This is a genomic window from Paenibacillus sp. Soil724D2 (genome assembly GCF_001427935.1).
Lineage (GTDB): Bacteria > Bacillota > Bacilli > Paenibacillales > NBRC-103111 > Paenibacillus_E.
This window is the reverse complement of the sequence record NZ_LMRY01000007.1, coordinates 230686-276742: the sequence shown is the minus strand read 5'-3', so window position 1 is coordinate 276742 and position 46057 is coordinate 230686. Positions and strand designations below refer to the sequence as shown.

29 protein-coding genes and 3 pseudogenes (1 of these 32 cut by a window edge) are annotated in these 46057 nt (G+C 44.8%); all 32 read left to right on the top strand.

The window, feature by feature from the left end; translation table 11 throughout:
- The first annotated feature begins 518 nt into the window (after positions 1 to 518).
- Positions 519 to 1199, top strand: a complete 681-nt coding sequence (locus ASG85_RS10260; protein ID WP_060646143.1) for a hypothetical protein — start codon at positions 519 to 521, stop codon at positions 1197 to 1199.
- A 428-nt stretch (positions 1200 to 1627) separates the two neighbouring features.
- Positions 1628 to 2011, top strand: a 384-nt coding sequence (locus ASG85_RS39070) for a substrate-binding domain-containing protein (protein ID WP_235550102.1), incomplete at its 5' end; no start/stop codon positions are given.
- The gene (locus tag ASG85_RS39065) at positions 1968 to 2399 is read left to right on the top strand and encodes a substrate-binding domain-containing protein (RefSeq protein ID WP_060646141.1); all 432 of its coding nucleotides are present in this window, start codon (positions 1968 to 1970) and stop codon (positions 2397 to 2399) included. The genes ASG85_RS39070 and ASG85_RS39065, both read left to right, overlap by 44 nt.
- Positions 2400 to 2461: 62 nt before the next feature.
- Positions 2462 to 2563: pseudogene (locus tag ASG85_RS36895) on the top strand (ATP-binding cassette domain-containing protein); the annotation flags it as partial.
- A 61-nt stretch (positions 2564 to 2624) separates the two neighbouring features.
- On the top strand, positions 2625 to 9599 hold the full coding sequence (locus tag ASG85_RS36645; RefSeq protein WP_063860243.1) for a GH32 C-terminal domain-containing protein: 6975 nt from the start codon (positions 2625 to 2627) through the stop codon (positions 9597 to 9599).
- A gap of 426 nt (positions 9600 to 10025) precedes the next feature.
- Positions 10026 to 10400 (top strand): annotated as a pseudogene (locus ASG85_RS39740) (sugar ABC transporter substrate-binding protein); the annotation flags it as partial.
- 1 nt (position 10401) lies between these two features.
- Positions 10402 to 10728: substrate-binding domain-containing protein (locus ASG85_RS10235; RefSeq protein ID WP_156396521.1), on the top strand; the 327-nt coding region annotated here is incomplete at its 5' end.
- Positions 10729 to 10766: 38 nt separating this feature from the next.
- The gene (locus ASG85_RS10230; protein WP_060646138.1) at positions 10767 to 11168 is read left to right on the top strand and encodes a substrate-binding domain-containing protein; all 402 of its coding nucleotides are present in this window, start codon (positions 10767 to 10769) and stop codon (positions 11166 to 11168) included.
- Positions 11169 to 11266: 98 nt separating this feature from the next.
- On the top strand, positions 11267 to 11602 hold the full coding sequence (locus ASG85_RS39845; protein WP_060646137.1) for a substrate-binding domain-containing protein: 336 nt from the start codon (positions 11267 to 11269) through the stop codon (positions 11600 to 11602).
- A 103-nt stretch (positions 11603 to 11705) separates the two neighbouring features.
- The gene (locus ASG85_RS10220; protein ID WP_060646136.1) at positions 11706 to 13262 is read left to right on the top strand and encodes a sugar ABC transporter ATP-binding protein; all 1557 of its coding nucleotides are present in this window, start codon (positions 11706 to 11708) and stop codon (positions 13260 to 13262) included.
- An 8-nt stretch (positions 13263 to 13270) separates the two neighbouring features.
- Positions 13271 to 14236, top strand: a complete 966-nt coding sequence (locus tag ASG85_RS10215) for an ABC transporter permease (protein WP_414858702.1) — start codon at positions 13271 to 13273, stop codon at positions 14234 to 14236.
- A 17-nt stretch (positions 14237 to 14253) separates the two neighbouring features.
- The gene (locus ASG85_RS10210) at positions 14254 to 16311 is read left to right on the top strand and encodes a methyl-accepting chemotaxis protein (RefSeq protein ID WP_060646134.1); all 2058 of its coding nucleotides are present in this window, start codon (positions 14254 to 14256) and stop codon (positions 16309 to 16311) included.
- 483 nt (positions 16312 to 16794) lie between these two features.
- The gene (locus ASG85_RS10205) at positions 16795 to 17937 is read left to right on the top strand and encodes a GntR family transcriptional regulator (protein WP_060646133.1); all 1143 of its coding nucleotides are present in this window, start codon (positions 16795 to 16797) and stop codon (positions 17935 to 17937) included.
- 20 nt (positions 17938 to 17957) lie between these two features.
- Positions 17958 to 18776 carry an MBL fold metallo-hydrolase gene (locus tag ASG85_RS10200; protein WP_057305662.1) on the top strand — a complete coding sequence of 273 codons (819 nt, stop codon included), beginning with the start codon at positions 17958 to 17960 and terminating at the stop codon, positions 18774 to 18776.
- A 53-nt stretch (positions 18777 to 18829) separates the two neighbouring features.
- Positions 18830 to 19942 (top strand): extracellular solute-binding protein, encoded by a 1113-nt coding sequence (locus tag ASG85_RS10195; protein ID WP_060646132.1) that lies wholly within the window; start codon positions 18830 to 18832, stop codon positions 19940 to 19942.
- 83 nt (positions 19943 to 20025) lie between these two features.
- Positions 20026 to 21036 (top strand): ABC transporter ATP-binding protein, encoded by a 1011-nt coding sequence (locus ASG85_RS10190; protein WP_060646152.1) that lies wholly within the window; start codon positions 20026 to 20028, stop codon positions 21034 to 21036.
- Between the two features lie 12 nt (positions 21037 to 21048).
- Entirely contained in the window at positions 21049 to 22758 is a 1710-nt protein-coding gene (locus tag ASG85_RS10185) for an ABC transporter permease (RefSeq protein ID WP_060646131.1), read from the top strand.
- Between the two features lie 552 nt (positions 22759 to 23310).
- A complete protein-coding gene (locus ASG85_RS10175; RefSeq protein WP_060646129.1) occupies positions 23311 to 24333 on the top strand; it encodes a response regulator in 1023 nt (340 codons plus the stop codon).
- Positions 24333 to 26138 carry a sensor histidine kinase gene (locus tag ASG85_RS10170; RefSeq protein WP_060646128.1) on the top strand — a complete coding sequence of 602 codons (1806 nt, stop codon included), beginning with the start codon at positions 24333 to 24335 and terminating at the stop codon, positions 26136 to 26138. Before ASG85_RS10175 ends, ASG85_RS10170 begins: the two co-directional genes overlap by 1 nt.
- Positions 26139 to 26234: 96 nt before the next feature.
- Positions 26235 to 27209: an ABC transporter permease gene (locus ASG85_RS10165; protein WP_082588036.1), complete on the top strand. Its 975-nt coding sequence runs from the start codon at positions 26235 to 26237 to the stop codon at positions 27207 to 27209.
- Between the two features lie 15 nt (positions 27210 to 27224).
- Complete coding sequence (locus ASG85_RS10160; protein ID WP_060646127.1) at positions 27225 to 28118, top strand: carbohydrate ABC transporter permease; 894 nt, start codon at positions 27225 to 27227, stop codon at positions 28116 to 28118.
- A gap of 14 nt (positions 28119 to 28132) precedes the next feature.
- Entirely contained in the window at positions 28133 to 29776 is a 1644-nt protein-coding gene (locus ASG85_RS10155; protein WP_060646126.1) for an ABC transporter substrate-binding protein, read from the top strand.
- 45 nt (positions 29777 to 29821) lie between these two features.
- Positions 29822 to 31228, top strand: a complete 1407-nt coding sequence (locus ASG85_RS10150; protein WP_060646125.1) for a sulfatase-like hydrolase/transferase — start codon at positions 29822 to 29824, stop codon at positions 31226 to 31228.
- Between the two features lie 516 nt (positions 31229 to 31744).
- Positions 31745 to 32719: an SGNH/GDSL hydrolase family protein gene (locus ASG85_RS10145; protein WP_060646124.1), complete on the top strand. Its 975-nt coding sequence runs from the start codon at positions 31745 to 31747 to the stop codon at positions 32717 to 32719.
- Between the two features lie 160 nt (positions 32720 to 32879).
- Positions 32880 to 37811, top strand: a complete 4932-nt coding sequence (locus ASG85_RS10140; protein ID WP_060646123.1) for a chondroitinase-B domain-containing protein — start codon at positions 32880 to 32882, stop codon at positions 37809 to 37811.
- 379 nt (positions 37812 to 38190) lie between these two features.
- Positions 38191 to 40842 (top strand): Ig-like domain-containing protein, encoded by a 2652-nt coding sequence (locus tag ASG85_RS10135; protein WP_060646122.1) that lies wholly within the window; start codon positions 38191 to 38193, stop codon positions 40840 to 40842.
- A gap of 157 nt (positions 40843 to 40999) precedes the next feature.
- Positions 41000 to 41224: pseudogene (locus ASG85_RS10130) on the top strand (response regulator); the annotation flags it as partial.
- Between the two features lie 89 nt (positions 41225 to 41313).
- Positions 41314 to 42678 carry a glucarate dehydratase gene (gudD, locus tag ASG85_RS10125; protein ID WP_200961668.1) on the top strand — a complete coding sequence of 455 codons (1365 nt, stop codon included), beginning with the start codon at positions 41314 to 41316 and terminating at the stop codon, positions 42676 to 42678.
- Positions 42679 to 42713: 35 nt separating this feature from the next.
- Entirely contained in the window at positions 42714 to 43607 is an 894-nt protein-coding gene (gene dapA / locus ASG85_RS10120; protein ID WP_060646120.1) for a 4-hydroxy-tetrahydrodipicolinate synthase, read from the top strand.
- A 2-nt stretch (positions 43608 to 43609) separates the two neighbouring features.
- The gene (gene garR / locus ASG85_RS10115; RefSeq protein ID WP_057306285.1) at positions 43610 to 44491 is read left to right on the top strand and encodes a 2-hydroxy-3-oxopropionate reductase; all 882 of its coding nucleotides are present in this window, start codon (positions 43610 to 43612) and stop codon (positions 44489 to 44491) included.
- Positions 44492 to 44606: 115 nt separating this feature from the next.
- Positions 44607 to 45749 (top strand): glycerate kinase, encoded by a 1143-nt coding sequence (locus tag ASG85_RS10110; protein WP_057305648.1) that lies wholly within the window; start codon positions 44607 to 44609, stop codon positions 45747 to 45749.
- A 90-nt stretch (positions 45750 to 45839) separates the two neighbouring features.
- A protein-coding gene (locus tag ASG85_RS10105) for a FadR/GntR family transcriptional regulator (protein ID WP_057305647.1) crosses the window boundary here: on the top strand, positions 45840 to 46057 show its 5' end (the start). It continues 484 nt past the right edge of the window; the window shows 218 of its 702 coding nt (coding positions 1-218); it begins with the start codon at positions 45840 to 45842; its stop codon lies off the right edge, out of view.

Sequence of the window (46057 nt, the reverse complement as noted above, 5' to 3'; positions counted from 1 at the left end):
CGCTAGCGCACAAAAATTGTGCGCAAGGTCTGCAGATCCGTCGCGATCGGRCGCTAGCGCACAAAAATTGTGCGCAAGGTCTGCAGATCCGTCGCGATCGGRCGCTAGCGCACAAAAATTGTGCGCAAGGTMTGCAGATCCGTCGCGATCGGACACTAGCGCACAAAAATTGTGCGCAAGGTCTGCAGATCGGTCGCCACCGGACGCTAGCGCACAAAAATTGTGCGCAAGGTATGCAGATCGGTCGCCACCGGACGCTAGCGCACAAAAATTGTGCGCAAGGTCTGCAGATCCGTCGCCGCCGGGCGCTAGCGCACAAAAATTGTGCGCAAGGTCTGCAGATCCGTCGCGATCGGGCGCTAGCGCACAAAAATTGTGCTTCTTTCAAAAATACTATTGTAATTTTGCTTAACTTGAAGTAAATTATCCATTATCAGGTCGTGAAGTACACGCCGCTTGCTCCGGAAATTCTTTTCCGGAGCAAGCGGCTATTTTATTTCCTAAAGGTGGAGAAGAAGATGGAAAAAATAAACGGTGAAATGAATCTGCAGCTTCGTACTGCATACGAAAAGTGGGTGGCATTTCAAATCGAGTCGTGCACAGGGGAACGGCGTAAGCGGCTGCAAAAGGGCCTGAGTTTTTCACTAAAGAAATTCATTATCCATGTGTTTTGGCCCGCTGTCGGGAATTTTGACGATTGGCTTGCTGAGTACGAAGTGATCGATTATAAAGACGGCTTCAGATACCTGGATTTGGCCAAACCATCGCCAGTCATCAAAATTTGCATCGAAGTAGACGATAAGGGAACACATGGTCATAACGCGGATTCGTATAAATTTTCAGATGACCGGTTCCGCCAGAATGACCTTGTAATTGACGATTGGAAGGTGCTTCGCTTTTCATTGCATAGCATACTGGAGCAGCCTCGCCGTTGCCAACAACAGATGATGCATGCGTTAGCGAAGTGGGGGATTGAATCAAATATAATTGAACCGCCTTTGTCTCCAACGGAACTTGCTATTTTCAAATTTATCGAAAATAAGACAGGGGCTTATTCCCCGATTACGATAGCTCAAGCAGTTGGAATCCACAGAAATACTGCACTAAAATATCTTAAGTCTCTAGTTGAAAAAGGCAAAGTGATGCCTGATGTCAGAACCGGTGGTCCAATAAGGCGATACCGCAGCAATAGGGTTTAATAACGCAATTCCCCGAAAAAATTTCAGCAGTCGGAACAGCTTCCGGTGGAAAGTCATTCGACCCAACTGAACAGCTTAATAGAAAAATTTCAACTGTTGCGAGAAGATTTTCTATTATTTTTAGTTTTGATCGAAGGTATGATGAAGGCACGGAGAAACAAACATAAATTATAAAAATTCGGAGGAAATTGAACATGAAAAATGTGAAGATTTTGTTGTTACTATTTGTCGTATTTGCACTTACTGCTTGTGGTAAAGCAGTGGAAACAAAACCTGCAGCAGCTACTGGGGCGCCAGCAGAAACAACTAAAGCTGCTAAGGCAGCAGACCCGACACCAGGAAAAAAAGTGGTTATCGGTTTGACCGTACAAAATTTAAGCAATCCTTTCTTCGTAGCGATGTCCAAAGGTGCAGCTGAAGCTGCTAANGATTTTATTACTAAAAAAGTAAGTATGATTATTCTAAGTTCCGTAGATACCAAAGGTATTGCAGCAGCAGTGGGTCAAGCTAAAGCGGCAGGTATCCCCATTATTTCTGTCGATACAATTTCTGAAGGTGGCGTTAATGCGAGTGTAACTTCCGATAACGTTCAAGCAGGAAGAATCGCAGGTGAATATTTGGTTAAACGGTTGAACGGAAAAGGAAATATTGCCGTATTGGATGGACCGCCGGTATCCGCTGTAACAGACCGCATTGCAGGATTTAATGAAGCTCTCAAAACAGCTCCAGGTATTAAAATCGTTGCTAATCAAAATGGTAACGGCAACCGTGAAACATCGCTGGCGAAGATGGAAACCATCCTGCAGTATTAAAATCGTTGCTAATCAAAATGGTAACGGCAACCGTGAAACATCGCTGGCGAAGATGGAAACCATCCTGCAAGCAAACGGTAAAGGACAAATCGATGCGGTATTTGCTATTAATGATCCAACAGGTATTGGCGCTAAAATCGCAGCAGAACAAGCCGGTCGAGACAAGGAAATGTTTATCGTTGGGGTGGATGGATCTCCGGATGCTGTGACTACACTGAAAGAAAACAAGAGCTATGTTGGAAGCTCAGCACAAAATCCGTTTAATATGATTACCATTGCGGTTGAAACGGCATTTAAAGTTCTTGCTGGTGAAAAAGTGGAACCATTAATTAAACTTCCAACTGATTTCATTACTACAGAAAACGTAAAAGACTATAAAGGCTGGTAATTTGGAGTCATTATTACCGATGTGGTACCTGCTAGCGGGTACCACATCGTGCTTTAAGGGGAGAGAACGGCGCCGGTAAGTCGACGTTTATGAAGATTTTGGAAGGGATATACCGTCCGGAAGACGGCGTAATTCATGTATCGAAGGGAGGTGCTGAAACCTAGGTATGCTCCTGTAGGATATTTAAAACAATCGATCCATAATTTTATGAAAGGGGTTACAAAAATGGCGATTAGCGCCCGAAAGTTAAAAAGTAATGTTGCGTTAGGTTTAGCTAGTTTTATGTTATTTTCTAATGTTGTTTCTTTTAGTGGAATATCAACAGCCGCGAATGCTTTACAACATCCTGTCACAATTGAAAATCCTGATTTTGAAGCTGGCGACCTATCAGGATGGATGACAACGGGGAATGCATTTAGCGATCTGCCCTCATCTACCCAGCATTTTTGGGGAGACCATCCTTTTAAACAGAACGGGACTTATCATGCTTGGGGATGGAATCCGGAGGCAGTAGATCCCAGCAATAGCAGCAATAACATCTCAGATTCAAGAACAGGAACGTTGAAATCGAGCACGTTCAGGCTTTCCGGGAATGGTGAGGTTAACTTCTTGGTTGGTGGAGGCAATGATATCGACAATTTGTATGTCTCTCTCGTTCGCGCTTCTGATCATACAATCTTGTTTAAAAGCGCGGGGTCCGCATTGCCGGATCAGTATGAAAGATATGTACGAGTGAATTGGCAAGCTCAAGATTACATAGGGGAAGATCTCTATATTGAAGTTGTGGACAATAGCACAAGTCAGCATATTAATGTGGATGATTTTCATGTATACAATGTAACGAATAGTATTGATAATCCAAGCTTCGAAACGGGAGACTTGAGTGGTTGGAACGCTAAGGGCGATGCTTTTTCAGTCTCAAACGCGGTAGCTTATGGTGAGGAACAAACCTCTTATTATCAAAAAGGGAAGTACTTTGTATCGGGCTTGACCGGTGATGCCGGAAGTGCAGAAGCAAAGTCAGGTTCTCTGCAGTCTACCTCATTCAAGCTAGAAGGAACAGGCGAAGTAAACTTTCTTATCGGCGGAACGAATGATATGGATCATACTTATGTTGCTCTAGTCAGAGAGTCCGACGATACAGAATTATATAGAGCAACCAGTTCTTCTCTAGGTGACGGTCCCGAATCCATGAAAAGAGTGATATGGGATGCTTCCGCTCATCTAGGCGAAGTGGTCTACTTGAAAGCTGTTGATCTGGGTCAAGGACACATCAATGTTGATGATTTCCACGTATATAATACCATTCATAACGTTGTGAACCCTGACTTCGAAACAGGCGACTTAACAGGATGGACCGTTGTATCCGGAGAAGCGCCCGGTCAAGTTTCGCCAACCGTAAATTATTGGTATGGAATTCCGATTAATAAGACAGGTCAGTTCCATTTTTGGGGCGATGACATGAAGCAAGGATCTATCAAATCCAGTGTGTTTGTCCTTGGTGGAACTGGCGAGATTAATTTCATGATGGGTGGCGGAGATCTCGATACGCAGTATGTTGCTTTAATGCGTGCTTCTGACAATACGGAACTGATGAGAGCAAATAATACACAATTTGCAGATTCTGAGGCGTATGCAAGAGTGACTTGGGATGCTTCGGCTTACCTAGGTGAGCAAGTCTATTTAATGCTTGTGGACCAGATAGCAGCAGGCGGATGGCAGCACGTGAATATTGACGATATCCATGTTTATAATCTGCCTCATGACATTGTGAATCCTGACTTTGAAACCGGGGACTTGACGGGTTGGACTGTTACGAGTGGCGAGGCGCCTGGTCGAGTCACTTCTGAAGTAAATTACTGGCATCCTGACCCGATTAATAAAGTCGGTGAGTATCACTTCTGGGGTGACGATTGGAAGGAAGGCAGTATCCAATCAAGCACGTTTGTGCTAGGTGGGAATGGTGAAATTAATTTCATGCTAGGCGGAGGTAATTTCCCCCAAACGGAGTATGTTGCACTAATTCGTGCTTCTGACGGGAAAGAACTGATCAAATCCACGCATACAGCTCATGCAGGCTCTGAGGGGTATGATCGAGTTGTGTGGGATGCTTCTGCATTTACAGGTGAGGAAGTGTATCTGAAAGTAGTGGATAGCGTGCCTGGCGGCGGATGGCAGCATGTTAACCTTGACGATATTCATGTATTCAACAACGATCCGGCCGATATCTTGAATCCAAGCTTCGAAACAGGCACTTTGGAGGGCTGGCAAGCTGCAGGTGATGCTTTTACAGGAGCTGTTTCCGCTGAGACAATGTCGGGTGAAGACCCAATCAACCAAATAGGCAATTACTATATTCAAGGCTTAGCTGGCGCCGGTTCGGGTAATGCGAATGCAAGAACAGGCTCTCTCCAATCGTCAGTCTTTAAACTTGGCGGCAACGGTGAAATTAACTTTATGTTAAGTGGTAATCATGATCCGAGTAACCTATACGTTGCGTTAGTAAACGCGGAAGACGATTCAATCCTATTCAGTGAGACACCAGCAAATGGTGCGGTAAACCCTGAATCTCTTCGACGGATCGTTTGGGATGCCAAAGCCTACTTAGGGCAAAAGATGTTTTTGAAAGTTATGGACAATAGCCTAACAGGACATTTGAATGTCGACGATTTCCATGTTCGCAATACAGGTTCTCCTTCTTATGTGATGAATAATGAAGATTTTGAAAAAGGAGATTTATCTGGATGGACAGTAGGTGGCAACGCATTTTCAGTTTCTGATCAGGACACTGATTCTTCGGGAAATGCCTACGGGCAACAGCGCAAATATCATGTTATTGGAAATAACGAAGCGACAGGCACTTTAACTTCCAGTACATTCAGGCTGGCCGGGACAGGGACTGTTAATTTTAAAATTAGCGGAGATATAGATGTTGACCATCTTTATGTATCATTAGTTCGAGCTTCCGACCATAAAGAATTGTTTAGAGCAACAGGTAACAACTCTCAGAGTTATCAAACCGTTAGTTGGGACGCTTCGAAATTTATAAACGAAGAGCTTTATTTCACCATAGTCGACAATGTGGCGACAGGTCATATCCATGTCGATGATTTCAACTACTATGTGTCTCATGAAATTATGAATGGCGATTTCGAAAGCGGAGACTTACGAGGTTGGAAGATCGTTGAGGGTAACGCTTTTGATAATACGGTAACAACGCAGGATAAATTCTGGGGAACAAAGCCATTTAAGCACAATGGACAGTATCATCTCTGGGGCTTTCAAGGCGGTGGAGACGGCAGAAAGGGAGTTATGGAATCCAGCCATTTCATCGCTTTGGGCGATAAGAATATCCCTACATCGGGAAGATTAACTTTCCTGATGGGCGGCGGTTCGGATATCGATAACTTATACGTTGCGCTAGTAAGGGATCGAACAGGCGAGATTCTTTTCACGACTACAGGCAATAGTGATGAACAATATTCAGAGCATGTTTTTGACGCTACCCCGTATGCCGGAGAAGAACTGTATTTCCGGATTGTGGATCAAACAACTGTCGGATGGGGACATCTCAATCTGGATCGCTTTGTAACGGTGAATGCTGTTTCACAATTGGAAAACCCTGATTTTGAAACTGGCGATTTGTCTGGGTGGACACTGGAAGGTGAAGCATTCGCAGATTCTGTCTCAAATTTACCCGGGAATGGAAACTATGGAACGTATTATGTGAACGGGAATAAAGCGAGTAACCCTGCCTTGACAGGTACATTGTCATCAAAAGTATTCCAATTAACAGGGACTGGCATTCTGAGCTTTTTGGTCGCTGGAGGCAAGGATGCTGATCAGCTGCATGTAGCCCTAGTCAGAGCTTCTGATCATATGGAACTGTTTAGAGCCACGGGATCGGACTCAGACATATTTCAGGATGTTACATGGGATGCATCAGCTTACCTGGGGGAAGAAGTATATTTTAAAGTCGTAGACAATAAGACCTCAGGCATTTTTGGTTATATCAATGTAGATGATTTTCAATTAAGTATTCCGCGTGAAAACTATTCAGAACCATACAGACCACAGTTCCATTATACACCTGAAAAAAATTGGATGAATGATCCAAACGGTATGGTCTATTATAATGGGGAATACCATCTGTTTTACCAGTATAGTCCTTTTTCCACATCCCCTGCTTTCGATAAGATGCATTGGGGGCATGCGATAAGTACAGATCTTACCCATTGGAAAGAACTTCCACCGGCAATAGCGCCTGATGAACATGGTGCCATATTCTCAGGCAGTGCTGTAGTAGATGCGCATAACACATCCGGATTTTTTAATGAAGAAGGCTCCGGTCTGGTAGCGTTCTATACTCAAAATGGATCACAGCAGGTGCAGAGTATCGCTTACAGTAAGGATAATGGCAGAACCTGGACGAAATATACAGGAAATCCTGTCCTGTTGCCGGAAGCTGCAGCGGATTTAAGGGAACCTAACGGAACTGCGCCGGATTTCAGGGATCCTAAAGTATTCTGGCATGAGGATACTCATAAATGGATCATGCAATTAGCAGTTGGTCATCACATTGAGTTCTATTCATCGATAAATTTAAAACAATGGAATTATGAAAGCTCATTTGGTTCTGACGGTCTTGGCTCACATTTCGGCATCTATGAATGTCCTGATTTGATCGAATTACCCGTCGATGGAGATCCAACTAAGAAGAAATGGGTTATGATCATTAGTACCGGTGATGGTAACGGAAACAGAAGAGAAGTTGACCCTCAGCCTCCTGGCAAAGGATCGGGTATGATGTATTTTGTCGGCACGTTCGATGGCAAAACTTTTACACCGGATGAACGGCCAACTTCTGATCAATCCAATTGGATTGACTATGGTTCAGATTTCTATGCAGCAGTAACATGGAGCAATATTCGGGATGAGCAAGGAAGACCCGTATGGCTCGGCTGGATGAATAACTGGAGATATGCGAGCAATACGCCTACAAGTACTTGGCGGGGTGGAATGAGCATTCCGCGTACGATTGAGCTTAAGACGACAACAGATGGAATCCGTCTGATTCAGGAGCCGGTTCAGCAATTGGAACAATTAAGAAAGCCGGTTCTGCATTGGACCAATTTCCAAGTTCAACAGGATAACAATGTATTGCAAGCCGTATATGGAAGTACAATGGAAATTGTCGCGGAATTCGGTATTCAGGATGCATCGGAATTTGGATTCAAGGTTCGGAAGTCCAACTCTCAGGAGACAGTGATCGGGTATGACACATCAAGTCAAAAAGTGTTTGTGGACCGTACACATTCTGGAGGGCCTGACGTAAGTGATATTGTCCCTGTCCGGCAAGAAGCTCCTCTCATTCCGGAAAATAACAAAATTAAACTTCATATCATCGTAGATGAGGATACCCTTGAAGTGTTTGCGAATGATGGAAGAAAAGTTTTCACAGATCAAATATTCCCTGATTCGAAGAGTAAGGGCCTTGAGCTTTATGCAGAAAATGGGGAAGTGAACGTCAACTCTTTAAGTATTTATCAGCTTGACAGCATTTGGGCAGATAGGTCGATCAAAAAGCTTCAAATGGATAAAAGAAGCTATACGCTTGAAACGAATGGAACCCACAAAACAGTTGTATCGGCTCTTGTACTAAGTTCAATGACTCAAACTGTAAGCCAAGCGGTATATGGCGGTGCCATTCAAGATGCAAGCAACTCTGTAACGGGAATCGTGTATGGAGGTTTGCAGGGTATGCCATTAACGGTATATGGATATGGCGATCTAACAAGCAAACAAATGGTTACAGACCAAGCAGTCTTCAAAAGCTCTGATCCTTCTGTAGCAATTGTGAATGCTGCCGGCATCGTATATGGGAAGCGACCGGGTCAAACCTTGATTACAGCTGCGTATAAAGGACATGTGACAACAGCTTCTGTTACTGTTTTACAATCAAATGAAGCTGATTCAGACCCAGATCCTGCGCCGGAGCCCCCGCTAACTACAGGAGCGGGTACAACGTCTAACAACCAGGACCGACTTGTTGTTCCGACAAGCGTAATTAATAAAATTGCTGTGGGTAAAGCTTCGAAAGAAGGGCTGAATAAAGCGTTGGATGCAGCCAAAACTGACGCTAAAGGCATCAAAAAGATTACAATCGAATTGGACAAAGCGGATGATGTTAAAGGGTATAGCATCGAGATACCATCTACGTTCTTATCGAGTGATCATGCTAATCGACAATTTGAAATTCGTAGTCCAATAGGCACCATGACTTTATCGAGTCAGATGTTTACCAAAGGCGCGTTCAATGAGAATGATAATATTGTATTAAGTATGACCCTTGCTGAGCGTGATGCAGCTGGTAACGGCAAACAATCTGAAATCGGAACAAGACCGGTTCTTGAATTAATTGCCACTTTGAATGGTAAAGTTATTCCATGGCGTAATGCGGATGCTCCTGTACAGGTAGCTATCAATTACACGCCTACAGCAGAAGAAATGAACCATACAGATCATTTAGTTGTCTGGTATCTGGATCCATCCGGCAGCATCGCGCCTGTTCCAAATGCCAAATTTAATAAAGCAACGGGTGAAATGATCTTTAAAACGATCCATTTCAGCTATTATGCAATTGCTTACGTGAATAAGTCCTTTGATGATCTTAATGATTATGCTTGGGCTAAAAAGCAGGTCGAACTCCTTGCATCCAAAGGAATTATTCAAGGCACAACAGAGACAGCTTTTGCTCCGCAAGAGGATATTACAAGGGCAGACTTTATTCTGCTGCTTGTACGCGCACTTGAATTAACGGCCCAAGTGGATTCCGACTTTGATGATGTTAAATCTGATGATTATTATTATGAAGCGGTCAGCATCGCCAAAAAGCTGGGTATTACCAATGGCATAGATGGAAGTCACTTTAACCCGAATGCTTCCATTACAAGGCAGGATATGATAGTTATGCTGAATAGAGCGATGGCTGCAGCGAAACGCGATGCAGCCAAAGGTACAAAATCGGATTTGACTGTATTCCAGGATAGTAATGATATTTCGTCATATGCCATTGACAGTTTTTCTTCTCTTGTGAAATCCCATATTATTGAAGGAAACAATGGGAAGATTCATCCATTCGATCATACGACGAGGGCTGAGATGGCTGTAGTGCTTTACCGATTATTGATACTGGAATAATCGCAGCCAAGATGAATGTACGGTGTGAAACAAGAAATAGCCCTAGCCTGTCATAACAGGACAGGGCTATTTCGTTTAGCGAAACCTACTTTCTTATTGGCGATAAAACCTACCTCCGTCAGGGTCCCCACAAAGTAATCGGACTTTGCTTCGAAGATTATCGTCACTTTGCGGGGCAGAATAGCGGTCGCTCATCTTTGAATGGCCTTGATAGAGGTTTTTTCATATCTGAATGAAGATAATAGAAAATTTTCAACAGTTGCGAGAAAATTTTCTATTATTTTTTGTATTTATCACAGGTATTATGAAGACACAGAAAACAAACATCCACTCTTTAAGGGAGGTGAGGATTCTTTTAGGTAAGTGAATAAAGTCTTTATGTCTATCTTCACTTGGGGGATTTAGCACCAAACATATCGTTAAAAAATGATAAAAATTTGGAGGAAATTGAAAATGATGAAAAACATGAAGATTTTGTTGTTACTAATTTTCGTATTTGCACTTACTGCTTGTGGTAAAGCAGTGGAAACAAAACCCGCAGCAGCTACTGGGGCGCCAGCAGAAACAACTAAAGCTGCTAAGGCAGCAGATCCGACACCAGGAAAAAAAGTGGTTATCGGTTTGACCGTACAAAATTTAAGCAATCCTTTCTTCGTAGCGATGTCCAAAGGTGCAGCTGAAGCTGCTAAGAAACATGGCGGTGAAGTTATCGCAGTTAGTGCAGAAGATAATTTGGCTACACAAACCGCTCAAATCGAAGATTTTATTACTAAAAAAGTAAGTATGATTATTCTAAGTTCCNCCGACACCAGGAAAAAAAGTGGTTATCGGTTTGACCGTACAAAATTTAAGCAATCCTTTCTTCGTAGCGATGTCCAAAGGTGCAGCTGAAGCTGCTAAGAAACACGGTGGTGAAGTTATCGCCGTTAGTGCAGAAGATAATTTGGCTACACAAACCGCTCAAATCGAAGATTTTATTACTAAAAAAGTAAGTATGATTATTCTAAGTTCCGTAGATACCAAAGGTATTGCAGCAGCAGTGGGTCAAGCTAAAGCGGCAGGTATCCCMATTATTTCTGTCGATCGCCCAGGAAGTTTTTGCTGTGGTCGATGCTTCTCTTCGTTTTGAAACTAAAGTAGTTAGATTTTATTACTAAAAAAGTAAGTATGATTATTCTAAGTTCCGTAGATACCAAAGGTATTGCAGCAGCAGTGGGTCAAGCTAAAGCGGCAGGTATCCCAATTATTTCAGTAGACACGATTTCTGAAGGCGGCGTTAATGCGAGTGTAACTTCCGATAACGTTCAAGCAGGAAGAATCGCAGGTGAATATTTGGTTAAACGGTTGAACGGAAAAGGAAATATTGCTGTATTAGATGGACCGCCGGTATCCGCTGTAACAGACCGTATTGCCGGATTTAAAGAAGCTCTCAAAACAGCTCCAGGTATTAAAATCGTTGCTAATCAAAATGGTAACGGCAACCGTGAAACATCGCTGGCGAAGATGGAAACCATCCTGCAAGCAAACGGTAAAGGACAAATCGATGCGGTATTTGCTATTAATTTTTAAGGGAAAAGCAACATTTTNAAGCTCTCAAAACAGCTCCAGGTATTAAAATCGTTGCTAATCAAAATGGTAACGGCAACCGTGAAACATCGCTGGCGAAGATGGAAACCATCCTGCAAGCAAACGGTAAAGGACAAATCGACGCGGTATTTGCTATTAATGATCCATCAGGTATTGGCGCAAAAATTGCTGCAGAGCAAGCCGGTCGCGACAAGGAAATGTTTATCGTCGGTGTGGACGGATCTCCGGATGCTGTGACTACACTTAAAGAAAACAAAAGCTATGTTGGAAGCTCCGCACAAAATCCGTTTAATATGATTACCATTGCGGTTGAAACGGCATTTAAAGTTCTTGCTGGCGAAAAAGTGGAACCATTAATTAAACTTCCAACTGACTTCATTACGACAGAAAACGTAAAAGATTATAAAGGCTGGTAATATTGAATCCTTATTACGATGCGGGACCTGCTAACGGGAACCGCATCGTAGTTCTTCCGTTTTCAAACATGGATATAAACAAATAATTTGGTGGTGTGAGAACATGGAAGCTATACAAGCGGAAGTTGAAAATAACATTTCCTCTGAATCGTCGTCAATAGTCTTAAGCATGCGAGCGATCACCAAGTCTTTCTCAGGGGTTACTGTATTAAAAAACATAAACATCGATCTGCATAAAGGTGAAGTCCATGCTTTAATGGGAGAGAACGGCGCCGGTAAGTCGACGCTTATGAAGATTATGGCAGGGATATACCGTCCAGATAACGGCGAGATTATGTATCGAGGCAAATCGATCACATGGCATAATGCGATGGAAGCTCGTGAGAAAGGCATTAGTGTTATTCATCAAGAGCTGAATCTTTCTCCGAATATAACCATAGGTGAAAACGTATTAATGGGAACCAAATTTCCGAAAAATAAGTTCGGTATGGTGGACTGGAAGAAAGTTCACGAACGAGCCCATTTCCTATTAAAATCAATCGGATCTGATCTAGATCCTAGATCATATGTCTCAACCTTAAGTGTCGCCCAACAACAAATGGTGGAAATCGCGAGAGCCTTATCTATAGAAGCAGAAGTTCTAGTGATGGATGAACCAACAGCTTCATTAACCCACAAAGAAATAGATAAGTTGTTTATTATTATTAATGAATTAAAGCAAAAAGGTGTAGCGATTGTTTACATTTCACATCGTATGGATGAAATTTTTAAAATTTCTGATCGCTGTACCATTTTGCGTGATGGAGAGTGGATTACAACGATTCCTATCGCCGAAACCAATCCGGAGCATCTCGTTAAGACAATGGTTGGTCGTGAATTAACCGACTTATTTCAAAAACCGCCTTCACATACGATTTGGATTAAAGATAAAACCCCGGTTTTAGAGGTTAGAGGTTTATCTGATAACAAAAATGTAAAGGATATTTCGCTAGAGGTGCATTCAGGAGAAATTGTTGGGATTTCAGGATTGGTAGGGGCAGGAAGAACTGAATTAGTCAGAGCTATCTTTGGTTTATCGGAAATATCATCAGGTGAAATTCTGATTAACGGTCAACCGGTGAAAATCTCTTCTCCTGAGGATGCTATACGATATGGTATTGCTCATGTTCCGGAAAGTCGTAAAGAACAAGGATTATTCCTGAATATGTCTGTCAAAGAAAATATTATGATGGCTGAAATGTATAAATATCGAAAAGCAGCCCTCTTAGATTGGTCGCAAATAAGCAATGAAGCTGACATGTATATAAGAGAACTAGGCATTAAAACGGCAAACAAAGAACAAAAGGTGGTCAGTTTAAGCGGAGGAAATCAGCAAAAAGCGCTGCTTGCACGTTGGTTATCCATCCAGCCCAAAGTGCTTTTGTTAGATGAACCGACGAGAGGTGTCGACATTGGCGCCAAAACTGAAATTCATAAAGTTATTTGTAAGTTAGCCAAAAACGGTCTTGCTGTGTTAGTCATTTCCTCTGAACTGCCAGAAATACTAGCGCTGAGTGATCGTATACTTGTTATGCATGAGGGTAAATTACGGGCAAACTTACAACGTGAAGACGCGACACAAGAAAAGATCATGTATTATGCAACGGGGGAGATCAAATGAACGCTGGAATGGAAGCAATCGTTAATAAAAAACATAATGTTGGATTATCTATGGGGAAAATTTGGAACCAATTAGGCATGTTAATTGTGTTAGTTGCTATTTGTATCATACTAGCCATTTTTGCACCTAATTTCACGGATACGGGCAATATTCTTAATATATTAAAACAATCATCCGTTAACGGAATTCTTGCGGCGGGTATGACATTAGTTATTCTGACTGGCGGGATTGATTTATCTGTGGGATCTACGATCGCACTTTCGGGCGTTATTTCCGTATTGCTTTCAAAACAAGGAATTAACCCTTTTATTGCCATGTTCGCTGGGATTGCGGTGGGATATGCAGCTGGTTGGATCAATGGTTTCCTGACTGCAAGAACCAAACTTCCATCCTTTATTGTTACATTAGGCAGTATGACTTATATAAGAGGTGCTGCTTTTGTGATTAGCGGGGGATTACCTACCATACTGGCATCAGAACCGTTTAAGTTTATTGGATCAGGGAAGATCCTATCGGTTCCAACACCCATATACATTATGCTCATTGTCTATATGGTGATGTTTATCGTACTTAAATATACGATGTTTGGCAGACATATTTATGCGATTGGCGGTAATGAAGAGGCAGCGAGATTAACAGGTATTAAGGTTGAAAAGACATTAATTAATGTGTATGCCATAAGTGGTTTATGTGCGGGATTAGCTGGTGTAGTTCTTGCAGGGCGTTTAATTTCCGGTCAGCCGAATGCTGGAAGCATGGCTGAGCTTGATGCCATTGCTGCTGTTGTTCTCGGCGGCACGAGCCTAGCGGGGGGAATTGGCCGAATTCAGATGACCATCATTGGTGTGCTTATCTTGGGCGTAATTAGAAATGGATTGACACTTTTAAATGTTAGCTTCTTTTGGCAAACCGTTATTACAGGTGTTGTTATCGTACTTGCGGTGCTATTGGATCGTCTTCGCAGCGATAAGTAAGAGGAAGGGCTGTTACTATGGTGAAATTTCATTTCAAGAGCATACGTACCCGCACATTAGTCACGATTCTACCATGGTTAATTTTATCTATGTTTGTGTTGTCTGCGTTAAGTTACAGCTATTCTAAACAAATTATCAATGCGGAAATTCAAGATAAAATGGCATATCAATTAAACGCAACGATCAACAATATGCAAACCCTATTAACAGCGCACAGTAAAATACCTGAAAGCTTAGCACGCACGATTGAACCTGTAGGTGACAAGATTGATAAAGGTAAATATTTTCAAATTATTCAAGGTTTGTTGTCCACTAACCCGGATACCTTTGGAGTTGGGATTTGGTATGAGCCCTATCAATATAAAAATTATTTGCAATATTACAGCTCCTATGCCTACCGGGATAACGGTCGCATTTTATTTTCCAATGATTATGATACGAAAGAATATAATTATCCCGAAAAAGAATGGTATCTGCTTGGTAAAAACACAAAGGAAACCATGGTATGGACGGATCCATTTTATGATAAAACCTCTGGCGCTATGATATTAACAACGGCAGTTCCGTTTTATAACAATAATAAATTTCAAGGGGTCGTTACAGCCAACATCAATTTAACCAACTTACAGCAGAAAATTTCAGACATTCATGTTGGAAAAAATGGATGGGCATTTTTGTTGGATCAAAATGGGAACTTTATTGCTAATAAAGATAACCAGAATGCAATGAATCATCAAATCTTGAATGACCCTAATGTAAGCTTGGCGCAAATTGGCAAAGAAATACTGTCGAATAACAATGGAAATGCCATTTTTAGCGACGAAAGGGGTTCCAATAAAGTTTATTATCAGACGGTTCCAGATACATCTTGGAAACTGGCAATCGTTATTTCGCAGGACGAGCTTTACCAAAAGCTAAACGATTATTTTATCATTTCGCTTATGATTATAATTGTGTTGATTTGTTTTATTATCATGGTAATTTATTTCTACAGTTTATACATTACCAATAACATTAAGAAAGTAAATATACTTTCTCAATCGATGTCAAACGGGGATTTAACTCAAACTATACCTATAAAAACGATCGATGAATTTGGCCAAATGGGCACAAATCTAAATACAATGGCAAGTAACATGAAGACCATTTTATTGCAAGTGGCTGAAGGTGCGAAAAGCGCATCAGAAACTTCTGTTCTTTTGTCCGATAATGCGGAACAATCAGCGAAAGCAACAGAAGAAATTGCACAATTGATTCAAGAAGTAGCGAGTAGTACACATACACAACTTTCATTAACTGATGAAGCTGTTGAAGAAACAACAGACATGTTTGTAAATATCAAAAAAATTACACAACGAATTGAACTTTCAAGCCAATCAGCAGAGGATGCGCTGCAAACGGCCATTGAAGGAAAAGAGAATATTGCGGAAGCAGTAAATCAAATCAATGTGATTTCGCGAAACTCATCCGATTCGGTTGCGATAGTCCACCAATTAGAAGAGAAATCCAAAAAGATCAATCACATCATGACATTACTATCCACCATTGCAAAGCAAACAAATATGCTTGCTTTAAATGCGGGTGTTATTGCTGCTCAAGCAGGAGCAAATGGAAAAACATTTACGGTGATTTCTCGGGAAATTCGCCTTCTTGCTGAGAATTCGATGCAATCGAATCAGGAAATCGATACCTTAGTAACGGAGATTCAGGAGGATATCTCGAAAGCAGTGAAGGCCATGGAAGATGGTGATTCTGCAGTTCAAGAAGGGAAGCTGCTTACGAAGAAAGCAGGAGACTCCTTTACTAATATCCTTAAACTAGTTGAAGGGGTTTCTGAGCAAGCGGGCGAAATGACAAATGAAATTAAATGGATTCAAACGAATATGCAAAAAATGGTTGAAATTATGGAAGTAGTCTCTAATCTATACGGAAGTTCAGCAAGTTCAACCAATCACATCTCGGCAACGACAGAGGAACAGACAGCGGCAATCCAAGAAGTTGCTTCCTATTCCAGCGAATTAGCCCATATGGCTAAGGTCTTACAACAATCTGTGGCTTCATTTAAGCTCAAGTAATGCAATCGGAAATATGAGGTAGTTTGCTCTAAGCTGATAAAAGCTAGGCAGGCTGCTTTTTTTCATTTTTGCATGATATCGTTCTATACCATTTCAATTTCCTTGTATTTCATGATATGGATTTTTTTGTCACTCCTCTCGGATAGGTTGCGCATACATATGATTGACGGCCAACATCGTGTAAGATAGTTTAAGCATCTAATTGTATCGATTTTGTAAATTTAATGGTATGAAAGTATGGATATAAATTGATATAGAGATCGTTGATGAATCTAGAATTTTTGAAGCGAAATGCTTATTTTACAAAAACTTAATGACCTATGTCATTGTATATGTCAGTGACATGGATTAAGCTCACTATAGATCACTGATCTACGTGTGATTCATAGCAGTATGTGAACCGAAATTATTCATATAAAGGAATGATGAACTAACCGCCAATGCTGCAGTTCATGATTTTGATTAAACGAGGGATAACGAGTAATGAAAAATGCACATGCGTCAAAGAAACCGAGTCTACTGTACCTGCAAATAGCTGATAAGGCCATAGGCATTATCCAGAGCCGCAGGCTTCAACCGCATGATCCCGTCCCTTCGGAAGGAGAGCTTGCAAAGTTGTTCGGTGTTAGCCGGATGACGAGTAAGCTGGCACTGGAACGGTTGGTCGAGCAGGGTCTGGTGTACCGTTTGCCGAGAAGGGGGACCTTCCTTTCCGGACCAAGGGATGGAGAGCCTTACAACGGAGTACTTCCGTCAGAAAGTAAAGCGCTTCCAATTGAGGAGAAGAAGAGTAAGCAGATAGCTCTCATAGTGCCCCATCTATCTGATTACACTTCAAAAATTATTGCAGCAGCTGAGATCGAAGTACGAAAACACGATTGCGATCTTATTCTGAAAATCAGCAAGGATAAAGATGATGAGGATCGCTGCCTGCAGAGACTTGTTGATGGAGGAATAGACGGCATCGTTTTATTTCCCCAAGGGCGCAAGACATGCAGTGACCAGGTGCTGAGATTGAAATTACAGCAGTTTCCGATTGTTATTATCGACCGAATTTTTCGTGAGGTTCAGATTGATTGCGTGTATCACGATCACTATCAGGGCTCTTACCAGATGACCAAGTATTTGATCGAGAAGGGGCACCGTGAAATCGGATATACCTCGAACTCGATAGATAATATCACTAGCAGGGAGGAGAGGTATCAAGGTTATATCCAGGCGTTGCTCGATCATGCGATTCCAGTCAAGAACCAATATATTCATTTTAAAACCGTGCCATGCAATCCAAGTCGTATTAACGAGAGCGACCCTGAACAGGAACGTTTTATTCAGGAAAATCCGCAGATGAACGCCCTCATGTGCGGGGATGATCATGTGGCCATTTCAACCTTATACACAGCCTTGAGTATGGGGATCCCTGTCCCAGATAAGCTTTCAATTGTTGGGTTCTCCGATATCCAGTTATCAGCGTTAACGCCGATTCCACTTACAACGGTCAGACAGGATACCGGGCAGCTTGCCCAATCGGCATTTAATCTTCTTATGAAACGCATAAATCATTCACATGAGAAAACGATTACCATCAAAATTCAAACGAAGATCGTAGAGAGGAAATCCGTTCTTTAGGATTGACAGAAGGAGTTTATATGAAAATTCATTTTCTAGGAACCGCAGCTGCAGAGGGCTTTCCGAATGCATTTTGCCGCTGTGAGCATTGCCTCAAAGCTCGGAAGCTTGGAGGAAAAAACATACGTACACGAACCTCGGCCATCATTGACGATGTAATCAAGTTCGACTATTCGCCAGATTCTTATATGCAGGCGCTTCGCGACAACATTGATTTGGGCGCTATCGAGCACCTGCTTGTCACCCATACGCACTCCGATCATTTTAATGCTTATGATTTGGAATGCCGGAGAGCGGGAATTGCTCACGAACTTCAGCATCCGATGCATATCTACGGGAATGATGCCGTGATGTACCATACGCGTGTTGCCATCGGCCGCTTTGAAGGAGAAAGGTTTGCTTTTCACCTGTTGCGCCCATTCGAGACGATAAAGGTAGGTGATGCACTTGTTACACCGCTCCTGGCGGATCATGACCGTATGGAAACATGCTTGTTGTATGTGATCGAAAAGGATGGCAAAAAGCTGCTGTATGGACATGATTCGGGCTGGTTTCCAGAAGCTACTTGGGCATGGTTAAAGGGGAAAAATCTAGATTGTGCTATACTCGACTGTACGCACGGATACACGGGAAATTCCCGAGATCGCAATCATATGTGTATTGAGACGGTGCTGGAGGCCCAGCGTGAATTTCGGAAAGAAAACATCTTGAAAGAGGAAGGGCACATCATCGTCACGCACTTTAGCCATAATTCCAAACTGCTTCACGATGAATTTGACGAAATTTTCAAACCCGCCGGGGTTGTGGTGGCCTATGACGGATTAATTTTTAACATCTAGAAATTCACCATGTCTTTATAAAAAAACCTATACCTAAAGGAGAGTCAAAAAAAATGATGAGAAAAATGATAAGCGTATCTTTAATATCAATCATGTGTTTAGCGGTAACTGCCTGCGGTGGAGGCAATACAAATGGTAATACTGCGGGGACTACCGCACCGACTAGTACACCGGCCGCATCTGCACCTGCATCGAAAGAGCCGGTTAAGAATGAAAAGTTGATTGTTTATACGAACGCGAATTCAGACGGCAGAGGCGATTGGTTAGTCCAGAAAGCGAAAGACGCTGGATTTGAAATTGAAATTGTCGGGGCAGGCGGAGCAAATTTAACGAATCGCTTGATAGCCGAGAAAAACAATCCAGTTGCGGACGTGATCTACGGATTGAACAATATGCTTTATGAAAATTTAAAGAAAGAAAAAGTTCTTGCCAAATATGCCCCAGCATGGGCGGGAGAAATTGAAGCAGGCTTGAACGATACGGAAGGATATTACCACGGTTTGGTCAAGCAAGCCATTCTGATTGGCTATAATCCAAAGACTTATACGGCGGATACAGCACCGAAGGATTGGTCCGATGTGTATAGCAATCCGCAGTTCAAAGGTAAATATGAGACTCCCACTCAGCTTGATCAAATTACGCCGCAGTTAATTGTGGCAAGCATATTGACCAAATTCAAAGATGACAAAGGCGAGTATGGAATTTCAAAGCAAGGCTGGGATGAAATCAAGAAGTTGTATGACAACGGTGTCCCAGCTGTTAAAGGTGAAGATTTCTACCAAAATATGGTTAATGGAAAATCCCCGATTGGAGCCGTTGTTTCAGGTACTCTTCAGGCAAAAGAGAAACAATATGGAGTTAAAGCGGGAATTGTAAGTCCAAGTAGTGGAGTACCAATGATTGTAGAACAAGCGGCCATCGCGAATGGGACTAAGAAAATGGAAACGGCAAAAAGGTTTATCGACTGGATCGGTTCGGCGGACTTGCAAGGGCAATTTGCCGCACAATTCAATGCCATGCCTGCGAATACGAAAGCTGTTGCAAAAGCAAATAAAGATGTACAGGCTCTTTATGCTTCAATCAAGCCAATAGCTTTTGACTGGGTATTTGTTGCCGGAAATCTTGGGAAATGGGTAGAAAAAATTCAATTGGAAATTATGAAATAAGGTTTGATCATTCAAGCTGCATGTTGGAATATTCCATGCATGCAGCCTGTTTATTTAAAAAATACTTTTTGCAGAGGTTAAAAATGATTACATTTAAAGATGTTCAAATTCATTTCGGCGATTTCCATGCTATCAAGAACCTTAATCTCAACATCAGAGAAGGAGAATTTTTTACGTTTCTCGGGCCGTCGGGATGCGGGAAAACGACTATTCTTCGGAGCTTGGTAGGTTTTATAAATCCTGCGAGTGGACAGATCCTGTTGAATGATCGGGATATCACCCAAGTGCCTATTGAAATGCGTGAAATCAGCATGGTCTTTCAAAGCTATGCTCTGTTTCCCACATTAAATGTATACGAAAACATTGCTTTTGGCATGCGGGTGAAAAAGTTCTCTAAAGCCGAAGTAGATACGCAGGTTAAAGAGATTGCCCGAAAAGTAGATTTAAGTGAGGAACAGCTTGGCAAAAAAGTGTCCGAGTTATCCGGCGGTCAGCAGCAGCGTGTCGCTATCGCGAGGGCTCTTGTGCTCAAGCCAAGCATACTTGCATTGGATGAGCCTTTGTCCAATTTGGACGCCAAGCTGAGAGTGCAATTGCGTAACGAGTTAAAGGATCTTCAGAAGAAGTTTGGGATCACTACGGTATATGTAACGCATGATCAGGAAGAAGCCTTGACTTTATCGGATCGAATCGCTGTATTTAACAAGGGGATTGTTGAACAAGTCGGTACGCCGCGGGAAATTTATAATGAATCTAAGACGGAATTTGTTTGTAACTTTATAGGCGATATTAATCTGATTCAACCGGCGATTATTCAGAACTCTCCCTTAAAGGATTTCATTGATCCCGCCAAAAAGTCTTATATTCGAAACGAAAAAATAAGCCTCACACCAATAGCTCAGGGTAAAAATGCCGTACAACTAAAAGGGAAAATTGTGGATCAGGAATTTTATGGCATTTACACAAAGTATTCGGTGGAGATTGCAGGCGGCGGGATATTGAAGACCGTTGAAACAGAAAAAGGTCATGACCAATACCAAACGGGAGATGAGATTGACATTTATATGCACGCCGGCGATATTTTGCAGTACTAGGGGGTAACATTGTTGAACGTACAGATTACTAAAAAAGCGCGGTCGTCCGTCCCTTTGTCCACACGGATATTCTATGCTTTGATAGCATGGTTTGTCATCGCCTTTCTGATTTATCCGAATCTTAATGTTTATTATGAAATCTTTTTCGGTAAGGGAAATTTTTCACTTGAACCCGTTCAAAAGCTGTTATCCTCCGCTCGTGCCATGAAAAGCTTATACAACAGCTTTATTTTAGCGATTTCGCTTATTTTTACGGTAAACCTTGTCGGGATCTTCTTGGTTCTGGTTGTCGAGTACTTTGATATCAAAGGCGCAAAAATATTAAGGCTTGGCTATTTTACAACACTCATCTACAGCGGCGTTGTGTTGGTATCCGGTTACAAATTGATTTACGGTGAAACGGGACTTATGACGAAAGTCTTGACATTTGTATTTCCTTCCTTTGATACGACGTGGTTTCACGGCTATTGGGCAGTTCTATTTGTCATGACGTTCGCGTGTACATCCAACCATGTCCTTTTTCTAAGCAATGCTATGCGTAAAGTGGATTTTCAAACAATCGAAGCAGCGAAAAACATGGGGGCATCACCCTTTTATATTCTGAGACGGGTCGTACTTCCCGTTTTGAAGCCGACTATTTATGCGTTGACGATTCTCCTCTTTCTGACAGGATTAGCTGCAACATCGGCGCCTCTGATTCTTGGAGGGACGGAATTTCAAACGATTACGCCTATGATTCTTGCCTTCGCCAACAGCACTTATTCCAAAGATTTAGCCGCGTTGCTTGCGCTCGTTCTCGGATTGGCAACTATGGTTTTGCTGTCCATCATGATCCGGTTTGAAAGAAAAGGAAATTTCATGTCGGTATCCAAAGTTAAATCCGAGATGGTTAAGCAAAAAATCATTAATCCGCTTGCGAATGTGCTTACCCATGCCGCAGCCTATCTTCTGTTTCTGATCTATGTCATTCCGGTCATTCTTATTATTGCTTTTTCCTTTACAGATGCCCAAAGCATTGCAAAAGCATCGATTTCCTTTAGCAATTTGACATTGAACAATTATATCCAAGTGTTTTCAAGTCTTTCCGCTTTTAAACCTTATCTGGTAAGTGTCTGCTATGCAGCGGCAGCGGCAATTACCGTCGTGGCTTTGGCTTTAATGGCTTCCCGAATATTGCATAAATATAAGAACACCTGGACCGATATGCTGGAGTATTCCCTGCTGATCCCATGGATGCTGCCTTCAACATTAATTGCAATCGGTCTGATTGTCACCTTTGGCACACCTCGGCTTATTATTGGCAATAACGTGTTGGTCGGATCCGTATGGTTGCTGTTCATTGCCTATGTGATCGTCCACATTCCATTTACCCTTCGTATGGTGAAGGCATCCTTCTTCAGTCTTGACAGTAATCTTGAGGATGCAGCCAAAAATTTGGGTGCCAAATCCTTTTATACCTTCAGAAGGGTACTTCTGCCTATCATTCTTCCCTCAACGCTGGCTGTCCTTGCTTTGAATTTCAACGGGATATTGGCGGATTATGACCTGACGGTATTTCTGTATCACCCTCTGTACCAGCCGTTGGGCATTGTTATCAAAAATAGTACAGACGCAGATGCGGTGGCTGATTCAAAAGCGCTGACTCTTGTCTATTCTGTGATTTTGATGATTATGTCAGCCCTTACCTTATATTTTGTATACGGTAGAAGAAGTAAAGGCTAGTCCCAACAAAAAACCTTCCTACTGATATTATCCCCTTATGGTTGACAGTGTAGAAAAGTCCATGGGTACAATGGACTTGAAAGCTGCTAAACTGGAGGGGATTTTTTCATGGCCAAAAAGGGACAAGTATTTATCCAATAGCAGGATCGATGGCGAGCGGATCCAGCGGTGCGGATGGGCGATAGTAGGGGAAACCCTGAAGCATGCTACCATTATCGTTGTGGCGGATCACATGATGTAGGTCCACGAGCAAGTCAAGCCGACGAATAAGCTGGATCAAATAAACGATTATTCAGCCAATATGCACATAGACAGACGATTCGGTAGGCTTGCCGAATGGTCTATTTTCATTTACATGCCCATTTGGTTTATTAAGGGCAAGGAATTTGCATTTTGATGACTTTGTTTAGGTTTTAATGGGTATGCAGGCTTAAGGAAATCGTAACATAATAAAGTATGGAGCTGAGAATGCATACATTCAGACACAGTCAAAGATCCGCGTACGGGCAGTCCGAGGTGGCGATCAAAAGTTAATAAACAGGGGGCAAGCGAATGGCCAGAATCTTTATTGTTGACGATGAACCTATCATCGGGATTGGTCTCAAAACGTTAATTGGGGAATATAAACGGTTTAGTGAAATTGATACGTTTACAGACGGTGTGTCAGCGTTGTCGAACATCATGGCTTACCCTCCGGACGTTGTGTTGACTGATATTCGCATGCCTCGTATGGATGGTTTGGAACTATGCCGAAATATTCAACAGCTAAAGCTCTTCACCAAAGTCGTTGTACTTTCGGGATACGGGGATTTTGCATATGCGCAAAAATGTATGTCGTACGGTGTACAGGAATATTTGCTGAAGCCTATTACAGAAATCGAGCTTTTTCCGGTGCTGGATAAAGTGCTCGCCACGCGGGAAGCGGCGCTTATTTCCTTCACCCTTTTTGAACAGTGGGCTGACCAATTGGAGGAAGCGGTTTGGATGTTGGACAAGCTTCGGGCCAATGAACTGCTTGAGGTGGGAAAGAGGGAGTTGTTCCCCGTTGAAACGGACATTCAGCAGTACCAGCGGGTATACGACGCTGTCAGGCTGCTTCTTAAGAAACTGAATGCCAGAGGGACGTACAGGGTTGAGGTGAAGCCGCTTTTCGAGGAGAACACGGTCACCACGATTACGTACGAATGGTTTCAGGCTGAAATCGGAATTTGGATACAACGATTAAGTGAGTATCGCAAGCATGAAAGAATCAACGTTTTGGAGGCGGCTATCCAGTACATCGATGAGCATCTTTTCGAGGAGGAGCTTTCACTGGACATGGTTGCTGGGAAGCTAGGCGTGACACCGACCTATTTCAGTCATTATTTTAAGAAAAATACGAACGAGACCTTCGTGCAATACCGGATGCGCAAACGAATCGATAAAGCCAAACAACTGCTTGCCGTTCCGCACTACAAAATCCTAGATATTGGAGCCGAGGTCGGTTACGATAGCTACCCCCACTTTTCCAGAGTCTTCAAAAAGGCAACGGGCTATTCCCCTACCGAATATCGCGGGCTGCTCGGGATCAAGTAATGAAAAACAGCCTGGTACGCAAGGTTTACATTTACTTTGTCATTATTATCGCGCTGACTTTGGTGACGGTGGGGGTTACCGGTTATTGGCGGTCGTCCAACGAATTGGAGAATCAGTATGAAGGGCTGCTGACTCAAATCGTTGATAATGTTTTGCATGAAACCGATTTATTTTTGAAAAGTTACGAGCGGGCAACGGTCTCTATTCTGATTTCTCCTGTCGTGAAAGAGGCTCTTGATCTTCCAAGCAATTCAACTCCTGGCTTTTATACATCCGAAATTGCCATGAAGGGGGTATTTCAACCTGTTCTCATCAACAATCCGGAAATATCAATGACGTACATTATCGGTTATAACGGGTTCCAGGCAACGGATTTCAATATCCACATTGTTCCTTTTAATTACAAAGGCTTTGAAGAATATGTCGAACAGATGAAGGAAGACGATGATATAAACGGGAAGCTGACGATTCAGGATTCCGGATTTCTGGACGGTCATCTTACACTTATTCGCAAATTAGCGGACCGAACCTCATCGAAATCATTTAAAGGCATTATGGGCTTCGAACTAAAGATAGGGGAGCTAAACACGCTCTGGAAGGGCATAAAGCTCGGACAATCCGGATATTTTTTTATCATCAACGATCGCGGGAAAATATTATACCATCCAGATTCGAGCCGGATCGGCAAGCAGCTTGACGGGATGCATTTCAATACGGTTGAAGCCAACAAAGACCAAATATTTGAATTGCCCGGAGAACCGGAGCGGGTTTTCTTTAGTCGAAAGTCCGACTATTCCGGATGGACGCTGGTGGCCAGCATGTCGGTTGCTGAACAGAGCAAGCCGATTTCAGACTTGCGGCAAACAACGCTAATCGTAGGTATCTTCACATTGATTTTGGCCTTATTTCTAGCTTACCGTTTCGGTCAATCTATCGTTCGTCCAGTTCGACTACTGGAAAACGGGATGCGTCAGACGGCCAAAGGTCAGTGGACCCGAGTACCACTGACCGGAAGCCGTGATGAGATGGATCAGCTTATCACCAGCTACAATACGATGGTTACCCGGCTGGAAGAGCTTGTCGAGCGGGTTTACGAGACCGAGCTGCGCAATCAGGACAATTTAATGAAACGGCAGCTGGCCGAATTTCAATCGCTGCAATTACAGATTAATCCGCACTTCTTGTACAACACGCTGGAAATTATTATTTGTTACGCCGTTATCCAGAAATCAAGCGAAATCAAAGACATCGTTCGTTCTCTGTCGTATATGCTGCGCTATTCCATACGTACCGATTTGGAGAAAATTACGGTAGCAAACGAGCTTAAACACATTCTGTATTTTATGTCTATTATGAAATACCGCAACCAGCGCGAATTTGAAATCGATGTTCGCATCAGTACGGATTATTTGCTGGACAGCATGGTTCGCTTGACGCTGCAGCCCTTGGTCGAAAATGTGTTTAAACATGCGTTTCCCTATGGGATCGAGGATACTCACACGATTATTATTGACGCCAGGAAGGATGAAGCGGATTTTTATGTCATCGTGGAAGATAATGGCTGCGGTATTGAAGCGGAAACCCTTCTGCAATTAAATGCGCGTTTCCAGAACAGCCGGGAAGATAGACTGCTGGATTCACAACCAACATTCGAAGGCAGCATCGGACTGCTCAATGTGCATAATCGGATTCAGATGGTGTTCGGAGAGCAGTATGGGCTTTCCATACAAAGCGACTTGGGTGTAGGCACGAAGGTTACGATTCGCATGCCGTCGTCCAGCGCAAAAAAAGTCATGCTGGTGTAAAACAGCACAATGCTCGGTTGTCCCTATTTTTTGTATGCTACATATAGAAAGACATCAAACATAGCGAGTCATGGACATCGAGAGAGGGAGGGATTTATGGAAGTTTCGGCTAGCAAGAGCAATATGTTGTCTGCAACTGTCGGTAAAAAGGAAAGTTACTTGTCTAGACTGAAGAAGAACGCATCCAGCCATTGGCAGCTCTACCTGTTTATGCTGCTGCCGATTATTTATTTGCTCATATTCAAGTACGTGCCGATGTATGGGGCATTGATTGCGTTCAAAAATTATCTTCCGACTAAAGGGGTATGGGGCAGCGAATGGGTAGGTCTGAAGCATTTCGATCGTTTTTTCCATTCGTATGAGTTTGTGCGGATTATGAAAAATACGATCCTGCTCAGCATCTATAGTTTACTTGCAGGGTTTCCGTTCCCAATCATTCTTGCGCTTTCCTTGAATTACGTAAACGCTCGTTTCTTTAAGAAAACCGTGCAAATGATCACTTACGCACCGCATTTTATTTCCGTGGTCGTGATGGTAGGCATCATTCTGCAAATGATGGACCCGCGGGTTGGCCTGATTCAAACGATTATGAAATATTTCGGATTGCCGACAATCAATTTCATGGGCATACCCGAATGGTTTTCACACGTTTTTGTCTGGTCTGGTATTTGGCAAAACGTTGGTTTTTCCTGCATCATCTACTTGGCAGCGCTTGCAGCTGTCGATCCTTCGCTGCACGAGGCTGCTGTTGTGGATGGAGCCAATAAAGTGCAGCGAATGTGGCACGTTGACTTGCCGGGTATTATGCCGGTTGCTGTTATCTTGCTGATCATGAACACCGGCCATGTGCTGGACATAGGCTTCGAAAAGGTATTGCTGATGCAGAATCCGCTGAATATGAGCTCATCTGAGGTGATCGATACTTTTGTGTATAAAGTCGGTTTGGCATCAACAGCCATCAACTATTCCTACTCATCTGCCATTGGATTATTTAAATCAGTCATTAATTTGTTCCTGCTGGTTCTCGTCAATCGGATAGCCAGAAATTTGGGGCAAACCAGTCTGTGGTAATAAGGGGGCACGTCTATGACAGGAAGCATGAAAGAAAGTGCAGATGACAGGCTTTTTACAATTCTGAATTACATCATCCTATTCATTTTTACGATTACGATTCTTTATCCTCTGGTTTATATTGTTAGCGCTTCCTTCAGCTCATCCACAGCGGTTATTTCCGGTAAAGTCTGGTTGTATCCGGTAGAGCCGACGCTGGCGGGTTATGAAGCCGTATTTAAGCATCGCTTAATTATGTCGAGCTTTTTGAATTCGGTCTTTTATACCGTAGTGGGAACGACGATCAATGTGCTCTTTACACTCATTGCGGCTTATCCGCTTTCGAGAAAAGATTTTATGCCACGTAATAGCATTATGGCTTTGTTTGTATTCACAATGATGTTTTCAGGCGGATTGATCCCGTCTTACCTGGTTGTAAAAGAGCTCGGTATGATCGACACAAGGTGGTCTTTAATTATTCCGGGAGCGCTTGCCGTTATGAATATGATCATTGCCCGCACGTATTTTCAAACGACCATTCCGGATGAATTGCTGGAAGCTGCTCAAATGGATGGATGCAGTGATCTTACGTTTGTGCGGAAAATCGTGCTTCCTTTGTCAGGTCCAATCATCGCTGTAATCTCCTTGTTTTATGCAGTCGGGCATTGGAACCAATATTTTAACGCACTGCTTTATTTAAAACATCAGGAGTTGTACCCAATTCAATTGGTTTTAAGGGATATTTTGGTGCAAAACGAGGTCGATGCGTCGATGATAACGGACGTTGCCGATCAAGCGGCAAGAGATGGCCTTCGGGAGCTGTTGAAATTTTCCCTTATCGTTGTGTCTACGCTGCCCGTGCTCATCATCTATCCATTCATACAAAGGCATTTTGTCAAAGGCATGATGATTGGATCATTAAAAGGTTAAAGGGAGGTTTTTACATGAAAAAAGCTCTAACAGCTTTAGTAGCGATTACGACGTCTGTAGCGCTTCTAAGCGCATGTGCGGACAGCGGACAACAGGAAGCAGCCCAAAAGACGGAAGCAAGCAAGGACGATCAAGTCACAGCAGCGGGCGAATTCCCGATTACGAAAGAAAAGACGACGCTCAGGGTCATGGTCAAAGGCTCCAGCATTGTCGAAAATTTTGCAACGAACGAGTTCACCAAGTGGCTGGAGGAGAAAACGAACATTCATATCGATTGGGAAGTCGCTCCGGAAAAAACATTTGCAGAGAAGCTTAACGTTTCACTTGCAAGCGGCGATTATCCGGACGTGCTGCTTAATATGAGCGTATCGCCGATTCAGCAGTCGATTTACGGTAAGGATGGCGTATTTATTCCGCTGAACCCGTATATTGACAAATACGGCGTGGAAATGAAAAAGATGTTCGAGCAGGTTTCCTATGTCAAAGATTTGATTACCATGCCTGACGGCAAAATTTATTCGGTCCCTCAGGTTAATGATTGCTACCACTGCTCACTTGGTCAAAAGATGTGGATTTATCAACCATGGCTAGATAAGCTTGGTTTAAAAATGCCGGAAACGACTGACGAGTTTTATCAAGTACTAAAAGCATTTAAAGAAAAAGATCCGAACGGAAACGGGAAGGCAGATGAGATCCCTCTTGTCGGCGCTACGAATGGCCCATCATCTACGTTGGACCTTTTTCTGACCAGCGCTTTTATCGAGAAGGATTTCAATCTGCGCTTTGTTAAGGATGGAAAGGTTCAAGTTGCCTATAATCAACCGGAGTGGAAGGACGCTTTGACATATATGCATAAACTGTTTGCTGAAGGTTTAATCTCTCCGCAAACGTTTACACAGGATAGAAACCAGTTGAAACAAATGGGCATGAACCCGGAAATCCCGATCACCGGAGCTATAGCCTCACAAAACCAAACGGTATTTGTCGAAGTCGATAACTCGAGATTCAAAGACTACGTATCGGTACCTCCGCTCAAAGGACCGTCAGGTATACGTTCAACTGCGTATAATCCTTACGCAGTATCTGCTGGTCAATACGTCATCACCAATAAGGCCAAAAATCCCGCTGCCGCATTCCGTATGGCTGACCTGCTGCTTTCGGAAGAAGCGACTCTGCGCAGCACGCAGGGCCGTCCTGGTCAGGAGTGGGTGCGTCCAGAGCAAGGAGAGCTTGGCGTTAACGGGAAGCAAGCCGTATGGAAACCGATTGCCACGTTTGGCAAGCTGCAAAATATTCACTGGGCGCAGGCAGGACCTTCGCTGCGAACAAACGACTTGCGATTAAGCGTGGCAGCGGATCCAAAAAATTCGCTGGAACTTATTTTGTATAAGGAAACTAAAAAATACGAGCCTTACAAAATCGACCCGAGCAAAATTGTGCCGCCATTGTTCTTCACCAACGAACAAGCGGAGGAGCTCTCTACGCTTGAGAAGACGCTTACGGACTACAGAACTGAATTTTTTGCGAAAACGGTTACAGGTTCGCTGGACATTGACAAGGAGTGGAACAACTATTTGAACACTTTGGACAAAATGAACGTTAAACGCTACCTGGAAATTTATCAACAAGCCTATACCCAGTATAAATCGAAAAAGTAGAGCCGCATCCGGAAGCATTCCTGTCTGGTGAGAGTGAGGTACAAGATGAAAGAGAAGTACTTAAAGAAGCTTTCAGCCGAAAGATCTAATGTCGTATTTATCATAGCGGATGATCATCGTGGTGAAGCCATTGGAGCATTCGGCAATGAAACCGTGCAGACGCCGATATTGGATTCATTGGTTGCCAGCGGGACATCTTGTCGTAACACTCATATATTTGGCGGTCTAACCGGGGCGGTTTGCGCACCGAGCAGAGCGTGCGTCCATACGGGTATTCCAATCTTCCGGGCGACGATCGGCAAGGATATGATGAACCGGGAGCATTCGAGCGTCATTCGTCCGGATGTTCGGCTAATGCCGCAAACGATGCAGGGTGCCGGGTATCGAACTCATGCGATCGGCAAATGGCATAACGACAAGGCAAGCTTCGCCCGAAGTTTTGAAGGAGGGGATAAGCTAACTTTTCACGGAATGAGCGAGCATACAAAGGTTCCTGTGTACGATTATGACCTGACTGGGGCTTATCCGAAGGAACAGGAATATAACGATCATACGTTCTCGACGGAGTTGTTTACGAACGCAGCCGTCCAATTTATTGAGGATTACCGGGAGGAACGGCCGTTTTTCCTGTATGTGGCGTATACAGCGCCGCATGATCCCCGAACCGCACCGGAGCCGTATGCTAGCATGTACGACAAATCCGACATTCCGCTGCCTCCGAACTTTATGAGGGAGCATCCATTCGATACTGGCGATCTGACGTGTCGGGATGAGAAGCTTGCACGATGGCCGAGGGACGAGGGCGAAATTCGCGAACATATTGCCGATTACTATGCGATGATAAGCCATTTGGACGCGCAAATCGGTAGAGTCGTCGAAGCGCTGAAGGCTAAGGGCATTTATGACGATACACTCGTCGTGTATACAGCGGATCATGGCTTAGCGGTCGGGCAACACGGACTGATGGGCAAACAGAACCTTTATGAGCACAGCGTACGTATACCGCTTATATTCAGGGGGCCAGGCGTGCCGGAGGGCAAGCAGGAGCCTGCGCTGGCAAGCAATATTGATATTTTTCCTACCGTTGCAAGGCTATGCGGCGTCGATCTGCCGGAGGAAACGGAAGGCATAAGTCTGTGTCCCATCTTTACAGGAGAAAGCGATGCCGTTCGCGGTATCGTGTGCTCTGTTTATCGAGATGTCCAGCGGATGGTAACGGACGGCCGATGGAAGCTGATCCGTTATTATCGCTCGCCAGTGACGAACACAGGAACGGAACGAATCCAGTTGTTCAATCTGCTGAGCGATCCTTGGGAAACGCAAGATTTGTCGGCAGAGCCGGCAAATGCCGGGGTCATCGAACGGCTTGCCTCCGAGTTGGCTTCATGGATGCAGGCTTCCTGTGATATTTTGCAGGATAAGCCGGTGATTCCTTTTACACCCTTGGCTTGAGCCAAGAGTCTTATCTCATAAAGAGTCGCGGAAATCGCGACTTTTTCTTTTATAAGATAAGCGTATGTTTTGGAGTGAGCGAGGAGTTACCTTCCTGCCTCTCTCTCGCTGAGATGAGGGAACTACAGTGCGCTATTCCAGTAAAATGTGTCAATATAGCGAGGTTGAGGGAACTACAGTGCGCTATTTTGCAGTTTGCTGGGAAATTCAGCTCTTTTCGTGGAAATAAGGCACTCTAGTTCCGCCAACACTCTAGTATCTCTGCTTTTTGCCTAAATAGAGTCCTAAAGTTCCCTTAATAGAGAGAATAAGGTAGCTGAACGTGCTTGTTTGTTCGAATTGTTGCTGTTTTGAAGGCATAAGCAAGGCAGGAGTGCTTATTGTTCGTTCATACGCCAAGAAAGGAAGGAAATGCAGCGGATAAGCACACTTTGTGGTCTTATTTTACAAAACGTTGCACAATTTGGCAGGTTAGGCACTTCTAGCTTGCCTATTTATAAAGAGGTGAATTGATGCATGCAAACAATTGAAATAAATAAAGAGTGGTTTCGAGGTGCCGTTTCAATAGAAACGAGTGATATCGGACTCCGGCCGTGGCGATTGCCACATGATCAGCTCAGCTTATTTGCTTCTAAATTAGTGGAGAAGGCAGGGGAAACAGCGGGTGTTAGAGTTGCATTTATAAGTGATTCCACTTCAGTGGAGCTGCATGTCGCTAGAACGGATAAAGATATACGGTTTGACCTCGTTATCGAAGATGAATTAGTCGATACCAAGACGCTCCTTGCAGGAGAAGAAATTTGCTTATTTACGAAATTACCAGGCAGCATGAAGAGGGTTGACATTTATTTGTCACAAGAAGCTGCGGTCATTGTGAAAGCACTAAAAGTCGATGATAGGGCTTCGGCGGCTCCTTTTCCAGACAATCAACCTAGGTGGGTTGCCTACGGCAGTTCGATTACGCAGTGCAGCTCAGCTGAAAGTCCGGCTCTGACTTGGCCGGCTATCGTAGCACGCAGCAAAGGTTGGGACCTGACCTGTATGGGATTTGCTGGACAATGTCATTTGGAACCAATGGTTGCACGCGTCATCCGTGACCTTCCCGCCGACGTCATTTCTTTATGCCTAGGCATTAATGTGATGGGTGGCAATAGTTTAAACATCCGAACGTTTCGTTCTGCAATTATTGGCCTGATATCAATTATTCGGGAAAAGCATCGCAACACTCCCCTATTTTTATTTTCTCCTATTTATTGTCCTCATAGGGAGACAAACGAAAACTTAGTAGGAATGACCTTGGTTACAATGAGGAAAGAAATGCAGGAAGCAGTGAATATTCTAATTTCTTATGGGGAATCAAATATGACTTATGTTGACGGTTTGGATATTTTCGGAGAAGCCTTTATTGACAAACTACCAGACCATCTGCATCCGAACGCAGAAGGATATAGAATTATAGCTAATCATATATTGGGTAAATTGAATATTTAACTAGCTATATTGATGAGTGGAATTTGATATTTTGATGATGAGTTTAAGGTTTTGAAGATTTATTATCTGTAAGGGCTTTCTTATGATGAGTTTAGCTGCTTTTACGGTTGTCTGAAAATGTTGCCGAAGAGCGCAATGATAAAGAAGAGGTGAAGTGAATTTGAACAGAGAGTCAAGAGAATTAAAAGTGCGTTCGAAACGGGCAATCAGCTTGCTACTCGCAGCAGCTTTAACATTTACGTGGATGCCGCTTGGGTTATCCAAAGCACATGCAGATAGCGCAGTGGCAGGAACACCAGGCGGTGTGGATACCAACATGCTGAAATTGTGGCTGAAAGCGGATCCCGACAGCGTGACCCGCAATGGGAATGGCGATATAACGGTATGGAAGGACAGCAGTCCGCAAGGCAATGATTTCATCAATGACGGGACGGTTGGGGATAAGAGTCCGAGGACAAAACCGAAGTATATTCCGTCCAATCCTGCACTGAATTTCCAGCCTTCGGTGCAATTTATTCGTTCAGGCAATGGAAGTCTTTTATTGGACAAAAATGGGTTATTTGACCAGGATGAGCCGGTCGAGCAGGCGAGTGTTTATTTGGTTGCTGGGGGGATAGCGTTATCAAATCAGACATCTCAAATCTTTTACGAAACTTTGCAAGGAAAAGGAGTGTTCGGAGCGTACATTCCTTTCTATTCCAGTACTTCACAAGTATTGTGGGATTCGGGAGCCGTCGTGTCTGGGAATCCACGGCTTACGACAGGCTATCCAGTCCCGCCGCTTCAATACAACACTTGGGGGTTTCAATATGAATCGCATCCTGCAGTTTCCAGTGCTGTTTACCAAGCGATTACACTAGATGGGCAAACGATAGCCAAATCAACACAGGCCCGCCTCGCAATGGTTGGAAACGGAAGTAACCCGATGTCTCTCGGTTCTGGTGCAAAGGGTGGATCTGGCTATGATGGACAAATTGGTGAGATGATCGTGTTTGGCGATACGCTTACAGAAGTGCAGCAAAATCAAGTGCAAACGTATATGGCGCTTAAGTTCGGAACGCCGCTGAAGGGGAAGGACTATGTATCGGCAGGCCCTTCGCCGATGGTCGTTTGGCCAACGGAGTCCAATATGACTTATGGCAATAACATTGCAGGTATCGCACGCGATCAGCAAGGAGCATTGGCTCAAGCAACAAGCAGGAGCAGCGAAGGACAAGCATCTTCGCAGGTCATCATAACCGCTAAACAAGCTTTGGCGGATAAGCAGTACCTTCTCTGGGGCGATAACGGAAGTATGGCTTCTTCTGTGCCCTATGGTGCGGACTTGAAGCAGTCAGCGCGGACATGGAAGGTCCGAAATACCGGCAATGTCGGGACCGTACAAGTTGCCTTTCCAGCGGCGATGCTTCCGCTAGGCGGCTTACTGCTGAAGAGTGGAAGCAGCGATTTCAGCCACGCGGTTCCACTGTCATTAACTCCGGTGGAGGTGCATGGCGAAGCTTACTATGCTGCGGATACGGAGCTGGTTGACGGATCCTTTTTCACCTTTGCGGAGAAAATGCCAGCCATCCAGTTAACCGCGCTTGATGTTTGGGACGGCAGCCAAAAGATCGGGATGAATATCCCCTTCGTGCCTTCCAAGATGGAAGGGTATGAGGTCATCGTTCCACAGGCAGCTGATTCCATCCGTTTAGCCATGCAAGTCAGTGGCGGTATTTCAACGGCGGTGACCCTGACGAATCTTGAAGGGGTGAATCAGCCAATAAGCGATGTTACCCGAGTTCATCTCGCGCCGGGCATGAACAAGCTCACGATCCGATTATCAAGCGGCGATGCGATGAATACGTATACGCTGCAAGCCTATCGGCTATCGGCCAAAGGAACGAATGGCCAAGTGCAGATGAACGCAAGTACGGTTACTGCTAGTTCCTATCAGCCGAACACAACGAATATTCCCGCCAATGTCGTGGACGGTGTTTGGAATAATGATGTCCGTTGGTCGGCTTCCGGACAAGGGGAGTGGCTGCAGTTCGATATGGGGCAGCCTGAAAAGGTCACCTATTTAAATATCGCTTTCCTGAGCGCGATCGACCGTCAAACCAATTTCGAAATTATTGGCTCCAATCAAGCGGATTTTCAGAATCCGACTGTGCTGCTGCCTAAACGAAAAGGTAGATTACTCAAAGCCGAAGATGACATTATGCAGCCCTATGTGCTGACGAATCCAGCAGAAGTACGTTATCTGAGGCTGGTCGGTTATGGAAATACGGCCTCTGGCAGCTCAGGCAATTGGAATAGTATTACCGAAGTTGAACTTTATACGGGCACAGCACCCAAAGTAGATGAACCGTCTGAGCCTAACGGCCCTCCGCAAGCAGGCGATAAACCCGTGGAACCCCTCCCCCCTGTACGGGTGGTGAAGGTCAATTCGGCGGAAGAACTGCAGAATGCACTGGATCAAGCTACTAAAGGGACGACGATTGAATTGCAAAATGGCACGTATGCACAAAACGGCCCATTCGTTATCAAAGATAAGGCAGGTACGGCTGCTCTTCCGATTCGTATTGTCGCTGCTGAACTAGGGAAGGCCGTTATCGCAGGCGACAGCTACATGCATATTGAAAATGCAAACTATATTGAGGTTGAGGGACTTACGTTCCACTCCGGTGGCGGATCGAATCTTGGTGAGGATACGCTGCGGAGCCGAGCCGTCCCGGAAGACAGGATCGCAACGTTGAAGGGACTGCACCCGGGTGTGGAATTGTACGATTCCAGCAATGTATCCATTGTGCGCAATACATTTGCCTTGGATGAAACGGGGCAGAAATATCGCTTTACGAAGGTTGAGAACAGCGTCAATAAACAAATTTGGTGTGTAATCGGCGTTGAAAATAGCTGCCGTTATGGCGGCACCTATGATCCGAACGGAGCCGTTTATACGGGAGAAACGCCTCATTCCCCGAACTCGACGCTGCTTACGGACAACGGTACCGATCGGCATTATATTCGGGTGGAGGGCACCAGCAGCCACAATCGGATTGCTTACAACGACATCGGTCCGAAAACCGGCTTCGGCGCAGTGATGACGTATGACGGTAAGGATGCGGTTTCGCAGTACGATGTGATTGAATATAATCACTTCCATGATATCGGTCCACGGGTAAGCAACGGATTGGAAGCGATCCGCCTTGGACTTTCCGGTCTATCTTTAGCCCCCGGACATGTTACGATTCAATACAATTTGTTTGACGGATTGAACGGCGAGGACGAGATCGTTTCGGTGAAGAGCAGCGATAATACAATCCGCTACAACACCGTCTTGAATTCCTATGGAGGAATGGTAGCTCGGCACGGTCATCGCAACAGCTTTTACGGCAATTTCATTATCGCGGATGGCAAGAAACCTGGAACGAGCGGTTTCCGTCTCTATGGGAATGATCACAAGATTTATAATAATTACATGGAAGGACTTACGGATGATGCCGTTCAGCTTGATGGTGGAACGGAAGATGCGGGGCCGGAGGGAGGCACGAACCCAATTATTCGTTGGGGCACTGGGCTGAACGATTCCGCAGAACTTAGGAGCCTTTCTGCAGAAAGGCAGCAGGAGTTGCTGCGCGGTCATTGGCGGCAATATAATGTGCAGATTTTCAATAATACATTCGTAAACTTAAGCAATAAAGCATCGGCCTTCAAAATTGCTCAGCGCACGTTCCAACCGACCGGAACGCAAATTTATAATAATGTCATTTTCAGTAACGCAGGGACGATATTCAATGAAACGAAAGATATCACATCCGCAGGCAGACCGGCTTATGTCGGCAACATGGCCGATGGTCTCGCCGCTGTGGCAACGAATGCAACGGTCGTTAGCGCCACTTACAAAGGTGATCTGAAGTTGGTCCGTGGCAGCGACGGTCTGATTCGCTTGTCGCCGTTAAGTCCCGCGCTTGATAGCGCCCAAGGTCCATATGTTCCTTTGGACGATATGGACGGTCAATGGCGGACGCATACTCCCGACGCCGGTGCGGATGAGTACGACCAGGCAAACGTTCCTACACTTAAGCCGCTTACGGCTGCCGATGTCGGGCCATCTGCAGGAAGGAACATGCCAGAGGAAGAGGGCAAGCCGGAGTTAAGCAGCCTTCAGATCAGCTCGAATCTGACACTCACGCCAGTTTTCCGCTCGGATATTACCTATTATACGGTGATGGCTCCTACTGGAATCGACAATTTGAAAATTACGCCGGTTTCCTTACGTCAGAGGGCTGACATCCAGGTTAGCGTAGACAGAGCTTCGATGCAATCAGTAAGAAGCGGCAACGAAAGCGGACCGCTAGCCATTGCAGCAAGCGGCAGTGTTGTTCTGATTGATGTGTCAATGCCCTCCGGCGTTCATAAAACGTATACCATAATGATAAAACGCCCGCAGATAAACAATTCGTCTTCATCGGATTCTTCATCTGTGTATAATCCAGTGCCTGTGCCTAAGCCGGTTCCTGAACCGACGATCCCACAGCCTTCGAAACCAACGGATCCCTCAACATCAGCACCACTGCCTAAGACTTTTGTAGATGTGCCGAAACATTGGGCATCGGATGCCATCAGCCAGGCTGCTGCCAAAGGCATCGTGAACGGCTATTCAGATGGCAGCTTTAAGCCTGACGAACCGATGACGAGGCTTCAATTCGCTGCCATGCTAGTTCGCGCTCTGGGCTTGAAGCCGGAACCTACGAAGCCGGAATTCACTGATGAGGCGAGTATTCCGGTATGGGCGGCGGGAGAACTAAGCGCTGCGCTGAAAGCAGGCATTATTCAGGGCTATGAAGACCAGACTCTGCATCCTAATGATGCAATAAATCGAATCGAAATGGTTGCAATGTTAGTAAGGGCATTTCCACAAAGCGAGGGGACATCAGCTGTGACTTCGTTTAGCGACAGTTCTCAGATCCCCCCATGGGCATTGCCGTTAGTTTCGCGAGCTAACTCACTAGGGCTAGTTCAGGGTCGGGAGAATAATGCTTTTAAACCGTTTGACGTGGCGACGAGAGCGGAAGCAGTCACGGTGGTTATGCGTATGCTGGATCACTAGGGTTAGGGTGCCTAAACCCATTTTACGATCCAAACAGAAGGTTCTATGGACACTAGTTTTGGTCATTGCGGGACAGGCGAATCAGATTATTCATTTTCGAGATGGGCAGATATATAAAGAGGTTTAGTAGTTATAGGACCGGAAATCCGAATTACGGGTTCCGGTTTGTTTTCTTTTCTTTTTTCAGTAGGGCTAAAACCGTAAAAAATGACATGGGGATCATAAATAAACCTATACTAGAAATTTCATCAATTCATTTATAATGATTGTTGAAAGCGTTTTCCGAATAAACGATCATACGGAGGAAGGGGTTGGATTTGGAAAGAAGTTGAGCCTGCTATGTAAAGGCTGTTTTTACGAAAATAAAGGAGGCTTTTAGATGTTCTTCTTCGAAGTGATTAAGCAGCAAGCTTTTAAAAGGGGATTAAGCTTAGTTCTTTCGTTTGCCCTAATACTTTCAATGATCAGCCTATCCGGTTTTCCGACATCATCGGTTCATGCAGCGACAGGAGATAGCTTAGGTTTATTGGAAATAGAAGTGAACAAGCCGGTAAACGCAGTCGTTGATCTGAATCAAGCAACCATTCATATATCATTGCCCTACGGCACCTTATACCAAATGTTGAATGTAATGATAAACCCGGGTGTTACCACGACGCTATTCAGAAGTAACAAATTAACCACCATTTCTTTTGCTGCCAGCGGCATTAACAAAGGAGATGCCAAGATGGACCAATTTTCAACCAGCGGAACTACTTTATATTATCTGGTGGTAACCGACAAGAATAACAGTATGAACAGCCGAACCTATACCATAACTGTTACTGTAGATATGACTTTGCCTCCTATAACAGGGATGGGAGCCAATGACAAGTATTTGCCTCTCAATATTCGAGGGGGAGAATATGTATGGGATGTTATGGGCGCATCTAAAATCGGCAATGGCAGTACTACGGGTTCTATTGAAGGCCCGAACACCCCCTCATCTTACAGTGGGAAAACATGGTCGCAATCAGTCTATGACCGTTCAGGGGACTATCCGGTGGCTTCGACAGTTAATGAAGCATGGCTGGGGGATAACATGTATTTGCAGACCATAGGCAGAAATGATACGAATGCACTTGCAAAATACGGGATCGCAAATATGCCAGGAACCGATAAACTAGGCTTTGACATTTTGCGTTATCACGAATTTGTGCCTTTTGTTACCCCGGACGGCGTAAGTCGGGACGACGGCGATCGTGGCGAAGTGGGAAGCGATCGTCAGAGGCTGGAGATTAAAAGCAACACCAACGCTGCAAGTAGCGATGCAAACAGTAAGGGTGGCGACATTGTGACCCACCACTGGAGGCTTATGCTCCCATCGGAAACTTTAAGGTTTCAGAAGGATGTCGGCGATCACCATGCCGGAGATTTTATTGCTCCCCACAGGTTTTGGCACATCTTCCAACTGAAAGAAATAGCTGGAAACGCAGCAGGACAGCCGGTGGCCACCCTTTCTCTGGTTTCAAGCGAAGGCAAAGGGCAACTAGAGTTCAGGAACAATCCTGATGGCGGCTATGCGGACAGAATAAAGCCGTTATTCACGATTCCATTTGAACAGGTCGTTGACCGCTGGCTTGATTTTGATGTTACGATTTTAACAGCCGATAACGGTTATATTTACGGTAAGCTTATCGATTTGGAAACAGGTAAGGTGCTTTTCGAAGGCGGTATGACAGCCGAAACCTACAGACGCCCTGAAGTGGAAAACCCGATTACCGGCCGAAACGAAAGAGGAGACCTGCCTGTTGAATCGGGCCAGCAAAACCGTTCCAAATGGGGTCTTTACCGGGGCATGTATAATGGTGCTGTAGATGCGGCCTATGCAGATGAATTCCAATCCGCAACCATGTATCTTTCCGATACATACTTAATTAAGAGGGATAAAGACAGCTATATTTTCCATGATGGATGGAATCCCAAAGATCAACCTAAGGATATTGTAGCGTGGGCAAGGTCGAAAGAAATTGCGGTTTCCAAAGGTACAGCGTTTGGAAGTTTAAACTTGCCTTCACAGCTTGATGTGACCTTGAGTACGGGGTTGACTGAAAAGGTGAACGTTACATGGAGCTCCGCCAGTTATAACCCTGATAACATGGGCACTTACAGGATTTATGGTGAATTTAACGTTACTAGCTTGATGAACACCAAAAACATTAAACCATATATCGATGTTACCCTGCGGGATCTGACTCCACCGATTACGAAGGCTCAGATTGATCCGATGCCGCAGAACGGCTGGCTGAACAAGGAGGCGTCCGTCACGCTGTCGGTTTATGACGATCTCTCAGTTGTAGCAAAAACGGAATACAGGCTGGGGGATCAAGCAAATTGGCAAACCTATGCCGGACCGATCACCTTTACGAATGACGGCGTAAGCCGACTGGAGTACCGTTCTATCGACGTTGTAGGCAACATCGAGCAAACGAAGGAGCTCATCGTCCAGATTGACAAATCGAAGCCGGTTTTTGTGCTGACGGCAGACGGGATGCCGCTTGCGGAAGGTGCAGTTTTCTCAGATGATCGCCCGATTACACTTCTTCTGAACGCGAACGATGCACTATCCGGTTTAGCGACCCAGGAACTCACCCTGAACGGAGAGCGGCTAACGAATGGAGCTTCCGTTGATTTGGCCGGTAAGCTTGGCCTTCATACCCTGAGGATCGTCATCACCGACCAGGCCGGCAATACGACGGATGAGTCTGTCGGCTTAACAATAACCGCCACCCCCGAAGGAGTATCCAAATTGATGGACCGATATGTCGAAGCTGGTGAATTGAAGAGTCCATTGGTTGAACAATTGCGCAACAGTTTGAACCAGGCTTTGCATCAATTGGACAAAGGCGATAAGGACAATGCGGCCAAACATATGCAGGACTTCCTGAAGCATCTGAATAACGAGCCGCAGGCGAATAATGTCTCCGCAGCCGTGATGTTCGTCCTCGGAACGGACGCCAATGCTTTGATCACAGAATGGTCCGCGAAGTAAATAATACAGCATCGTGCAACACATAAACAAAAGCATCCGGCCCGGATTGGCGGATGCTTTTGCTCTCTGGACTTAGGACGGCTGCCATTGAGGCAGCCACTTTTTAATTGGAGTGGGAGGAATCCGATGTTTAACGTGTTGATCGTGGACGACGCATGAAGTGGATGTACTGATTACGGATATTAGAATGCCGATCATGGATGGAATAAGCTTGGTGAAGTCGCTTAGAAAGCATAACGAATCGTTGAAAATCGTCATTTCCAGCGCATACGGCGAATTCGAATATGCGAAGATGGCCATCGAGCTTGGCGTGGAGCATTATATATTAAAACCAGTCGACATTGAAAAGTTCAGCTATTGCAGATCAAAAAGAATAAATTGACGTATAATTTAATTTGTCTTACAATATGACTTATAATAACTATTTCCTTATTTTATATTATTTTTTAATGAAGGGAAGAGAACAATCTGATGCAGGATATGAAACATGAGCAACTGAATAACCGTTTTTCAGGCACGCCGATCATTACTGAAATGCAGGTCATTCCTGTGGCTGGATACGACAGCATGCTTCTTAATCTCAGTGGTGCACATGCTCCTTTCTTTACACGCAATATCATCATTCTTAAAGATAACGCAGGCCATACGGGTGTTGGTGAGGTCCCGGGCGGTGAAAAGATTCGTCAAACACTAGAGGATGCACGGGCGCTCGTCATTGGTCAATCCTTAGGTCAATACAATAATATTCTGAACACTGCTCGCAAGTTGTTTGGTGATCGAGATGCTGGAGGACGCGGTTTGCAGACCTTCGATCTACGCATCACAATTCACGCTGTTACTGCTTTGGAAGCAGCGCTGTTAGATCTTCTGGGGAAATTCCTCGGTGTTCCTGTTGCTGCGCTCCTTGGCGAAGGCCAGCAGCGTGACCGCGTAGAGATGTTAGGTTACTTGTTCTATATCGGCGACCGTAATCGAACGAAGCTACCTTACTTGAGCGGACAGGATAGTGAGGATAACTGGACACGATTGCGTAATGAGGAAGCGCTTACACCGGAAGCTGTCGTGAAACTGGCTGAAGCGGCCTACAAGCGATATGGCTTCAATGACTTCAAGCTGAAGGGCGGCGTGCTTCGCGGAGAAGAGGAGATCGAGGCCGTCACCGCGCTAGCCGAACGTTTTCCGCAAGCAAGAATAACGCTGGATCCTAACGGCGCATGGTCTTTGTCTGAAGCCATTCGCCTTTGCCGAGATCAACACCATGTATTGGCGTATGCCGAGGATCCTTGCGGAGCTGAAAATGGTTATTCTGGACGTGAGGTCATGGCAGAGTTTCGCCGTGCTACCGGGCTGCCGACAGCTACGAACATGATCGCCACGGATTGGCGCCAGATGGGACACACGATTCAAATGAACGCGGTGGATATTCCACTTGCGGATCCGCACTTCTGGACGATGCAAGGCTCTGTCCGAGTGGCACAAATGTGTCATGAATGGGGTCTGACGTGGGGATCGCATTCTAACAATCATTTTGATATTTCGCTGGCCATGTTTACCCATGTCGCTGCTGCAGCACCGGGAAAAATCACAGCTATCGATACTCATTGGATTTGGCAGGATGGACAGCGTCTGACCAAAGAGCCGTTCCCAATTGTCGGAGGCATGGTGGAAGTTCCGAACAAGCCAGGTTTGGGCATTGAGATTGATAGGGTTGAAATTGAGAAAGCGCACCAGCTTTATAATGAGAAAGGGCTTGGAGCACGTGATGATGCGATGGCTATGCAGTATTTGATTCCTGGCTGGAAATTCGATCATAAACAACCTTGTCTTGTACGGTAAACGAGAAAATCAAATGAAATAAAGGAGAGTTCACAATGGACATTAATCTTATTCGCGGAGTCATACCGCCTATCGTTACACCCGTTGATGCTGATGAATGCGTGGAAGAGCAGGGACTACGAAGGGTAGTCGAGCACGTTATCGCAGGAGGGGTGCACGGTATCCTTTCTTTAGGCAGTAATGGTGAATTTTACGGATTGGATCATGAGCAGCAGGAGCGGGCAGTTCGCATTACGATTGAGCAGGTTGCGGGCCGGGTGCCGGTTTATATGGGGATTGGAGCCATCACGACTAAGGAATGCATTCAGTTAGCCAGATTAGGTGAATCGTTAAATGCTCAGGCGATTACAATATTACCTCCCATGTTTCTTGCGCCTTCGGAAGAAGAGTTGTATCAGCATTTCCGTAAAGTAGCTGAAGCCACTGCTTTGCCAGTATTGCTTTATAACAATCCGGATCGCGTGGGGAATAACATTTCCGTTAACTTGATTGAACGACTTGCCGATATTCCCAATATCGTCGGAGTGAAAGATAGCAGCGGCGATCTAACCTTGACTTCCGAGTATATCCGCAGAACAAGAGAAAAAGGATTTAAGGTCATGGCGGGAAGGGATGTCATGATCTTAGGCTCATTGGTTTACGGTGCTGTAGGTTGTGTCGCTTCAACGGCGAATATTGTGCCGGCATTGGTCGTTGAAATTTACGAGAAGTTTATAGCCGGGGATCTAACGGGAGCTTTGGAAGCCCAGTTTAAGCTGGCTCCTCTTCGCATGGCTTCTAATCTCGCTAGTTTTCCGGTGGTGACCAAGGAGGCTATGAACCTCATCGGTCTTGAAGTGGGAGGCTCGATCTTGCCGAACACGAGCTGCTCCGAAATCAATAGAAATAAGCTTGCTGACATATTGAAGCAGATGGGAGCTCTTAAATGAAAATGAAAGTAGGATTCATCGGGTTGGGTATTATGGGTAAGCCCATGAGTAGGAACTTGTTGAAAGCGGGTTATGAGCTAGTTGTTCTCGGTACAAGTAAGAGTGCTTCGGAGCTTGCAGCGGCGGGAGCCAAGACGGCCTCTACACCTAAGGCCTTGGCTGAGCTGGTGGATGTCATTATAACCATGCTGCCGAATTCACCGCAGGTGAATGAAGTAGTTTTGGGCCCGAATGGCGTCATCGAAGGGGCTAAGTCAGGAGCCGTCGTTATCGATATGAGTTCGATCGCGCCTCTGACCAGCCAGGAAATCGCCCGGAAGCTGGCGGAAAAAGGGATAGAAATGCTTGACGCACCAGTGAGCGGGGGAGAGCCTAAGGCGATCGCGGGGACTCTTTCGGTAATGGTTGGCGGAAAGAAAGAAGTATTCGATCAGTGCTATGATGTGTTAAAAGCCATGGCTGCCTCTGTCATACGTACAGGAGATATCGGAGCAGGGAATGTGACCAAGCTGGCCAATCAGATCGTGGTTGCCATTAACATTGCCGCGATGTCCGAAGCGTTCGTGCTCGCGAGTAAGGCTGGCGTTCAGCCAGAGCTCGTTTATCAGGCGATTCGCGGCGGTTTGGCCGGCAGCACTGTCTTAGATGCAAAAGCGCCGCTGGTGATGGATCGCAATTTTGATCCGGGATTCCGTATCAACCTGCACATAAAGGACTTGAGCAACGTCTTGGAAACCTCCCATGAGGTAGGCGTGCCACTACCGCTCACGGCTGCGGTCATGGAGATGATGCAGGCTTTGAAGGTGGATGGAATGGGGGATTGCGACCACGGCAGCTTGATTCGCTACTATGAGAAAATGGCCAAGGTTGAAGTTAATAGGTAAGAATCAAAGAGTCCGAGAATCAGATGAAAACCTCTTATCACCTATAAGGGGGTTTCTTTGTTAAGTATAGAATTATCAGATTTTTGTGTGCAAGAAAGAGAGGAGAGAAGCACAAATGCGTATTATATTAGCACCCGATTCATATAAAGGGAGCTTATCTGCCCTTGCTGTTGCTGATGCTATGGAACGAGGGATTCGGGACGTATTCCCTGATGCTGTAGTTAGCAAGGTACCTATTGCTGATGGTGGTGAAGGTACGGTAGAAGCACTTGTCATGTCTACCGGCGGTCAAATGATCCAACAAAAAATTGTAGGACCTTTGGGTGAAGAAATCGACTCCTATTGGGGGATTCTCGGCGATGGAGAAACCGGGGTGATCGAGCTTGCCGCTGCTTCCGGATTACCATTGGTACCGAGGGAACAAAGGAACCCGCTGTTGACGACGACTTATGGGACTGGACAATTAATCAAAGCCGCTCTTGAATACGGACTACGAAAGCTAATTATAGGTATCGGAGGCAGCGCAACTAATGACGGCGGAGCGGGAATGGCACAGGCCTTAGGAGTCAAATTCCTGGATTCGGACAACAACGAGCTACCCCAAGGTGGAGTGGCTCTTGCCAAACTCGTACGAATCGATTTATCCGATTTGGATAAGCGTATTGCCGAAACGGATATTAAGGTCGCATGCGACGTCGATAATCCGCTGTGCGGGCCGTTAGGTGCATCCGCGGTTTATGGTCCGCAAAAAGGTGCCACATCCGATATGGTGGCTCAATTAGATCATGCGCTTAAGAATTATTCGGTTGTTGCCCAATTGTCAACACGCAGGGACGTTGCACTTATTCCGGGTGCCGGTGCAGCCGGCGGTGTAGGGGCAGGACTGTTGCTTTTTACGAATGCGAAGCTGATCCCAGGCATTCAACTTGTGTTGGAAGCTGCAGATTTCGCTGAAAAGCTTAAGAAGGCGGACCTTGTCATAACCGGTGAAGGCTCCACCGACTTTCAAACCGCGCACGGTAAAGCCCCTGTTGGTGTGGCTAAGATCGCCAAACAGGCGGGCATCCCGACGATCTGCTTATCCGGTGGGTTAGGTACAGGTGCTGATGATGTACTTCAACATGGAATCGACGGACTGATGAGTATTGTGCCCCGGCCCATGGAATTAGAGCAATGTATAGAATCGGCTGAAGAGCTTATTCAAACAGCCACAGCTAGAATATGCAGATTAATTAGCATTGGGATCAAGATGAAATAATATCATGGCTATGGGGCTGCATTGTTATTTCATCTAATTCGTCTTACAATATGATTATGCGTATTAGTCAGCTTAGAGAGAAGGGTAAATATGGTAGAACTTAAAGGAAGCGTTGAATTGGAGACTGTTAAACGAAACACGCTGCCCAAGCAAGTCGTTGACAGCATTGTTCAGCTGTTGGTCAGCGGTCAGCTTAAACCTGGAGATAAACTGCCATCCGAGATGGAACTGATAGATATGTTAGGCGTGAGTCGGCCAGTTCTGCGGGAAGCATTAAGTTCGCTCGAAGCACTTGAAGTGATTACGAG

Excerpts from the sequence above, each read along its gene's own strand:
- ASG85_RS10260 (WP_060646143.1), top strand. The coding sequence starts at position 519 with ATGGAAAAAATAAACGGTGAAATGAATCTGCAGCTTCGTACTGCATAC.
- ASG85_RS36645 (WP_063860243.1), top strand. The coding sequence starts at position 2,625 with ATGGCGATTAGCGCCCGAAAGTTAAAAAGTAATGTTGCGTTAGGTTTA.
- ASG85_RS10230 (WP_060646138.1), top strand. The coding sequence starts at position 10,767 with ATGATTATTCTAAGTTCCGTAGATACCAAAGGTATTGCAGCAGCAGTG.
- ASG85_RS39845 (WP_060646137.1), top strand. The coding sequence starts at position 11,267 with ATGGAAACCATCCTGCAAGCAAACGGTAAAGGACAAATCGACGCGGTA.
- ASG85_RS10220 (WP_060646136.1), top strand. The coding sequence starts at position 11,706 with ATGGAAGCTATACAAGCGGAAGTTGAAAATAACATTTCCTCTGAATCG.
- ASG85_RS10215 (WP_414858702.1), top strand. The coding sequence starts at position 13,271 with ATGGAAGCAATCGTTAATAAAAAACATAATGTTGGATTATCTATGGGG.
- ASG85_RS10210 (WP_060646134.1), top strand. The coding sequence starts at position 14,254 with ATGGTGAAATTTCATTTCAAGAGCATACGTACCCGCACATTAGTCACG.
- ASG85_RS10205 (WP_060646133.1), top strand. The coding sequence starts at position 16,795 with ATGAAAAATGCACATGCGTCAAAGAAACCGAGTCTACTGTACCTGCAA.
- ASG85_RS10200 (WP_057305662.1), top strand. The coding sequence starts at position 17,958 with ATGAAAATTCATTTTCTAGGAACCGCAGCTGCAGAGGGCTTTCCGAAT.
- ASG85_RS10195 (WP_060646132.1), top strand. The coding sequence starts at position 18,830 with ATGATGAGAAAAATGATAAGCGTATCTTTAATATCAATCATGTGTTTA.
- ASG85_RS10190 (WP_060646152.1), top strand. The coding sequence starts at position 20,026 with ATGATTACATTTAAAGATGTTCAAATTCATTTCGGCGATTTCCATGCT.
- ASG85_RS10175 (WP_060646129.1), top strand. The coding sequence starts at position 23,311 with ATGGCCAGAATCTTTATTGTTGACGATGAACCTATCATCGGGATTGGT.
- ASG85_RS10170 (WP_060646128.1), top strand. The coding sequence starts at position 24,333 with ATGAAAAACAGCCTGGTACGCAAGGTTTACATTTACTTTGTCATTATT.
- ASG85_RS10165 (WP_082588036.1), top strand. The coding sequence starts at position 26,235 with ATGGAAGTTTCGGCTAGCAAGAGCAATATGTTGTCTGCAACTGTCGGT.
- ASG85_RS10160 (WP_060646127.1), top strand. The coding sequence starts at position 27,225 with ATGACAGGAAGCATGAAAGAAAGTGCAGATGACAGGCTTTTTACAATT.
- ASG85_RS10155 (WP_060646126.1), top strand. The coding sequence starts at position 28,133 with ATGAAAAAAGCTCTAACAGCTTTAGTAGCGATTACGACGTCTGTAGCG.
- ASG85_RS10150 (WP_060646125.1), top strand. The coding sequence starts at position 29,822 with ATGAAAGAGAAGTACTTAAAGAAGCTTTCAGCCGAAAGATCTAATGTC.
- ASG85_RS10145 (WP_060646124.1), top strand. The coding sequence starts at position 31,745 with ATGCAAACAATTGAAATAAATAAAGAGTGGTTTCGAGGTGCCGTTTCA.
- ASG85_RS10135 (WP_060646122.1), top strand. The coding sequence starts at position 38,191 with ATGTTCTTCTTCGAAGTGATTAAGCAGCAAGCTTTTAAAAGGGGATTA.
- gudD (WP_200961668.1), top strand. The coding sequence starts at position 41,314 with ATGCAGGATATGAAACATGAGCAACTGAATAACCGTTTTTCAGGCACG.
- dapA (WP_060646120.1), top strand. The coding sequence starts at position 42,714 with ATGGACATTAATCTTATTCGCGGAGTCATACCGCCTATCGTTACACCC.
- garR (WP_057306285.1), top strand. The coding sequence starts at position 43,610 with ATGAAAGTAGGATTCATCGGGTTGGGTATTATGGGTAAGCCCATGAGT.
- ASG85_RS10110 (WP_057305648.1), top strand. The coding sequence starts at position 44,607 with ATGCGTATTATATTAGCACCCGATTCATATAAAGGGAGCTTATCTGCC.